Origin of the sequence: Acinetobacter sp. TYF_19 (genome assembly GCF_043105125.1) — a bacterium.
Lineage (GTDB): Bacteria > Pseudomonadota > Gammaproteobacteria > Pseudomonadales > Moraxellaceae > Acinetobacter > Acinetobacter johnsonii.
The window spans coordinates 1-56811 of sequence record NZ_JBICLH010000044.1 but is presented as its reverse complement, the minus strand read 5'-3'; the positions used below and the strand labels follow the sequence as shown (position 1 = coordinate 56811).

The following is a 56811-nucleotide window of genomic DNA, read 5'->3' as shown; positions in this document are numbered from 1 at the left end:
TATAAATATCTTGTAAAAACTTATAGGTTCCCGCTATCTCAGAGTGTGCACGCAACTGTCCCACAGACGTTTGTAGGTCTCGCGGTAGATAACACAGTGCGACTTGATCATTTTGTTTTTTCAAACCCAATAAACCACTCAAATGCGTCAAACTTTGATAGCGAATACCCTGTTCTAACGCGGTATGTGTCGTTGGACTGGTCATCAATAACATCAGTAAAGGGCCATATCCCGCCAAGACATAATGCTGACCAATGAACAAGCCTTGCTCAGGCTCAATATCCTCTGCAATGATTTTCAAAATATCCCACTCTAGAGCAGGATGGATGATCGCATTCGGATCAAGCGACTCCACACGTAAGCCAATGCTTTGTAACTTTTGATCGACTGCGACTCCTGCTTTACACATTCCTTGAATCAAATACATCAAGCCAAGTACAGAACGTTTCATAATCAATTAAAAGCAAAATATTGACCTATGTTTTACTACAGCCACCTAGCGTACAACAATTGCCGAATCTATCAATTTTCTTGTCAGGGCTATCATAGACCTTCTGGATAGTTGCTCTACAATAAAGTAAAACAAAAAGGAAAAACAAATGCAGGCAGCAAATTCAACAATCCCTCAGGTAAAAATCGCCATTATTGGTGCAGGCTTTGGTGGTTTAGCGATGGCTATTCGCCTTTTGCAAAATAATATTCGTGATTTTGTCATTTTGGAAAAGGCCAGTGAGATAGGTGGTACATGGCGTGAAAACCAATATCCGGGCGCTGCTTGTGATGTACAGTCACATCTCTATTCTTTGTCTTTTGTACCCAAGACTGACTGGTCTAAACGTTATGCTGAAGCACCTGAAATTTATCAATACATCCAAACACTCACTACTGAACATCAATTGCAGTCTTATATCCGCTTTCACACCGAAGTCAGTGCTGCACATTACTTAGAAAATCAATGTTTATGGCAACTCACCCTTAATCAAAATGAAACTCTGACCGCCCAATTTGTCATTTTTGCATCTGGTCCACTGCATGTACCGCAAATTCCGCATATTGCGGGTATCGAGAAGTTTAAAGGCAAAGTTTTCCATTCATCACAGTGGGATCATAACTATGACCTCAGCAATAAAAATGTTGCCTCTATTGGCACTGGGGGTAGCGCGATTCAATATATTCCTGAAATTGCAGAAAAAGTGAAGCAACTCTACGTACTACAAAGGACAGCTGCATGGGTTATTCCTCGGGATGAACGTCGTTATTTACCCATTGAAAAAGCACTGTTTAATCGATTTGATTGGTTTCGAAAACTTCATCGAGCTCGTCTGTATTGGACGAATGAATCTCGTGTAGTTCCCATTATGAAACCACAGGTCATGAAATATGCACAAAAACTAGCAGAAGCCTATATTCGCCATCAAGTCAAAGACCCTGCAACTGCAAATAAGTTGATTCCCAACTATATTATGGGTTGTAAACGTATATTGGTCTCCAACAAATATTATCCAAGCTTTAACCGTAAAAATGTTGAGTTGGTTACCAATGATATTTTGGAATTAACTGAGGACAGTATCATCACCCAAGATGGAAAAAAACGTGCAATTGACTGCCTCATCTATGGCACAGGCTTTGTGACTGACCCACGTATTTATCTTAAACCCTTTAGCTGTACAGGGCTGAATCATGTAGAGCTTACAGACACGTGGCAAGATGGGGCCGAAAGTTACTATGGAATTAGCACCAAAGACTTTCCAAACTTATTCCAGCTTTTAGGACCCAATACAGTCTTAGGTCATAACTCAGTTATTTTTATGATTGAGTCACAAGTCAATTACATTCTACAGCTCATCGAAATGGCAGAAAAAGCCCAATCCCAAGCAATCGTTGTGAAAGCAGATACACAAGATCAATTTAATCAGCATTTACAAAGTCAATTTACAGATACCATTTGGCAATCTGGCTGCGTCAGCTGGTATCAACAAGCGGATGGGAAAAATTTCTCTTTATGGCCCAGCTATACATGGAAGTATTGGCTAAAAACACGAAAAGCCAATCCAGCAGACTATCGTTTTTTAAATTCTAAGCAAGATAGTCAAGCAATAAATTAAGATCGCGGTCATAATAAGTTAGTATTTTTTCACACTTTATTTGACATGCAATCGTTTTGGTTGATTTTTCAGCTTCTTATTTGTTTAGCACTTGGATTTGTTTTGGCGCGTCGTTTACCCAAATGGCTTGAACGACTTGCCTTTCAAATCCTGCCCTATTTTACGTATATTCTCTTAATCGCAATTGCGATTGAGTTTTCAACGACTTTGCATAGCATTGCCGAACCTTGGCAGATACTCAATCATGCAGCGCTTTTAGCAGTTATGACCAGTATCGGTGCTTTCGTCTGTTGTTACATATTATTTAAACTTTTGGGCTACCAACCGAGTCATGGCAAAGTATCCATGAGCCTTGTGAGCAAGTCATTAATCAATATCAGTTATGCATTTATCGCACTGGCCTTGGGTTATGGCTTGGCAGAGCTATCTTCAGGTTTCGGCTATACACTTCATATCAGTACATGGAACTTGTTACTGGTTTTCATGTTCCTGATCGGGCTTGATTTGGCCTATTCACCACTTGATCGCTCATGGTTGAACTGGAAAATACTGCTCGTTCCACTTGGTTGTATTCTGGGTTCAATTATCGGGGCGTTTGTAACGGCCTATTTTGTGCCGAGCATTCAACTAAAAGACTTGATTATGTTATCTCAAGGTTATGGTTTCTACTCCATGACTGGCATTGTGGTCACAGAGTTAAAGAATGCACATTTAGGCAGTATTGCACTGATGAATGATTTGTTCAGAGAAATCTTTGCGATTGTGTTTATGTATATCATTGGCTGGCGTTACCCCCGCTCTGCGATTTCATCTGCAGGTGCTACAGCAATGGATGTTACACTACCGATGGTCAAACAAGCCTGTGGGAATGACTTTATTCCACATGCCATGGTGAGCGGTTTCATCCTGTCAGTTTTGGCACCAATTGTCGTCAGCGTATTGGCTGCACTATAAAGCGTAGCGCTCTATTCAATGCTGTCTTTTTATTTTGCTATTGCCACTTCGCTCACCAACAATTCTTTTTAAAATTTAATCCATAAAAAAGCCTTTCGAATGAAAGGCTTTTTAGATTTCTAGTCGCTTAAAGCGTCGCTAAAATATCTTTGAGCATCTGACACGGGTTTGCAGACTGTGTAATTGGTCGACCAATCACTAGGTGTGTTGCACCGTCTAACATTGCTTGTTTTGGCGTTACAATACGCTTTTGGTCATCCGCACTTGAACCCTCAGGGCGAATGCCCGGCGTCACCAAGGCAAACTCTGAACCCAAAGCCTCACGCAGCATTTTTGCTTCTTGCGCTGAACATACCACACCATCTAAACCACTATCTTTAGTCAGTTTTGCTAAACGCTTGACTTGTTCAAATGGTTCAATATCCAGACCAATATCAGCTAAGTCTTCACGGCCCATTGAGGTTAACACCGTTACTGCAATTAGTTGAGTATTATAATTGCCAGCCTTTAAGCGCTCAACACAGGTTTCCATCATTTTACGGCCACCTGAAGCATGGACGTTTACCATCCAAACACCCATATCTGCAGCAGCACATACCGCTTGCGCAGTCGTATTTGGAATATCGTGAAATTTTAGATCTAGAAAGACTTCAAAGCCTTCACCATGTAAAGCTTTAACAATAGATGAGCCTTCATGGGTAAATAATTCTTTACCGACTTTTACACGGCATAATTGAGGGTCTAATTGCCCAGCAATCGTCATTGCGTCATAATGACTTTTTGCATCCAAGGCAACAATAATACTCATGGGGAGACCCTTCAAACTCACAAAATTATGGCATTATACGGACTAAGCCTAAAACGACCAAGACTATTTTTCTAAAAACTATTTAAAATTCAAACTAAGTTATTTATTCATATACTTTTTATATGGTTATCAATATTTTAAATCACAATAAAAAACGCCTTTGGCTATATAACCAAAGGCGTTTAAATCAAACTTGCTTCAATACTTCTAAGATAGAAATCTTACTTCATATTGTGGCTTAAAGCGGTGTAGATGGACGATCATTAGGATTGATATCTAACACCGTTTTTTCATGTCTTGTATGTGCTGCAGCTTCAGCAGCAGCCAGCTGAGCGGATTGAATCTGCTCTTTACGAAGGTGATCAATGTCTTTACGTAGTCGCTTAATTTCCCAACCTTTCTGGAATACACGAAATACCTGAACACCAATTAACAAACCCAACACAATCCCTAAAGCCATTGTCAATAATAACAATAGACCTAAACGCATTGCTGGAACCTGTATAAACAACAGATCAACGGTTAGCTCAGTTCCGTTTTGTAGTACCAAAGCTAGGCAGTAGCCAAACAGTACAATTAATAATGCGAATAATACGTAACGCATAAGCACCCCAATAAATTTTATTCGCCTGCAGTCTCGTTTACTGCATCACGTAATGCTTTACCTGGTTTGAAGTGTGGAACAGCTTTAGCAGCCACTTCTACTGACTTACCCGTTTTAGGATTACGCCCAACACGAGGTTCACGGTGATGGAGTGCAAAACTACCAAAACCACGAATTTCAATACGATTATCTGAAGACAAAGATTCAATCATTTGATCAATCATAATCTTAACAGCTTCTTCCACTAATGGCTCTGCTAAGTGCGGGTTTTTAAGAGAAATACGCTCTATTAAGTCAGACTTATTAAGTGCTTCAGTAGTCATCTGCGACCTCTTTAATTATCAAGCTACCTTGTAGATAGATTGATAATAACCTGTTTAAATACAAAACGGTAGCGTAATAAGTGAATACTACGCTACCGTTTATTGTATTTGTGTAAAAAGTATTAGTTAACTTACATTAACAATACAATTCAAACATCTACTTAGTTGCCCATTTGAGCTTTGATCAAATCACCAATAGTCTTAGGACCATTGTCTTGACCAGTAGTTGCTGTCTTCAAGTTAGCAACTGCTTCTTTCTCTTCAGCTTCGTCTTTCGCTTTGATAGACAAGTTGATAGAGCGAGATTTACGATCTACGTTGATGATTTTCGCTTCAACTTCTTGACCAACTTCAAGGAACTTAGTTGCATCTTCAACGCGGTCGCGGTTGATTTCAGATGCTTTAAGAGTCGCTTCAACTTCGTCAGCTAACTTAAGTGTTGCGCCACGAGCGTCAACAGCAGTTACAGTACCTTTTACAAGCGCACCGCGTTCGTTAGCAGCTAAGAAATCGTTGAACGGATCGCTGTTCATTTGCTTGATACCAAGGCTGATACGGTTGCCTTCAGCGTCTACAGACAAGATAACCGCTTCAACTGTGTCACCTTTCTTGTAACGACGGATAGCTTCTTCGCCTTGTTCGTTCCAAGAAATATCAGACAAGTGAACTAGACCATCGATACCGCCTGGTAAACCGATGAAGATACCGAAGTCAGTGATTGACTTGATAGTACCTGAAACTTTTTCACCTTTGTCGTGGTTCTTAGCAAACTCTTCCCATGGGTTAGCACGAGTTTGTTTGATACCAAGAGAGATACGACGACGCTCTTCGTCAACTTCAAGAACCATAACATCAACTTCATCACCAATCTGAACAACTTTAGATGGGTGGATGTTTTTGTTAGTGTGATCCATTTCAGAAACGTGTACTAAACCTTCAACGCCTTCAGCGATTTCTGCGAAACAGCCGTAGTCAGTTAAGTTAGTTACGCGAGCTTTAACGATTGAACCTTTAGGGTAACGGTTCATGATCGCTAACCATGGATCTTCGCCTAATTGCTTAAGACCTAAAGATACGCGGTTACGTTCTTTGTCAAACTTAAGTACTTTAACAGTAACTTCTTGACCAACTTCAACAACTTCTGATGGGTGCTTGATACGCTTCCAAGCCATGTCAGTGATGTGAAGAAGACCATCAATACCGCCAAGGTCAACGAATGCTCCGTAGTCAGTAAGATTTTTGATAGTACCAGTAACTGTTTGACCTTCTTCAAGCTGAGCAAGAAGAGCTTCACGGTCAGCTGAAGATTCAGCTTCCATAACAGCACGACGAGATACAACAACGTTGTTACGTTTAGCATCAAGTTTGATTACTTTAAATTCTAACTCTTTACCTTCTAAGTGAGTAGTATCACGAATAGGACGAGTATCAACTAAAGAACCTGGAAGGAACGCACGAACTGGACCGATGTCAACAGTGAAACCGCCTTTAACTTTACCAGAGATAACACCAGTAACGATTTCGCCGTCTTCAAAGATTTTTTCAAGTTTAGTCCAAGTTTCAGCACGTTTCGCTTTTTCACGTGATAAAACTGTTTGACCCATGCCGTTGTCAAGCGCTTCAACAACAACATCAACAGTGTCGCCAACTTGAACTTCAAGTTCGCGTTGTTCATTTAAGAATTCAGCGCGGTCAACAATACCTTCTGATTTAAGGCCAGTGTCAACTGTTACCCAATCAGAATCGATGTTTACTACAACGCCTTGGATGACAGCACCCTTTTCAACGTTGAGGTTTAATTCGCTTTCTTCAAAGAGGGCTGCAAAAGATTCGGTCATGATATACCTGATAAAGTCAGCGGTCTTGGATCAGACAAGGCCGGTTTAGTTAAGCGTCTACATAGTCCATTTTGAACTGATCAAGCTATGCTTCTGCTGAATATAAAAATTCGTTAGTTTGCTAATTGCTTATCGATATAAGCCGTCATAAGCTGAAACACCTCATCAATGTTCAATTCAGAACTATCAATGATGTAGGCATCAGCTGCTGGTCTGAGTGGAGCAACTTCGCGCTCCATGTCACGTTTATCACGCGCCTCAATATTAGCTAAAATATCGTTTATTTTAGCATCCAGCCCCATACCCTGCAACTGCTTTACTCTGCGTTCAGCACGAGATTGGGCTGAAGCGGTTAAATAAATCTTGGCTTGAGCCTCTGGAAAGATGGATGTGGCCATGTCTCGACCATCTGCAACCAAACCTGGTGCTTGTGCAAAAGCATGCTGACGATCGACTAGCGCAGCTCTAAGCTCTGGAATTGTTGCAACTTTTGATGCAAACTCACCAACTCGCTCAGTTCGAATGGTTTGACTAACATCCTCACCATTGAGCAAGACTTGTGTGCCTTGTGCAGAACTTAAAAATTGTATGTCTAAATGTTTAGCAATTTCGACACACTGACTCAGTTCGCTTGACAAAGCATCCAACAAATCTTGTTGATGCAATGACAGGCCCAACAAGCGATATAACGCTCCCGAATCAAGTAAATGAAATTGATAATGGGCTGCTATTTTTGCAGCCAGTGTGCCCTTACCCGAACCACTTGGACCATCAATTGTGATTATTTGAACTGTCATTGCTTACCCAAAGTTTGTTATACAGATTTAGCGAGTTTTGAAAAACCTAGTTTAATCGCAGATTTAAGCTGTGCAAGGATTAATTTACTTACAAAAGGTGCACGTGCCTGTAATTCAATCGTATAGGTCACTAACGTTTTATTCGAGTCAATCGGCTCAAACTCAATAATACCCAAATGATGTTTGATGAGTGGATTTTTAATAATCTTGTATTCAATACGCTCATTCACATTCATTAATGTAATTTGCTCTTGCAGCGGTTTAATTGGACCAAAACCCATACGACGTACAGAACCAAGTCCATCCGGACGTTCTGGATCTGCTGAATCTTTCACTCGCACCACTTGAACTGGTGCAAAAGCGACGTTATAGGTTGAGTGTTTAGAAAGTAAATCAAATACCTGCTCTACGGGTGCATTAAATTCTTTTTTAATCTGAATATTATTCATGGTGGTTCCAACGCCTTATTTGACAATAATTATTGTCATTTCATTTTACATGAAATTATTATTTTACGAATTCATTCATCCCTTTTCTTGTAGACGGGATAGTCGCTTTTGTTCGCGGCGCATTTTAAAAAAGTGACTGAGCTGCTGTGAGCATTGCTCATGTAAACAACCTGACTCAACCAAGAACTGATGATTATAATAACCCGTTTCAAATAATTTACGTGCACTTATAAGAGAGCCCGCTTTCGGCTCTGTCGCACCAAATACTACTTTTGAAACGCGTGCATGCACCAAAGCACCTACACACATGGTACAAGGCTCAAGCGTCACATACATGACCGCATCATCAGGTAAACGATAATTTTGTGTATTTTGGCAAGCATCGCGAAGTGCTTGAACCTCAGCATGCGCGGTAGGGTCATTTAGCGTAATAGGCGCATTAAAGCCCGAACCAATAATTTTATTTTGACTCACAATGACTGCCCCGACCGGGACTTCACCTTTTGACGCTGCAATAGCAGCCTGCTCTAAAGCAAGCTGCATCCATTCACTATCTATTTTTAAAACATCAGTCATAAAGATTAGATTACATCGTAATGTTTAAGGAGTTCATTCCAGCTTTCAATGCTCGTTGTTGGTGGATTACCAGCGAAAATACCCTTTAAGCTATTACTAGCCCCTTGTTTCCATGCTGGTGACAAGTCTTTATCCACTAAACGCGCACGCACACCCTCAACAAAGTCTGCATGACGAATTTTCCAGTCCGAAATTTGGGTTTCAAGCTCGAACACTTCATTCCAAGAATGAACCTGCTTGCCCCACTGCCATAGCAACCATGTTAATGCAGCAGTTGTTGGTGAGCCTTTTTGTAAGTTCTCACTGGCTTGACGAAGCCAATCGCTACGCGCATCACTTAAACCAACAATAGCATCATAATCATGCTCGAAGTTCACACCACGACATACACTATGAATGACATCCAAAGAGTTCTGTAATGGACCTGGGCCTACCGGACGATGTATACTGTTTAATGTGTCATCAATGGCTCTAAAATCACCTGCTGGATAATGACTCCAGTCTATATTGATAACTTTCTCAAGCACCGTATTACGCTGCGCATCACAGATATGTGTTGCCCAACCAATACCATATGCGCCCGCAGCCGTCATGATTGAACCCGTTAAGCCCGTGAACAAACCAATTGCCCCACGGTCCGCCAAGAAACGCGTTGCACCCACATCTGGGTACAAACCAATATTAATTTCAGGCATCGCTAAACGTGAATGCGGCGTCACTAAACGGAATGGTGCTGCCATAAACAGACCTAAACCACCGCCCATGACATAACCTTCACCCCAGACCAAGACAGGCTTAGCATAGTTGTGTAGTAATAAATCTAAAGCATATTCTTGCTCAAAGAACTGATTGGCTGTCTCAACTTCATCATTAATAACCAGTTGACGAAGTTTACGTACATCACCACCCGCACAGAACGCTTTTGGTGTGGTTGAATCCAACCAAATGGCTTTCACTGCGTCATCGCAATGAAAATCTTGAAACACTTCAAATAAAGCTGAAACAATCGTTTCATCTAAAGCGTGAAGTGATTTTGGTCTATTCAGACGAACAATGCGCCAACCATTTTTTGCTTCTTCTACAATCAAATCTGGATGGTAGTTTTTAGAAACGGGAGAATATGTCATGCGTCCAGCTGCCAATCTATAGGCTCAATGCCATGTTGTTTAAGATAATTATTGGATTTTGAAAAAACTTTACAACCGAAGAATCCACCACGGTTTGCTGCCAAAGGTGACGGATGTGCCGCCTTTAACACCAAATGCTTTTCTTGATCAATCCGTTGTCCTTTCCGCTGCGCATATGCTCCCCAAAGAATAAAAACAATATGCTCGCGCTGTTCATTTAAAACATCAATCACATGATCGGTAAAGTCTTCCCAACCTTGTTTTTGATGAGATGTTGGTTGACCAGCTTCAACGGTTAATACACTGTTTAACAGCAAAACTCCTTGCTGCGCCCACCGAGTTAAATCCCCTTGTTTAGGAATATCAATTCCTAAATCTTTATTTAACTCATGGAAAATATTACGTAAAGATGGTGGTAAAGCAAGCCCCTTTTGCACAGAGAAACTGAGCCCATGTGCTTGATTCGGTCCATGATATGGGTCTTGTCCGAGTATTACCACTTTTACATTCGCCAAAGGCGTCGTATTAAATGCATTAAAAATCAGCGCATTTGGCGGATAAATCACTTTATTCGCTTTTATTTCTGTAACAAGAAACTGCTTTAGCGCATCCATCTTTGTACTAAGCAAAAAGTCACTTAATCCATGTTTCCAACTGGCATCCAGCTGAATTTTATCAAGCTTGGTTTGCTGTTGTTCTGTTAAAGACATACTTGCGCCTTATTCCCTTAGTGTATATTCCGTGACAAATTTCACAGTTTGACTTGCAATTCTACATTCGGATTGTGAAATTGGATACCTTCTTTTAATTTAGTATACATTTCAGTATCCGCCCATTCCGCTTGGATTTGTTCTGAAAACTCAATCTGACTTAAATCTAACAGCCCCATCTGTGTATTTTCAATATCTTCAATAAAACTCTGCGCATAGCCCGTATCAGTCTCATGCACAATCACCGAGTACACTTCCACATCGCCTTCACCATTTTGAGTCACGGTCGACGCGAGTACTTGCTGTGCAAGATAAAAGAAAATACGTGAAAATTGTTCAGCGGATGGCGAAACAGGCAGCGACACCCAACGTGCACTAAATGTTTTACATGCTTGGATATATTCTGGATCATCGTTTTGCCAAAAACAAATCGCATGATCAAAAGAGTCATAAAGGTCTTTAATCACCCCTTTCAGCAAGCCAAAGTCATAAACCATTTGACCATGATCTAATTTCGATGCTTTGAGGAGTAATTCAACTTTATAGCTGTGACCATGAATGGAGCGTTTACAACGATCCGATGTACAGTTACGTACAATATGGGCATTTTCAAACTTAAATAACTTACGAATTAACATATGCCGTAATGCAATCAAACTTTCTGAGAATTGACTTTAATTATAAAGCAAAAGTAAACCTATGCTCATTTATTTTATTGTTCAATCCAATTGGTAAATCATATCAGCCTTACATTTAGCCTTTAAAAAGGTGACATACTCCGATATGCCACATAAACTGTTTGTTCTTTTCGCACCAAATCACTACTGAATTGACGTTTACGCTCATTGAGCATCACCTCTATTCTTACTTTAAAATAATTGGATTGAACACCTAGAAAATCATTAACAGCAGCCCGTTGCTCTTCTTCAATCTGATTAAACGGATCAATTTCCCACAACTCGCTGACATTAGAAAAATGTTTAAGGCTGGCCTGTTGTTGTTTTTGCATGTTTTGAATGGCAGATATATCCAGTTTCGGGTCAATACTGGCCAATACCAATGCAGGTGCAGTATTTACATTCACCTTTAATTCATTATTCGGCAAAGCACTCACATAAGGTGCAATCAGTTGATAGTTACGCCCCTCAAACCCACGCACCAACTTCAACTGTTCAACATTATAAAAAGCACGATTTGGCGCCAAGTAACCCTGAGCTAAACTTTGATAATAAGCAGATTCATCACCCATCGGGCCACTGACTTCATCATCTTCATCTTGCCAATCAATCACTGCTTCTGAAAGTTGCGCAGGCAACCCCACACGTACCAACAGTTTTTCAAACCAAAGTTTTGCAGCCTCATTCGGCTTTTTATCCGACTTAACTAAAGCATTTAAATTAAATTTTCCTGACTCATCTTCTAAACGCCCAGAAACAAAACCATCTTCCACTGGAAAAGCAGGCATGGGCTTCGCCCACGTTTCTTGTAGATGATCGACCTCTGCTGCATTTTGAGCATCATCCACCAACAGCTCAGAAAAAAAAGCTTCAGCACTTTTTGCGTATAACAGAGCTTGGTTTTGTCGCATTAAATAACCCGTACTCTCTGCGGTATTGCGCTGATGTTGCGCAATCGTAGCCGCAAGGATGGTTGCTAAAGCCACCATCACCAAAATGGTGATCAATGCAATGCCATGCTGAGAGCGCTTCAAAACATCCACCTATTTACAACGAAGACATTTAAGGAAAAATGGTTTTGCATAGAGTCCGTGAGTTTCATATCCTGCAACTTAATTTTTTTGTTTTAAAAAGTCTGTATTTAATAAACTAAACACCCATTCATAACTCACTTCATTGACAGTGAGGTTTATTTTTAAACCGCGCGGTAGTATTTTTGCCTGAGTTACATCATTTTCACTCAATGCCACCTCAGGCCATTGTGCCATTTCATTGGGATTGAGTAACATAATTTGAAATTGATCAACTGAATCAAGTAAAACACTGGTTTCTGGTTGATCATTACCGGTTTGATTTAAATTTTTATATTTATAACGGTACAGTTTTTTTTCATCTGCTTTGTAAATATATTCAACTCGCTCTTCAGGCGGTATGCCTTGCATTAAAGGATCAGTCACGCCAGTTTTACTAAAGGTCAACTGACCATTTTGCAACATGACTGCGGGTTGAACCTGCCCCGCAACATTGGCAGTAACTGGTACAATTTGCACAGTGTCACGTAACACTTGTTGATATGCTTCTTGTAGCTGACCTAAGCGCTGTTCATGTTGGGTATTACGCACTTTAATCTTGATCAGATAATCAAAAACCTTCCAACCCAAAGCTGAAAGCACAGCAAAAATCGCGATTGCCACCAATAACTCAACCAAAGTAAAGCCTGAGCGTTTTTTCATGGTTGGCTTCCATCACGATGGTTAAAAAAAACTAAACTCGTAACACCCGAATCTACTTTTCCAGTTTCAGTATTCACCAAGCTCACTTGTACATTGACGCGTTGCACATTAGTACTGATCGTTGCTTGCGCTGATTTATCAATTTGCCAAGTTTCACCTTGTTGGGTGATTTGTTTAGAGGCCGTGCCTTGTAGCCAATCACGATTGATTTCCATCATCGAAATTTCATTCAAGGCAACAAATTGTGACTTAGTACGTAAAATCGCATGTCCAGTAGACTGAGTATATTGCATACCCACTTTGGTTAAAGCGACCGCTGCTGTAGCAAAAATAGCCAGCGCCACCATCACTTCTAGCAATGTAAATCCTGAGCGAGGATTAATGAAATAATATTTCATCCGAGCGCAAGCCGGCAGACTATTCTTTAAATCTTTAGCTCGCATTTATTTTACCCAAATGATCAATTTCAATTTCTGCACCCACGGGCTCATTGGCATAATAAAATTGAATACGAACAGGTTTTGCTTCGCCATTCCCCAACCAAATCAGTTTAGGTGCACTCTCTTGGGTTAAATCATCGTTTCGGGCTTGGGAAACATCATAGTCTAAGGATTGCACAGCAAAAGAAACATTTTTGGCTAACACTTGCTGCGGGAACCCATTATATTTTTGCCATTTTTGTTGATTCAGCATTGCATTATTTTGTTGTTCTGTGGGTATGGTAAATTGAGGATTTTTATATTCAACAACAGAATAAGAAAAATCAGCCACATCGGTCGCAGGATAGATTTCTAATGCCAAAACACGTGCTTGATCATTTGCCTCACGTGCAATTTTCTGTACATCCATGATAAAAAAATCACGGGCTTGCGCAGCTTTACGTTGGTCAACTCCATTGATATTTAACATCACCAATGATGCCAGAATGGCCATAATAACAATAACCACCATCAATTCAACCAGTGTAAATCCTTGAATCCTTGAAGGTGGTTTCTGTTTCATACATCCTATCCGCTAAGCAAGATATCCCGCTGCGCCCGTTTGTTTAGGCATCGCCAGAGCTTGGTCGATGTAGGCCACGCGCAAAGTATCGCGCGACCCCAAATATCGTTGATAAAAACTAGAGTTCAAAATCGCAGCTGCACCATGCGTTAAAGACCAAATCGATGCCAAATAATCACGAACTGTCATTTGACTCTCTATCGACTCCAAATACCGCTCAGTCATACGAATAATTAAACGTAGACGTTGCTTTCGAATTTGATAAAGCTCAGTAAATAAATGATAGATCCCAACACCCGTGGTGGATAGTCTCTCTTCTATTTGATGAAACAACACCGTGCGTTCAGGATGATGCAAATGATGTAACATAAAAAAAGCTAGATGTTCAGGGAACTGCTTATCCGTATCTTTAATCATTTCAAGCAACATTTGCTCATTACGAATAATGAGCAACATATAGAGTTCATCTTTACTTTGAAAATGTTTATAAAGCGTACCTTTTGCTAGATCTAATTCTGCCGCCAATGCATCAAGGGTCATCCCTGCTTCGCCATTTTCTAAAAGCAACTGTTCAGCCACTTGGAAAATTAACGCTTCTCTTGCTCGAAACTGAGCCTGACGATCCATTTTCACCCTAGTACTCTCTTATACGCTTTTATCGTTTCAATTTATTTACTTCATGTTGAGAAGGTTTTCAAAGTTCTGTGTTGTGATGAAAGCCATCTCTTCCAAGGACTTATCATATACATCTGCCAAGGCTTTGGCTACATAAGGAACGTACTTTGGCTCATTAGACTTTCCTCTATATGGCATCGGTGCCAAATAAGGACTATCTGTCTCAATTAATAAGCGATCTAACGGAACTTGCTTCGCCACATCACGCAGGTCTTGCGCATTTTTAAAAGAGACAATCCCTGAAAATGAAACATAATAACCGCAGTCTAAGACAGCTTTGGCAGTTTCCCAGTCTTCTGTAAAGCAATGCAAAATTCCATGGGTCGATTTTTCAGCACGAATAATATCGACAGTATCGTGCTTGGCAGAACGGGTATGCACAACAACTGGTTTTTTTACGGCTTGTGAAGCATGAATATGTCGTGCAAAACAGTCTTTTTGCTCAGCGATGAAATCTGTACTATGAAAATAATCGAGCCCAGTCTCACCAATTGCCCAAACTTTTTCAGACTGCGCCAACTCAATTAAATAGTCTGTAGTTGCGCGAGCCATGGTTTCAGGATCTTCACAAGGATGCACCCCGACGCTATAACCCACATCGTCATGCCTTGCCGCAATTTTTGCCAGCTCAATATGATCATCAAGATCAACAGAGATACTCATAAAGCGGTGAACGCCCACTGCACGTGCTTGCTGTAATGCTAAATCCAAATCCCCATCATAAGGGGTTAAATCCAGCATGGTTAAATGGCAATGCGTATCTACAAACACAGGCGTTTCCTACTTCATGTACTTAATTACATAGTGTAACTAGTTCGCCCTTCAGACTTAAGACCTGCAAGCAACTTTTCCGCTTCTGATTTGTAATAAACCCCTTTCTCCCCAGAAAGTTGAATACCAAATCCTTGGAGTTTGATTCCATTTTGCTTTTGTGAAATCCAAATTACTTTACCTGTGAGAGGAATTTTCTGTGCTTGTTCTGGCAATGTTGCCAAAACAAAGACCTCCTCTCCCATCTTTACAGGTTGTTTGGATGGAATAAATAAACCACCCCCAACCACAAAAGGCATATAGCTTGCATATAATGTTGCTTTATCTGGAATATTGGCTTGAATGATTCCGCCCATACGTGGTTGCATAAAATTCCCCTGTTTTAAACATCCATCAACCGAATACACAATTGGTCGAGCACTAAATTAGTTTGTACGTTTTGTTCAATATATTGTTTTGACTGTTGCAACTCAGCATAAATTGAAAACAAAGTTTCAAGTGAATACCGTTCTGCCAACACACTAAAATCCAAATCAGTGTTTTTTAATTGCTGATTTAGCTTGACACAAATCAAATCAGACAACAAGTACTCAAACATTTGACTAAAATCACTAAATGCCAGCGCTTTATTCCACTTGGTCGCAATTGCCATCGGCATATTTTTATCTATCACCAACTTTTGCCAATCTTTTAAAAATTCAGCACGTTGAGGAATCCATTCACTCTCGGACAATGTAATTGCCTGCAACGGCATATGATTGGACAAATTCATCAACAAATGTTGTTGTGCCAAATCCGTATGGGGCAAATGCTGATTTAAAAATTGCTCTGCTTGCTGTTCATTTATGCGATCCAAAGCAAAATGTTGCAAACGACTGCGAATGGTTGCAGGCAGTTTTAAATAATGATCTGCCAATAAAATGATAACAACACGATCACCTGGTTCTTCAAGCGTTTTCAATAAAGCATTGGCTGAAGCTGTATTTAAAGCTTCGGCTGGTTCAATAATGATGACGCGCCAACCGTCTACCGTTTGCTGCACAAAAGGCAGCAGATCACGAATTTTCTCAATTTTGATCTTAGCATTTTGTTTCTTATTGTCTTCATCGGTAGTGATGTGCACATAATTGGGGTGCGTATCCGCCTTTAACCACTGACAACTCCCACACTCCCCACAGGCCAAATGCTTTGGCTGCCGCTTAGCACATAAGACCCAAGCAAGAAACTGCTCAGCTAAAGTCTCTTTACCACAACCTTTTTTGCCATAAAACAATAAGCCATGACCAATATTGGGAAAACGTGTGGTTAAAGTTTCCCAAATATTTTGATGCCACGGATAAATCTGCTCAGGCAGCGTTTGTTTCATGTATACGACCTAAGTTATATTATGCAAAATGAGCCACATCCATGGCATTTAAACGATCTAAATCCTCTTGTGTATCCACACCCGGTGGTAAGTTCGCTTCTGCGATATCAATTGCAATACGATGTCCATTTTCCAAAACACGCAGTTGCTCTAAGCTTTCGAGCGTTTCAAGTGTACCCATATCCCATGTCACATACTCTTGGAGCAATTTCACGCGGTAAGCATACAAGCCCAAATGACGGAAGGCTTGTTTATGCAACGTTTGTTGCACTTGCTTTGCAGCATCTCGGTCATATGGAATAGTGGCACGACTAAAATAAAGTGCTTGTTTGTACTTCGACATCACCACTTTAACAATGCTATCACGTTTAAATTCATCTAAATGCTGAATTGGTTCACACAAGGTCGACATTGAACAATCTGCTTGTGACTCTAAAAGTTGCGCGACTTGCTTGACCAAAGCCGCTGGCAATAACGGCTCATCACCTTGAACATTAACAATGATATCTTCACTAACCCAGCCCTTAATTTTTGCCACTTCACTAAGGCGGTCTGTTCCCGAAGGATGATCCGCTGAGGTCAACACCACATCCACGCCTTCAGCCATGCAAAGATCATAAATTCGCTGATCATCCGTTGCGACGCAGAGATCATCAAAACCATCCACTTTCTTCGCCTGATCAACGACCCGTAAAATCATTTCACGACCATGAATTTTAAGAAGTGGTTTTCCAGATAAACGTGTGCTCGCAAAACGCGCAGGAATAACAATATGCTTCATAATAGACCTTAAGAAATTTCAATACCTACAGCGGCGAGCTGTTGATGTAAGGTGTCATAACACGCCGTCGATAACACTGCATCGACAGGAACAACCCAAATATCACGGGCAAAACTAGGATTTTGTTTGAGCAACGCTAAAATTTTCACTGCATCTTTTTCAGTGGTAATAATGGGATTGGCATCGTCAAAAACCAAATCCTCTAACTCATATTCATAATGATCGGCAAACTCATGACACTGGAATTGCTGTACTCCCATACGCTCTAAAGTACGATAAAAACGCTGCGGAAACCCGATCCCCACGACCGCATAAAAATCATCTTGCGGATTGAAAGCTTTTGCCTCAGTACTATTCAACAGGTAAGGCTCTGCAACTTCTAAGTGCATGTGCATAGCACGACTAGGATGATCTGCATGTTCGATCACTATGCCTTGATCTAGTCTAGACTTTGGCTCTCGTAAATAACCTTCGGGCAATAACTTTTCATTGCCTAGTCCACGATTATTATCTAGGACAATCCATTCAATTTGGCGATTCAATGCCCAATGTTGCAGTCCATCATCACTAATGATCAGATCAATGGGATAGTGAGATAAAAGCAGTTCAATGCTTTCTTGGCGATTTGGACCCACTGCCATCGGTACATCAGTAGATTGCACGATGAGAGTTGGCTCATCACCTACCGTTTCAGGCAATGAGTTGAGATCCACCATAGTCGGAAATGGACCTTTGGCGCCATAACCACGACTGATTACACCCACTCGAATATTTTTACTTTGTAAATAACTCACTAAGTGAATGAGCAAAGGGGTTTTGCCACTTCCACCCACGGTAATATTACCAATCACCATAACAGGTACAGGAGCCGTATACGCTTTTTTAATATTGCACCGATACAACTTGCGGTTTAAAAGAAAACCGCCTCGATATAACCAAGACAGTGGACGAAGCACAATTAACCACTTTGCCTGTGAGTTCCAAGCATCCTGAATAAACTGTGCACCTGACATGACTTAGTTTTCCTCAAAATTACGCTGATGTAGCTGATAGTAAGCACCCTGCTTTGCAATAAGTTCAGCGTGTGTACCTTGCTCTACTATACGCCCTTTATCCATCACCACAATACGGTCCGCATTCTCAATGGTGGATAATCGATGTGCAATCACAATCGTGGTACGATCTCGCATTGCAGCATCGAAAGCACGCTGGATAAAGTACTCTGATTCATTATCAAGCGCGCTGGTAGCTTCATCTAAGATCAGCACAGGCGCATTTTTCAAAATCGCACGAGCAATGGCTATACGTTGACGTTGACCGCCCGATAAATTAAGGCCTTGTGCACCTAACTTGGTGTTGTAGCCTTGTGGTAAAGCCATAATGAAGTCATGCGCATAGGCCGCTTTTGCCGCCGCAATCACCTCTTCATCCGAGGCATTTTCAAGCTGACCATAGGCAATATTGTCACGCACAGTGCGGTTAAATAAAACCACTTGTTGATTGACCATTGCCACTTGGGTACGCAGACTATTGATTTCAATATCGTGAATATCGATACCATCAAAGAGGATTTGGCCCGAGGTCGTATCTTGAAAACGCACCAGTAAATTTACTAGAGACGTTTTACCAGCACCAGAACGCCCCACTAAAGCAATCGTCTCACCTTCTTTGACACTCAGATTAAAATCATGCAGCGCTTGATAACCATCCACATAAACTAAGTTCACATCTTTAAAGTCGATATTACCTTTCAGTACTGGAGTTAAAGTCCCAGTATTTTTTTCTTCAGGCAAATCTAAAATTTCAAAGACGGAATGTGCTGCCGCCATACCCCGTTGAATTTTTTCATTCACATCAGTCAATGCTTTAATTGGCCGACTCAACATACCTGCTGCAGTAATATACGCCACAAATTGACCCGCGCTGGTATCTTGCAAAATTTCTGGGCGTAGTGCGATCCACATCACAATACTCAGAGCAACGGACATAATCAACTGTACAATTGGACTATTGAGCTGTTGCACAACCACCATTTTCAAACCGCGTCGTAAATTCTCCAATGAGGTATCTTTAAAACGTTGTTGCTCATACCCTTGACCACCAAAGCCTTTTACCACCAAGTGACCATTGACTGTCTCTTGTACCACGTGATTGACATCCCCCATGGTGTCTTGGACTTGAATGGAAAGCTTACGCATACGCTTAGCTGCTTTACGAATAAGCAAACCAATCAGCGGAGTAAAAATCAGAATACACAAGGTCAAACGCCAGTTGCTATATATGAGGTAACCGAGCAACGCAAGAGTGATTAGGCCTTGTTGAACAATAGTTTTTAATGATTCTGAAGATGCAGCTGTAAGCTGCTCCACATTAAACATAATCTTCGCAGTGATATGACCACTGTTATTATCAAGATAATACTGCGAAGGAAGACGTAATAATTTTGCAAAGACTTCTTGGCGAATATTAAAGACCAAGTTTCTGGAAATGACCGCTGTAAAGTAGCCTCCCATGAACAAACCCAGCCCACGAAAGAACATTACCACAACAACCAAAATTGGGAACAATGTCGTAAAACCTTGATCACGGTGTTGAATCGCTTCAATAATTTTTTCAAGTAATTTAGCGACAGAGACTTCTGTCGCCGCATTTATAGCAAAACCAATCACCACAAGAATCGCTACGCCCCAATACGGTTTTAAATAGCTCAGTAGACGTAGATAAACTTTTAAATCGTGTTTCACTAATAACCTCGAGAAGGCACTTTGGTACTAATATTAATATTTACAAATCCCAACTGACCAGCCACATCCATCACACGGATCACATCCTGATGGGTTGCTTTTGCATCTGCTGCAATCACGAACATTAGATCACGACGGTCATTGGAAATCTGTTTAATTGCGGTATTTAATTCTGAAACATCTTTCGATGCAATAGACTGGCCATTAATTGAATAATGCCCTGTGGAATCTACCACCACTTCGATTTTATGATCAAATGTTTTCGGTGGAACCCCTTGCGCATCAGGCAAGGTTAAATTCATACGACTAAATTGATTGAATGTGGTGGTCAGCAATAAAAACACCAAAATAAATAATAAGCAATCAATCATTGGTGTAAGGTTAATATGAACATCTTCAACTTGTGAACGTTTGAATTTCATACTTCACCTTAGCTCGCTTGCTTCACAACAACATCATCATGGTTTTCAAGCACAGTTTCTGTTTGCTTATAAAATAAAGCCGCATGAAATAAAGTCGATTGCTGTTCTAATTCAGCAACATACTCTTGAACTAACCGCTGAAAATAACGATAAGCAAATAATGCGGGAATCGCAATGAACATTCCTGCCGCAGTTGTAATCAGTGCTTTAGAAATCCCCGGAATCATCAGTGTTGGATTACTACTATTCCCAATATCAATCATTAAAAATGACTCGATAATCCCAAGTACCGTTCCCAATAATCCTAAAAGAGGCGCGACAGCACTCAATGTTCCCAAAAAATTGATGTTTTTTTCAAGATAACCAATTTCCTGAGAGGCTGTTGCTTCCATCTGTGCACGTGCAAACTGTTCACCTTGTGCCTTACTTTGGTAACCAGCTTCCAAAATACGACCCAATGTCGTTGCCTGTAAATCCTGATTTTGTTTAAGTTTAGGCAAAACCATTTGTACGCTTTGCGCTGGGTTTAATAGCAAATCTTTCGGTAAAATAGTAGTTTTCTTCAAGCGAATAAAACGCTCTAAGCTAATCGCAACAGTAAAGATCGAACAGAGCACAAGGGGCAGCATAAGCCACCCACCTGCTTTTACCAATTCCCACATAACACTTCCCCAAGTATTTAAAATAGAAAATAAAATTATTCAGCTAAGCAAATATTCAAAATACCATCCAACTCATCTAGTGAATGATAATGAATCGTGAGCTTGCCTTTCCCTTGTTTATTATGATCAATTTTGACATTTGCACTAAAACGATCTGTTAAGCGCTGTGTCAATTGTTGAAGATCTGGTGCAATTTCCGTTTTCGATTTTTCTTGTTTCGGCGCATTGAGATCACGAACATATTGTTCAGTTTGGCGAACGGATAAACTTTTCTCTATCACCAATTCTGCGACTTTCAGTTGATCTTTCCCTTTCAAAGTCAAAATGGCACGAGCATGTCCCATATCCAATAACCCCTGCTGCATAAAGTCTTTAACTTGCTCAGCTAGACTTAATAAACGCAGCAAATTACTGACTGTGGTACGCGCTTTACCTACCGTATCTGCAATTTCTTGATGACTTAAACCAAACTCTTCATGAAAACGTTGTAATGCCATCGCTTGATCAATCGGATTAAGGTCTTGACGTTGGATGTTCTCAATCAACGCCAGTGCAATTGCAACTTGGTCTGTTAAATCACGAACAATGGCTGGGACTTGCGTTAAGCCAGCAAGTTGAGCCGCACGCCAGCGACGCTCACCCGCAATAATTTCATAGGGATGCTTTTCATTATCAATTGGACGAATCACAATCGGCTGCATCACACCATGTTTTTCAATCGATGCTGCTAACTCTTGTAAGTCTTGCTCATTAATAAAACGACGTGGCTGATATTCACCACGCTGCAATAAATGCACATCAATTTGTTTTAGCTGACCGTGATCAAGAGCTTGTGCTTCAAGTTGTAATTTCTCTTTTTGAATGGAACCGAGTAAGGCATCTAAACCACGACCTTTTGCCAGTCCACGTTTTTTAACGGTCATGCGTTACTTCCTTTTTTCACTTTGCTTTTCTTAATCATTTCAGCTGCTAAATGTAAATAAGCAACTGCGCCCTTCGAGCTTTTTTCAAAATAAATCACAGGCAAACCATGCGCAGGTGCTTCAGCTAGACGCACATTACGTGGAATGACCGTGTCATAGAGTTTTTTGCCAAAGTATTGTTCTAATTCTTCAGACACATCACGTGTCAGTGCATTACGTGCATCATACATGGTGCGTAGAACACCAATAATTTTTAACTCAGGATTCAATGCTTGTTGAATGCGATCAATGGTCTGTGTTAAATCTGCCAAGCCTTCCAAAGCATAGTATTCACACTGCATTGGAATCATCACACCATCCACCGCTGCTAGTGCATTAACTGTGATCAAGCTTAAGCTGGGCGCACAGTCCACAATGATGTAGTCATATGTTTGTTCAATTTCTTGCAATGCGTCACGCAGAATAAATTCACGCCCTTCTTGCTCAGCAATCGCAAGTTCAACTCCCGCCAAATCACGGTTTGCACCCAAGACCTTATAACCCACTTCCGCCTTGGTAATAGCAGTCTCTATAGGCACTTCACCCAGTAAAACATCGGTCACTGAATACAGTAGGTCATTTTTTTGAATGCCTGAACCCATGGTCGCATTGCCTTGCGAGTCCATATCGACCAATAAAACACGCTTTTTAAGTACTGCTAAAGATGCAGCCAAATTTACTGCGGTTGTGGTTTTACCTACACCACCTTTTTGGTTCGCAATCGCAATAATTTGTGCCATGACCCGCCCAATCCTTTGAATTTTTTTTAGATACGTTTTAATAAAAGTAAGTGTCGTTGTTCGTCCAAACGTGGAACTTTTAACGCAATAATGTCACAACTAAATTCGTTTTTGAATGCTTCAACTTCGTCATGCGGAACCAAGCCTTTCATCGACGCAATAATGCTGTCTTGGTGCATATAAGGCTTCGATGCATTGATAAAATCGGTTAAAGAAGCAAATGCACGACTGGTAATCACATCAAACTGACCCAAATCATGGATGCTATCTTCATTTTCAACACGCGTTTGAACTGCAATTACATTGGTTAATTTTAGATCTGCAATAAACTGCTTTAAAAAACGAATTTTTTTACCATTGGAATCGAGCAAAACACATTGGCGCTCAGGTTGGCATAGAGCAATAATCATGCCCGGCATACCACCGCCCGTACCAATATCCAGCAAACGACCTTTCGGCAAATCTTTTAAAATACTTAAACTATCTAATAAATGCTTCACCAGCATTTCTTTAGGATCGCGAATCGCTGTTAAATTGTAAGCTTTGTTCCACAGCACAAGTGCATCTTGATACTTCAGCAATAAATTTAATGCTTCTTCACTCAAATCTAAGCCAAGCTTTTGACTACCTTGCTTTAAGTCTTGAAAAAATGGATGCATAAAGAAGACATCTCAATAAAATTAAACTGAAGTATACCGATTTCTCAGCCGTGGAACAGTAGCTAACGCTTAGTGATTATGCACTTAAACGTACATACCTTGACGAATCTGTAGATCTAGATCACTTAATCGCTCAGGTGTGCCAACATCCACCCATGCGGCTTGCATTTTCTCGGCAGAAATTTTTCCAGCAGACATCGCTTCTTTTAGCAATGGAGCCAACGGACGCTTACCTGCTTCCAATCCCTTAAACATCTGTGGATGTATAACTGCAACACCACTATAAGTCAGTGCTTCGCCTGACTGCTCTTGTTCAAAGGTATAAGCACGCCCTTGATTTAAGATAAAGTCGCCTTTGGGATGTTGTGTCGGGTTGGGTACAAATACGAGATGCGCAAAATCGGCGTCCAATTGCACATCAAGTAAAGATGCAAAATCAAAAGTGGTCCAAACATCGCCATTCACTAAAATAAACGGTTCTGTCCCCAACAGTGGTAGAGCATTGATAATACCACCCGCTGTTTCAAGCCCCTCTTCTTCACGCGTCCAACGAATAGTCACTCCAAACTGCGAACCATCGCCAAGTGCACCAATCAAGACATCGGCCAACCATGCAGAATTGATCACAATTTCTGTGACCCCAATTTGCTTGAGTTTTTCAATATGCCAAACGATCAGTGGTTTGCCACCAACTTCAAGCAGAGGTTTCGGTTTATATAATGTTAAAGGACGCATACGGTTTCCAAGCCCCGCGGCCAAAATCATTGCTTTCATGCTGCAACAACCTCATATTTGCCATATTTTGCTTCAAATTTCGGCATCACTTTATCGCAAATAAATTGCATGAAAGGTTGTAATTCTGCATAAGGTTTGCTTTCTTCGAGTAAATACCACATCACACGTGGTAAATCTTTCAGATAACCTGATTTTCCATCACGTTCAAATAAACGCACAAAAATACCTAAAATCTTAATATGCCGTTGTATGGCCATCATGTCAGCATCTTGCTTAAACTGTTCAAAATCACGCCCTTCTTTGGCAGAAGCTGGCAATAGGTCATAAAACACTTTAAACCAATGATAAACGCGCTCAGGATTCCATTGCACATACGCATCACGTGTAATTGAGATCAGATCATAAGTATCGGCACCAATCACAGCATCCTGAAAGTCAATTACGCCTTGCTCTTGCTCATCTACCAAAAGCATGAGATTACGACTATGGAAATCACGATGTACAATCACTTGAGGCTGAGCCAAAGCAGCATTGGCTAAAATTGCAAATGTACGTTTAATCAGCGCAGACTCATCATCAGAAGGTTGAATCTGTAAACTTGGCAATAACCAATCTGTCAACAACGACATTTCGGTCATTAACTTCTCATAAGAATAAGCTGGGAAATGACCTTCACCATCAATAGATTGCAATTGAATCAACTGTTTAAAACTTTGCTCATAATGTGCATCGACAGTCTTGTCATCGAGCTGTGTAGACAGTAGCACATCACCAAAATCTTCAAGCAATAAGAAGCCTTGCTCCAAATCTTTCGCCACAATATGTGGTACACGAACACCGTTCGTATCAAAAAATTCATCAATCGTCACAAAAGGCACACAATCTTCTTTTTCTGGTGGTGCATCCATCAGCATAAATGTTTTATTATTCAACTTGATTCGTGCATAACGACGGAAACTTGCATCGCCTGCTAAAAAGTTAATTTCAAATTGATCTGAACCAAGTACAGATGAAATCCATGTTTGTATCAATTGTTCACGTTGTGTATTCATTTGCGATAAATTCTAATACAGGCTGAGTTTTTAAAGTGCTAAGTGTAGCTACTTATCAACTTTTTCTCTATGATGCGACAATAATTAATTGCGTTTTAAGCATACTTGGTAAATGAGACACATGAAGCATCAGTTTAAATTTAATCCTTTAGCGACTGCGATATTTACCCTTCTTTGTGGTAGCTCAATCACAAGCTATGCTGCAACACCAACCTCGTCTATTTCAGATGAACAACAATCGCTAAAACAAGCACTACAAGAAAGCTATCCTGGGCAAAAGTTTTTCGAACAATACTATGTCGATAAGTCATCTCCTGAAGCTCAACAGCGCCAAGGACGTTACTTAAGTTCCGCGTATTGCCAAGGCACATGGCTAACCCCTGTAAGCCCTGAAACCAAAGCCGCTGACGCAGCCAATGCGACATCCACCATTACAGCGGACTATGGTCACTACAACCCACAAGGTGACTCTGTTCTTGAAGGTAATGTCCTGATTGATCAAGAAGGCCGTCAAATCCGTGCCGATAAAATCACCATTGATCAAACCCAGACCTTTGCCAATGCTGAAGGACGCGTGCAAATGGCGCAAAGTGGTTTATTAGCGCAAAGTGACCAAATCAATTACAACCTAAAAACTCAACAAGGCGATCTGAAAAACAGTTTTTACATTTCAGAAGAACAACATGCACATGGGCGGGCCGACCAAATCTTACGTGAGTCACAAACGACCACCACGCTAAAAAATGCAACTTATAGCACCTGCCCACCAGAGCAATCGCCAACATGGAAAATCCAAGCAGATGAAATTAAGTTAAATCAAGAAACTGGACGTGGTGAAACACGTGGTACAAAACTTTATGTTAAAGATGTACCCGTTCTCGCTGTTCCTTATTTCAACTTCCCAATTGATGACCGTCGTACTACCGGTATTTTGACACCAAGTTTTGGCTTCACCAATGATGGTGGTGTCGAGCTTGCAGTACCTGTTTATCTCAACTTAGCACCTAACTACGACGCGACCGTTACGCCACGCTATATCAGCGACCGCGGCCCAATGTTTGAGGGTGAGTTTCGCTATTTGACTGAAAACTTTGGTTCAGGTCAAATTTGGGGGGGGTACTTAGCTGGTGACCGAAAATATGACGATGAAGACCGTAAAGATTTGCACTTTTTACATAACTGGCAAATCAATGAACAGTTCTCAACCAACCTTGAATATAACTATGCTTCAGACAAAGACTACTTTACTGACTTAAGCAATAACCCAAACACCAAGACAGACTTAAACCTGCGTCGTGCTTGGGAGTTAAACTATAAAAATGGAATTCCTGGTCTAAAGGCCCAACTGAAAGTTGAAGACTTCCAAACACTAGACGAAACTACACCCTACGTTGACCGTCCGTATGCACGTTTACCACAGTTCTTACTCAACTATAAAGCGGGTAATGCACTGGGCTTAGAATACGAGTTCAACAACGATACGGCTTACTTTAAAAAGGACTTTGGGACTATCGACGGCGATACCAACGATAGCTTTGAACCAAGCGGCACCCGTGTCTATAATGACTTTTCTGTACGCTATAACTACCGCACACCATGGGCTTTCGCCATTCCTGAAGTATCTATTCGTAATGTAAACACATTCTACGATCAAGACACTATCAATGAGTTTGACAACACCAACCGCTCATCGAACGACAAATCTTATGTCGTGCCACAGGTGACTTTTGATGCAGGTTTAACCTTTGAAAAAGAAGGCACTTTCTTACAGACCTTAAGTCCACGCATGTTCTATGCCTACGCACCCTATAAAAATCAAGATGGCGCACCAAACTTTGACTCTGCAACAGCATCGATCAACTATGATCAGTTATTTAGTGCAAATCGCTTCTATGGCCATGACCGTCTAGAAGACAATAACTTCTTGTCACTGGGCTTAAGTTATAGCTTATTTGATACTGTGGGTTTAGAACGCTTAAAAGCCAGTGTGGGCCAAAGCTATTATTTCGAAGACCGCCGCGTAACGCTTGACCAAACAGCAGATGTCTTTGATAGAGAAAATCACTCTGGTCCGATTGTCAGCGTATCTAGCCAGCTCTCACAAAACTTTACCCTCGGTGCAAACTCAGCATGGATGGCAAATGGCGATAATGCGCAACGCGACTTACAACTTTACTTTACGGGTGATAAAGGCAACCTCTATAACGTTGGCTATTTCTACCGTAAAGAAATTGCAGACCGTCAAGAACATTACGACCAAGTAGTTGCATCTTTTGTACAACCTATCCATAACAACTGGCGTATTATGGGCCACGCTCAATATGACTTAGACAACAATGTCGCTCGTGAATACCTCCTTGGTGTCAATTACGAGTCTTGCTGTTGGGGGATCTCCGTTTATGGTCGTGAGTACTATAACGACTTGGATGACGTCAATGCTGCAGGTATAGAACCTAAACGTGCAATTATGGCCGAAATTACACTTAAAGGCTTAGGCGGACTCAACAGTAAACTTTCATCATTACTAGAAAACCGTATTCTAGGCTTTAACAATATTAATCAGACTTGGACAGACCGTTAATGAAGACAAAACAGTTCAAACAATTTTTTAAAGCGAGTGCTTTGGCTTTAGCTCTCGCAACCGCTATTCCAACTTTTGTACATGCGTCGGATGAAGTTGTTGCTGTAGTCGATAACAGTGTCATTTTGAAGAGTGACTTAGAAGCAAGCATGGCTGAGCTCAAACATCAACTTGAGAGCCAAAAGAAACAAGTCCCACCAGAGCAATATTTGGCACAACAAGCATTAGAGCAACTGATTATTCGTCAGACTCAGCTTGAACAAGTGAAGCGTTACAACATTCAACCTGATGAAAAAAGCTTGAATGAAGCGGTTTTAAATGTTGCAAAACAATCTGGTAGCACTAGCCTAGAAGCATTCCAACAAAAGCTCGATAAAATGGCACCAGGAACCTATGCTTCTTTGCGTAGTCGCGTTGCTGAAGATTTAGCCATCAATCGTTTGCGTCAGCAAATCGTTACCTCTCGTATCCAGATTTCAGATCAAGACGTTAAAAACTTTTTAAATACCCCACAAGGTCAAGCAGCACTTGGAAACCAAGTGCATGTGCTACATGTGCGTGTTTCAGGTGACAATGCTGACGCTGTGGCGAAGCAAGTTAAAGCGGTACTAGCAAACGACAACGATGTCGCTGCAATTGCTAAAAAGTTCAGTACTGCTGGCACTAAAGTTGAAGGTGCAGATATGGGCTTTAGAGCACTTTCTGACATCCCTAGCGAGCTTGCAGCACGTGTGAGTCCACTCCAAGTGGGACAAATCACAGATTTAATTACAGTACGAGATGGTGTGCATCTTTTAAAGTTAGTTGAACGCAAAGGTGCTGAGCAAAAAGCGATTGTGCCCCAATACAAAGCACGCCATATTTTGATCCAACCGTCTGAAGTGGTTAGCCCTGAAAATGCTAAACAAATGATCGAAAGCCTGTATAACCGCGTTCAAAAAGGTGAAGACTTCGCAGTCTTAGCTTCCACCTACTCTAATGACACAGGTTCAGCACGTGATGGCGGAAGCTTGGGTTGGGTCAGCCCAGGTGTGATGGTTCCTCAGTTTGAAGAAACCATGAAAAATACACCGGTAGGTCAAACCAGTAAACCTTTCCAAACCCAATTTGGCTGGCATATTCTTCAAGTGACTGAAACACGTCAACAAGACATGACTGCTGAATACCAAGAGCGTATGGCACGTCAAATTTTAGGTGAGCGTCAATTTGATGCAGAACTTGATAGCTGGTTACGTGAAACCCGTAACAGAGCTTATGTTGAAATTAAAGATCCTAACTTAGACCGTAAGAACAACAAGTCATAAGTTTGGATAAATAAAAAGACCAGCATTTATGCTGGTCTTTTATTTTCCACTTGGATGAAAACTAAAAATTAGGTATAAAAAAAGCCTCTCATGTGAGAGGCTTTTTTAACAATCAATTAACGATTATTTTCGTCATCTTGAGTGTCTTCAAATTTTGATTCGCCATCAAAACCAGTCGATTGACCGCCGAAGCCACCTTGACCGCCGAAGCCACCTTGACTGCCAAAGCCACCTTGACCACCGAAACCACCTTGACCACCAAAGCCACCTTGACCACCAAAGCCACCTTGTTGACCACCAAAACCGCCTTGTTGACCACCAAAACCGCCTTGTTGACCGCCAAAGCCGCCTTGTTGACCGCCAAAGCCGCCTTGTTGACCAGCACCGGCAGGTGCACCAGCAGGACGTGGGTTACGTGCAGGAACAACTGTAGAAATTGCATGCTTGTAAACCATTTGGCTTACTGTATTTTTTAATAAAACAACATATTGGTCGAAAGATTCAATATGACCTTGTAACTTAATACCGTTTACAAGGAAGATAGAGACAGGAATACGTTCTTTACGGAGAGAATTTAAGAACGGATCTTGCAAAGTTTGACCTTTAGACATGTTATAACTCCAAAAAAATTTAAAAATCAGCGCAAAAAACTATCTTTATTTTTCAATTAAAAATTATAAAAAAGATAGTAGCTAAATTTTGCTTTATCCGTAGCAGTTTCGCAAGTCTTCTTGTGCCTGCGTGATAGTAGAATACGTTGTAAATTTATGTGCCTCTTGCAAAGATCTTAACCAAGTGTATTGACGTTTGGCAAGTTGTCGTGTCGAAAAAAGTGCTTTATCCTCCATTTCACGTTGTTTTTCGACAGTTTTATCTCCTTTTTGTAAAAATTCGAGTGCTTGTCGATACCCAACTGAGCGCATAGAGGGTAAATTTTCGTCTAAATCGTATTTTTTCATAAGTGCTTCCACTTCATTCAAAAATCCGATGTCCCACATAATTTTCAAGCGTTGTGCAATTCTTTGGTGCAATTCGGCACGGTCTGGCATCAAAGCATAATTATGAAAATTATAGCGATAAGGCACGTTTTTAGGTTGCTCAGCTTGAAGTTTAGTAATAGGCTGCCCTGTCAATTTGTAAACTTCTAAAGCGCGAATAATCCGTTGTTTATCACTCACTTTAAATTTTTCGCCCGCCAGTGGATCCACACTGCATAATTCCGCATAGACCGCAGACCAACCCTCACTTTCACCTTTGGCTTCTATTTCAGCACGAACAGCATAATCTGCACTCGGTAAATTGCTTGAAAGGCCTTCTAAAAGTGCCTTGAAATAGAGCATGGTTCCACCCACCAAAATCGGGGTTTTACCTCGTGCATGCATGTCATCAATTAAACCACATGCATCTTCAACAAAGTTTGCTGCCGAGTAGACTTCTAATGGGCTAATAATATCGATAAGGTGATGTGGATATTGCAGCAACTCTTCTTTGGTTGGTTTAGCTGTACCAATATCCATATCCTTAAAAACCAATGCTGAATCTACAGATATCAGTTCAAAATTCCCTTGCTCATAGAGCTGACATGCCAAAGCAGTTTTACCACTTGCAGTTGGCCCCATTAAATTGATGACCGGCAATTGAGTTGACATGTACAACTACTCTCCTCGAGCAAAAAGCTTATCTAGTTGAGCCAATGGAAACGCACGCCAAGTTGGGCGACCATGGTTACATTGGCTGGCAAATTCAGTTTGTTCCATTTGACGAAGCAAAGCATTCATTTCAGAAAGACCCAAAATGCGATGGGCGCGAACAGCACCATGACAGGCCATACCCGCTAGAATTTGATCACGCTTTTGCAGTAAGCCCTGCGCTTCATCATTTGGATCCAAATCGTTCAGTAATTCAGGTACCAGCGCCTCAAAATTGGCTTTATGTAAAATCGCAGGCACACCACGAACAATGACCTGCTCATCGCCATACTGATCAATTTCAAGACCTAAACGCGCCAATTGATCTTTGAGCTCTTCCACTCGCGTAGCTTGCATTCGCGTGATATTAATCACTTTGGGAATGAGTAACTGCTGAGAAGTCCAAAACTGTGGTTTATCCCACGCTGACTTCATTTGCTGTAGCAGAATACGCTCATGTGCTGCATGCATATCAACAATAATCAGCCCTTCTGTATTTTGAGCCAGCACATAAATACCATGCAATTGTGCAATTGCAATCCCCAACGGATGTTCATCGACTTTAGGGCTTTGCACTGTAAAATCAGCCAAAGGCTGAGCTTGATCAACAGCAGATGACGTATCACGCAGAGGTGCTAAATAACTTTGCAAGGCATTATTGAGCTGTTGTGAGCCCTGATAACGTGAAGGTTGCGCCGAATAATGGACGCCATGCGGTTGATTTGAACTAAAGTCAGTCAGCACATCTGATGGGGCTTTCTCGTCAGGTTGTTCAGGCTCAATACGACGATGCAACTGCAAAGACTCTTGATAGCGAGGCTGCACAGACATGAAAGCTTGATTCTCTGCAACCTTCATGGCATCAGATAAATCTGCGGTTGCCGTTTGAAACTGCGATAAAGTCTCTTTAGCATAGTGACGTACAAATTCATGTACTTCACGTTGATTCAGAAAGCGAATTTCATGTTTGGTCGGATGTACATTGACATCAATATTTTCGGGGTCGACTTCCAGAAAAAGTAAATAACCCGCATGCTGATGTCCATGCAAAATACCATCATAAGCCATACGCAGCGCATGAGAGATGGTTTTATCTTTAACAATTCGACCATTCACATAAACATACTGCAAGTCAGCCTGAGCCCGCGCATCGGAGGGATGTCCCAACCAACCTGTTAAACGCATGTTGATGCTATCTGCATCCATCCAATAAGCATTTTCAGTAAATGCGCGCCCTAGCAACTGCTGTACGCGCTGAAAACGTAGCTCACCACTATCTGCAATCGGCAAGTTCAGTTTGATGCTTTGATTATGTTCAAGCACAAAACGAATATCGAAATGCGTCAGCGCTAAACGTCGGACGATTTCCTCAATATGACCAAACTCTGTGCCAGGTTTTTTGAGGAATTTTCGACGTGCAGGCACATTAAAAAATAAATCTTGTACCCGAATATGCGTACCTTTCGGTGCAGCTATAGCCTGAATCTCTTGATGGTCAAATGCAGTTCCATTGACTTCAACTTGATAGCCAATTCCATCATCCGCTTGACTACTGGTCAAGGTTAAACGCGACACCGCTGCAATAGAAGCCAATGCCTCTCCGCGAAAGCCTAAACTGACAATTGCATGTAAATCTTCAGCGGTTTGGATTTTACTGGTCGCATGTCGCATCACCGCCAAAGGGAGATCTTCAGCGTGAATCCCTCGACCATTGTCCATGATTTCAATTAAAGTACTGCCGCCTTGCTCTACCCGAATAATCAGCTCTGTCGCACCTGCGTCAATCGAGTTTTCAAGTAACTCTTTGACCACAGACGCTGGACGCTCAATGACTTCACCTGCTGCAATTTGGTTGGCTAGAGCAGGATTCAAAGTATGAATACGACGTATCTTTAAATCATCACGCATTGTTTAATTGGCTCTCTAATGCTTGTAATAATGCTACTGAATGGAAACTTAAGGTAGCAGACCGCGTCAGTTCATCTTCCGATTTTTGAATATCAATAATTAAGTCTGCATGAGGGATTTCATCACCCCCTTTAGACGGCCATTCAAACAAAAACAGTGCATTGGGCGTTTCCAAATAGTCACGAATGCCCATTAGCTCCAGTTCATACGGATCGTTTAAACGATACAAGTCAAAATGAAAAATATCACGCCCTTGAACTTGGTAAGGTTCAACTAAGGTATAGGTTGGGCTTTTCACGGAACCTTGATGGCCTAAATGCTGTAAATAGTGGCGTGTTAGCGTGGTTTTACCCGCACCCAAATCCCCAATTAAATACACTACACCCGTCGTAAAATGCTGTGCCAAAATTTGCGCTAAATTTTGGGTATCTTGTTCATTATTGAGCGTTAAATTAAATGAATACTGCATAATACTCACGACAAGTGACAAAAGAACAATTATGATAGCACTGGACTCACAAAATGCCCAAGCCACAAGCTTGAAATCTTGTATTTAACTGCGCCAACCGATTAGATATTGCCTGTACATCATGCTCAACATAAAACCTGCTGAATTTTGTCCTCCTATGCTCAATGGCGTCAGTGCAAGTAAAGTTTTCCTGCCTAAAATGACGCCCGCACCACACACCGTATTGGCTTACTTATCTGACCAATTTCCGCATATTGAAGCAACTGAGTGGCAGCAACGCTTTCATGATGGCTTGGTCTATGACGCTGTAGGTAATGTACTCCATACAGATTCGGCATATCTTGAAAATCAGCATGTGTTTTATTACCGCTTTTTAGCGCACGAAATTGAAGTGCCATCTCAGCATGAGATTTTATTTGAAAATGATCATTTCTTAGTGGTGGATAAGCCGCACTTTTTGACCATCAGTCCAACGGGGCAATATGTTCAACAAACCCTATTGGTGCGCCTGAAAAAACAAACAGGTATTGAGCATTTAACGCCCATCCACCGCCTTGACCGTGAAACCGCTGGCTTAGTGATGTTTTCCAAATGTATTCACAGTCGAGGTCTGTATCAGCAAATGTTTGCAGAGCGACAGGTTCAAAAAACCTATCATGCCATTGCACCTTTTAACCGCGAACTCAAATTTCCACGCATAGTAAAACTACATATGCAAAAAGGTGAACCGTTCTACACCATGCAAGTCCTAGACGAAGCACCGAACAGTGAAACTGAGATCTTGCTTTTAGAACATGATGAAACATGGGCAAAATATGAGCTTAAACCCGAGACAGGGAAGCAACATCAACTCCGTGTACACCTCAACTTCTTAGGTCTTCCGATTAAAAATGATCCGTTCTATCCTAAAGTTGTACATAAAGCCGACGATGATTTTAGTCAGCCTTTACAGCTATTAGCTAAGCATCTTTCATTTAAAGATCCAGTAACTCAACAGCTTATGCAGTTTAGCTCCAATTCTGAATTGACATTGTAATCTGCTTGTCATTACAAAATAATTTAAAATTCCATTGTATGAATATTGAAATTACAATGGAATTTATTAAAATAACTTCTACCCTTAAGTCGTTCAAATTATTTAAAAAATCATGAGAAAAACAGAAGTCTATCAAATTCGACTCGATTCCCAAGAAAAGAAACAAGCTTTTGCGGTGTTTAAACAACTGGGAATTACGCCTGCGCAAGCCGTTCGTTTGTTCTTCAAACAAGTGGTTTTAACCAAATCCATCCCTTTTTCAATTGAAAACCAGAACATCAATCTTGAACAACTGATTAAACTACGTAAACTCAAGCAAGAACAAAAAGCGGTTGAACACATCACCAGTGCAGACTCAACTGCAACCAATGATTTATTTGCAGACGATGAACATATTGATCTTTTTGAGGAATTAGCGGCAATTTTGGGAGAAAGTGACAAAACTTAACAGTGTTGCATTTCTAAACAAATTTTAGAAATATCCTTTTCAAAACTTAGGTATGCTTCATGTAAACATTATAAATACAGCATGGAGTAATACATGATCGTTAGACGTGCCACTTTAGAAGACTTAGAAAAACTTGCTGTATTATTTGATGAATATCGCCAATTTTATGGTGCATCTTCCAACTTAGCACTTTCCCAAAAGTTCCTTAAACTTCGCCTTGAAAACGAACAAAGCGTCATCTTCATTCATGTCAAAGACGATGTGATTACAGGTTTTGTTCTGCTGTATTTAGGTTTTTCTTCTGTGGCCTGTGCAACTTATTATATTTTAGATGATGTTTATGTTTCTCCACCGCATCGTCGCCATGGCTCAGCAAAACAATTGATTGATACCGCGATTTTGTTTGCGCGACACGAAAAAGCCATTCGTATTACGCTTGAAACTCAAAAGAATAATTATCAATCCCACAGCTTATATGAAGCCATGGGATTTGTAGCGGATAATGAGTTTAAGACCTATCATTGCTTTCTATAGTATTCAGTGTCTAAAGAATACCTTTACTCTCAAGATCATTGTGTGTCTTGGCTAAAGCCACTTGTTCGGCATTTAAATAGATCCAACGCCCCTCGCCTAAATCTGGTATACCCGTTAAGTCGAGTGCCCCAATTTGCTGACGGTGCAAACTCTCAACTTTATTTCCCACTGCCGCAAGCATACGTTTCACTTGATGATATACCCCCTGATGCACAGTCATTTGCAATTTACATTCAGCTAAGCGTTTTACATCCGTTGCAGCAAAACTTCCTTTTTCATTTCGCAGCTCCACCCCTTGCTCCAACTGTTGAACTTGTCCATCTGTAACAGGGTCGGCCGTTTGCATGCGATACACCTTTGCCACATGTTTTTTAGGGTGTGTCAGCGCTTGTAAAAACTGACCATCATCGGTGAGTAACAATAAACCTGTGGTGTCTTGATCTAGACGACCTACACACTGAATACCACGATTCAAGAGCACATCGTCAAACAAATCAAAAACACTAAAATGATGTGTCGCCTGATGTGAACATTCATAGCCTTCAGGTTTGTTTAAGGCGATATAGACTTTTTTACGGTATTCAAAGCTCTCGCCATGTACCTTGTAGTGCAGAGCATCCAATTTGAGTTTATGTTTAGGGTCAGTAATGATTTGCCCATCAATTTCAATGACTGCATTTTTAATCAACTGTTGGCAATGCTTTCGCGAACCAAATCCTTGCGACTGCAACATTTTTTCCAACAGCATCAGCACACCACATTTTTAAATAAAGGCTCATTTTATACTTAAATACAGGAACATCAATCAAAGGACTCAGCTCATTCGGCAGAGTGGCTAAAAAAACGTTACAATGCACATGTTTTTTTGACCAGTCTCCCTCTATGCCGAACTTAGATTTGAACCTGATCGTCCTCCTGATCCTACTGGCTTGCGGTATTTTTAGTCACAATTCTGCAGTAACCATTGCTGCGGCAGTACTCATTATTTTGCGGATGACACCACTGAGTGAATACTTCCCACTCATCCAACAACATGGATTGAATATCGGGATCATCATTTTAACCATTGCAGTTTTAATGCCTATTGCAAGTGGTAGAATTAGCGGTGAAAGTATTTTTAAATCTTTTTTAAGTATCAAATCGTTACTTGCTATCGCTATTGGCGTTTTGGTAGCATGGCTAGGTGGGCGCGGCGTAAAACTGATGTCAAACCAACCCGATGTTGTTGCAGGCTTGCTGGTCGGAACCGTTGCAGGAGTGGCTTTACTACGTGGCGTTCCAGTCGGCCCACTCATTGCGGCTGGTTTACTTACCCTAATCATTGGTACAGGACAGCCCTAGCCTAGCGAATACAAAAACAAATCCAAATTCTCAAGCTAGGTTGGATTGATCTGTATTTGCTGCCTTTAAATTTGACTTCTTTTATAGAATGTCCACTCAATATAGCGCTATGAATAAATATTCATCGTGTAGAATCTTCAAGGTTCGTATGAATATTACGCTTGCTTAGTTCACTTATAACTTTTTTGAACAACCAAATTTTCATGTGATAAAGAACGTATAATACTTTTCATTTTCTCCTCTATTTATGTCCTCTCAAGAAAATAGCATCTCTCCAACAAGCCACTTATCTGTCATTATTTTAGCATTGGCACTCGGTGGTTTTTGTATTGGTACCACTGAATTCGTTGCGATGGGACTCATCCAAGAGATCTCACAAAGTTTCAATCTCAGTATTCCTGTCACAGGGCATTTTATTAGTGCTTACGCTTTAGGCGTGACTATTGGCGCACCTGTGATTGCCATTTTGGCCGCAAAGGTTCCGCGTAAAATGCTCTTAATTGGACTCATGCTATTTTATGGTATCGCCAATGCCAGTACAGCACTCGCAAACAGCTATGAGTCCATGTTGGTCTCACGTTTTATTGCAGGTTTCCCTCACGGCGCTTACTTTGGTATTGCCGCTTTGGTGGTTGCAGAGTTTGCAGGAAAGCAAAAGCGCGCTTCGGCTGTTGCAATGCTCATGATGGGGCTGAATGTCGCGACCGTGATTGGTGTGCCTTTTGCGACATGGCTGGGCCAGCTGTATGGTTGGCGTGCAGGTTTTGAATTTTCTGCATCTATCGCATTTTTGACCGTGGTCGCAATTTGTTTTGGCTTACCTAAAATGCAGCTGGATCACACAGCCAGCATTCAAAATGAACTACGTGGACTTAAAAATACACAAATGTGGATCACGCTTGCTGTCGGTGCAATTGGATTTGGTGGACTATTCTCTGTATATAGTTATGTATCGCCTATTTTGACTGAATACACGCATGCTAGCATTCAAGTCATTCCGTTTGCGCTGGCGTGTATTGGCCTCGGGTTGGTCATTGGTGGTGTTGTCGCAGGACACTTTGCCGATAAAAACTTAAACAAGGCGATTATTTGGGTCTTAGTTTCCAATGCCTGCTCTTATGTACTTTGTGCCCTGTCTATGGATCACCTTGCCACTGCTTTCATTGCACTCTTCTTGGTCAGCTTCAGTATTGCAGGCTTGGGGCCTTTACTACAAACCCGCTTAATGGATGTCGCTGGTAATGCACAAGGCTTAGCCGCTTCGCTGAATCATTCTGCATTTAATATTGCCAATGCTTTTGGTGCTTTTCTGGGCGGCTGGTTAATTAGCCAAGGTTTAGGTTGGCTAGCTCCAATCTGGGTCGGAGTTTTACTAAGTTTAGGTGGGCTGATTATTTTATTGTTGGCTTTTCAGCATGAGAAAAAGTCGATATCCGCATGTAAAAATGATGCAAATCAGACTTGTTAACCCCTTATAAATGACTTTTATCTAAAAACAATAAGCGTGCATAAAGATTCAATCGTATTGTTATGCACGCTTTTACAATCCATCATTCAGATTAATATCAGGCCGTTAAGAATCTTACTGGCATTTTTTTAAACTCTAGGTTTTATTCGATACGCGATAACGTCATCCGCATTCAGAAGTTAAATACGAAACACCTTAACTGACTGGCATAATCATTCAGGTAATTTTTTACCACAGTGTGGACAATAGGCATATTGCTCACGCTCTTGCCTTAAAGATTCTTCTTTTTGTTCACGAATGAGCTGTAAAATAATATCGTGTGTTTGCTCTTTGGTCAGCCCAACTTCTTTACGAACTTCTTCAATTTTTTCTGTTTCTAAAACAAAATCAATATCGCTATTTTGGATTAATTCTCGAAATCTAAGTTCAAGTTTTTCTTTACGCTGCTCAAGTTCATTGGCTAAACCATTCGCCAAAATACCCGCAGGCAATGCCGCTAAACCTACACCTAAGATGGTAATAATCGCACCAAGAAAGCGTCCTAGCGGCGTAATAGGTGTCACATCGCCATAACCCACGGTCGTCAGTGTAACCACGGCCCACCACATTGAAGCTGGAATAGAGCTGAAAACTTCAGGTTGTGCCTGACTTTCAATCAAATACACCCCTGCAGCCGCCATAATGATCAGAATCATTAAGATGAAAATAACTGCTTGAAATGAACCTTTTTCACGCTCAATGACACGTAATAAAATTTGTAGAGAGACAAAATAGCGGGTTAGCTTTAGAAGTCGGAGCAGACGAACAATTCTTAAGAATCGTAAGTCGAACTGAACAAAAAAGTTTAAATAGGCAGGTAGAATAGCCAAGAGGTCGATAATCGCCCCACCACTTTTGACCCAATTTAGACGGTTTTTCCAATCCGACTCAAAACTATTAGATTCAGCAATTGACCAAAAACGTAAGAGATATTCGACGCTAAAAACGATAATAGAAAAGATTTCAAAATAATAGAAAAAGTCTTGGTACGACACATAGTACTTTTGTACAGACTCCAGCAAAACCGCAGCTGCATTACTCATAATCAGTGCAATGAGAAAATAGTTCAACCCTCGACTTAAGGGCGTCTCATAATCTTCATTATGCAAATTGTTATAAACAAATTTGCGTAGCGTGTACCAAGCTGTCAATTTCATGACGATTCTAAGTTATTCTTATCCCTTAAAATTCAGTTTAACTGAAGTTCCAGGCAAAGTAAGTAAGAAATTTCTGCGTGAAATGCCCTAGTTTTAAGATGTTATTCAATATATAACAACGCCAGACGAACTTGGTCATAGCCCATACGTGGATTAGTCAGTTCCACAATAGGGCGAAGCTTGATCACACCATCTTCGCTAAAGTGTTCTGTTTGCTGACGCTTCATTAAGCGTTTATAAATTTTCCGCACTTGCTCAACTACTTCTTCTCCAGGATGTGCCACGGAAATATCTAAGCCCTGCTCTTTATGCAACTTTGCCAAATGGTTGATAATGGTTGCTGCCGTTAAACCGCGCTCTTGTGCGATATCTGCAATTTCATAACCACCTTCAAACAATTCACGTGTTTCATCGAGTGTTGCAGAAGCATAGTTGGCTTTACCTGCATTACGGGCAATTTTCTTTTCATTACGCTCAATCTCAATTTCATTGAGCGTTCCACCGCAGTGACGAATAAATGCCTTGTGTTGTGGCTCAAGATCAATGGCCTCAAAGTGAGTCTCGGCTTCATCGGACAGTTCTTGGAAGCGGCGGTCTGCTTTAATGGCAAGACTGTCTAACTCCAACGCTTGTTCATTAAAACCTAACAACCTTAAACCTTCCAAACTCTTTAAGCGCGACAAAGCCACATAGCCCTGTCCTTTTTCAAAAGTATGACTAAGATTAATTTCCGCTGCCGCTAAAGTCATCCCTTGTGACTTATGGATGGTGATGGCCCATGCCAAACGCAATGGAATTTGCTGAAAACTGGCAATGGTTTTGCCTGCATCATTGTCCACTGACCAGGTTTCAGGCTCAACCACCAATACCGTACCATCAGTCAATTTCACTTTCGGCAAGATTCCAAAGTCATCATCTTCTTCAAAGCCCACCACTTCGCCTAAGCTACCGTTGATATAGCCCACATCAAAGTTGTTCTTTACAAACATCACTTTGGCATTTTTCTTGAGGGTTAGGTTTTCAGGTGCGCGCACAGAAGACTTTAAGGTTTCAATAAGCTTGTCATTGCCATCACACACTGCCTCAAACTGTCGACCTTCATTTTCAATTTCATTCAGATGTTTGAAGTTGATAGTGTCCACGTCCATATTATGCGTATATAAACGTGTAAAGATTTCCCCAATATCTTGCTGACGTGTGGCTTGTAAAGCCTGTAAGTGCTCAGATTTAATACTCTGACTGCGAATAGCATTTAAAATATCATTGAGATAATCATTGCCCTGACGGTGCTGCTCGGTCAAATAGCACACACGAAACTTGGCTTCGACCCAAGCATCAGACATAAAACAGAATTTATCGCGGTTGCGCTCTTCATTTTTACCAACTGGCGGTAACTGGAAGAAGTCACCCGCAACAATCACTTGAATCCCGCCAAATGGCTCTTCACTTTCCTTAAAGAACTTAAGGACTTTATTGACCAAATTGAGTTGCTTGGCATGTAGCATCGAAATTTCATCAATGATTAAGACTTGGGCATTTTCTAAATGCTCTTTTAAGTATTTACGTTCTTTCATGCGTTTGAGTTCATCTTCCCCCAACGCATCTTTAATTCCAATGCCAGCCCAAGTATGAATGGTCATCCCATTCATATGCGTCGCGGCAATACCTGTGGAAGCAGTAATCGCCACAGGCACTTTACGGGCTTTTAAATAGTTAATGTATTGGTTCAGCGTATAGGTTTTTCCTGCACCAGCGGAACCGGTTAAAAAGACATTTTCGCCCGCTTTTAAGAGTTTGAGTGCAGTTTCTTGCTTCATAAGACCTATACCATTGATGAACGGCTATAGCCTACCGAGTTTTTGCTAAAAAGTTAAGCAGATCTCGTCATACAGTAAATGATGTGCGACAAATTAGGTCCATTGTTGTTTAATTTTTAAGAGCTTGGTTATTGGGTTTGATTCAGCATGGCAATAAATTGTTCAGCGACGACAACATCATCAGGTAGCGCTTTTTGGTTATTTGGATATTCAAGCTGATCAAATAACAGCTGCCCTGCAATATAATGACAACCGAGCGTCAAGTGCCGCTGTGCGTCGGTATGACTCATATGAAATGCAGCATATTCACGAACGATAATTCGCTCAGCAAAACTGGCTGCTAAACAATGTTGAAAGCGACGTGATTCAGCAATGATGCGATCAATATCTTTGAGCTCCTCAAGCACCCAACTCTCAATAAAATAATAAGCTTCATGACTAATTGGTTGCCATGAGACATAACCAAGCTTTCGTTTCAGTTCCGCAAGTAGCTCTTGGCTATGCAATTGATCATGCCACTGCACAGCCTGATAAAATAGGCTCTTCCATGTGACATTTTTTAAAACCTCCTTTTGCGTCTCAAAATGTTCAGGCAAATAATCGCGCACATAGGCATCAAACACCGAAACTCGTAAAGGAGGCCGATTTAAATAAAACAACTGTCGAAAGCTTTCAATATGCAATTTATGTTGCTTTAACTGAAGATAAAAATCACGGTGTTGTTGCTTATCTTCGCTAAAATAAGTCACTAAGTCTTCAGGAAGTTCCTGCGCAATTTTATCTAGATGCTGAATATAGGCCTGCATTACGCGACTCAATTTTGTGTAGACCCGTTTCCCCCATTCGGGCTGTTGTTCGACCACACGGCGCAGCAGTTCGAGCCATTCATCTAAATACAAAATAGACGGGCTGATCGCTATCCGCTGATCATCCATATCTTGGCGTCTATTTTTTAAGACCACATGCTTGTTGGCCTCCAGCTCAAACCAGTGCTGTTGTAAGGCATACTCATAGCAACTTTGTATAAATAAGCGAGCCGCAACATGTTGGAAGTACTTTAAAGTCGTGACAATAATTTCAGGATGATAAGACTGCGTATCGAGATAACTTAAAGCCGTTACGGCAACGCGTATACTACTGTGCTGAATATTTTGACTAACCCAGTCTGTCACCACAGCTCTTTGTTTGAATAACCAATTTACCGTACGGCTTTCATCAAAAATCGGGAGTTTGGCGACCTTTTTTTGCCATGTCTTAGTTTCAGCTTTTAAAAAATGGCGCTTTGCCAACAAATCACGCGATGTCCAAAGATCCCGATGCATAAGCCGCACAAAGCCGAGCATATGGGACTGCTCTTTAGCATGCGGATATAACAAGTGAATGTCGTGCGTATGATCCATCAACTCTTGTAAAGAAAACCGTTCAGGAAATGCCGTTTGTACAATGCGATAAACATGTGGTTCTAAGAATTGATTGGCACTGCAACACAGCTCATCATAACTATTCATCAAAGACTGTAAGGGTAAAATCTCTTCCGCCTGATCTGCATCTAAGTTGCATAAGCGCTGCAACTCGGCCAGCAAACTTCGCTCAGAGGTTGAATCATCTGTATTGAATTCAACTTGCTGGCACAGCTGTTGAAAGAGTTCTGATTGCGTTTGCTGTATTTCACTCAAAATCGTTTGCACACGACTCGGCCCATCGAACAAAACAAACACCTGTTGAAGAATCAGTTGACGCAACTGTTTAACTTTATTGCGCAAATATAAAGAATGTTGTGGAGATTGATCACCCACTAAAAATACAATGTCGTGTAAACAAAACTCTTCGAGTGCTTCTGCATAGTGCCCTTGATAGATAAACTGTGGAACACACAGCTCCGCCTGTTCGGCTGGTGCATAAAACTGAATATGAAAACAATGATTTAAAATTTGAATCTGTTGTTGTTTTACGTCGACACTTAAAACGTTTTGCACATTGAGTGTAGAGAGAAATGCTGACTGATCGTGATAAAGCTGCTGAATACTCGGAACAACTTGTCTTAACTGTATAGCAAGATTTTGATATTGCTTAAGCTTATCATTGTGCTCCACGACTTTTCCTCTTTGAATTTGGCTATTTTCACCACAACTTCAAAACCAATATAAACAAATCCCGAACCACAGGCTATGCCTTTTATCGATAGCCATTTTGTTCATTGAAGCCATTTTTCCTCATTCCCTTACTCATGGTAGGTATTTGGTAGGTACACAAGTTTTTGGAATCATTCAATACTCTAAAAACGGTAATGAGCACCGATAACAACATAAATAATGGTAGAAGGAATCGCACCATGGCTTTTAAAAATATTGCAGATCAAACGAACGGTTTTTATATCCCTTGTGTTTCACTTTTTGGTCCAGGCTGTGCCAAAGAAATTGGTGGCAAAGCACAAAATCTCGGCGCAAAGAAAGCACTAATTGTGACTGACGCAGGTTTATTTAAATTTGGCGTAGCCGACACCATTGCAGGATATCTCAAAGATGCAGGTGTTGATAGCCACATCTTCCCAGGTGCAGAACCGAACCCAACTGACATCAATGTCCACAACGGCGTGACTGCGTATAACGAACAAGGTTGTGACTTTATTGTGTCCTTAGGTGGTGGTTCTTCGCATGACTGCGCTAAAGGTATTGGACTCGTGACTGCGGGTGGTGGTCATATTCGTGACTACGAAGGGATCGATAAAAGTACCGTTCCAATGACTCCTCTTATTGCCATCAACACCACGGCAGGTACAGCGTCAGAAATGACACGCTTCTGTATTATTACCAATACAGATACGCACGTAAAAATGGCAATTGTAGACTGGCGCTGCACTCCACTGATTGCAATTGATGACCCTAAACTGATGATTGCAAAACCTGCAAGCTTAACAGCAGCAACAGGTATGGATGCTTTAACCCATGCAGTAGAAGCTTATGTTTCAACAGCCGCAAATCCAATCACTGATGCCTGTGCTGAAAAAGCCATTTCGATGATTAGCGAATGGTTAAGTCCAGCAGTTGCGAACGGCGAAAACTTAGAAGCACGTGATGCCATGAGTTACGCACAATATTTAGCAGGTATGGCATTTAATAATGCATCTCTAGGTTATGTCCATGCAATGGCACATCAACTCGGTGGCTTCTATAACCTACCTCACGGCGTATGTAATGCAGTCCTACTTCCACACGTCTGTGAGTTCAACTTAATTGCCTGCCCTGACCGTTATGCAAGAATTGCTGAACTGATGGGAGTTAACACCACAGGCTTAACTGTGACAGAAGCTGGATATGCTGCAATTGACGCAATTCGTGAACTATCTGCATCGATTGGTATTCCATCGAGCTTGTCTGAACTGGGTGTGAAAGAGCAAGATTTGGGTGTTATGTCTGAAAATGCGCAAAAAGATGCCTGCATGCTGACGAACCCACGTAAAGCGAACCATGCTCAAGTGGTCGACATCTTCAAAGCGGCACTCAAATCTAGTGCTTCAGTGGTCGATTTTAAAGCAGCGGTCTAAGTTCTCTCTTTAACTTTTTGTTTGCTTTGACAATTTAAGTGGAATGAAACAGACGTCCATGCTGTTTCATTCAGGTAAGCCTAATCCTTGCTTACCTGTGCACTTAAATTGTCTTTTTTTATTTGTGGTTGACAAAGTTTTGCACTTCATCAAGGATAAGAAAACTCATGACAATAACAACCAGAGCAAATTATGTCAGCAACTCAGACTCATCCTGCTTATCAACCTGATGTCCTCGGCGAAGGCTATGAACAATTAAAACTCAGTTTTCCAGACGATTATGAAGGTGCTGTATGTGCAACCGTCGTGCGCAAAAAAGCCTCGCAAAATACTCAAAAAGCGGTGTTGTATATCCACGGCTTTATTGACTACTTTTTCCAAACCGAAATGGCTGAACAATTTAATCAGCATGGTTATGATTTTTATGCGCTCGATTTGAGAAAATATGGTCGTTCTCACTTGAGCCATCAAAAATATTACAACGTCCGTGATCTCAACGAATATGATGCTGAGATTACCCAAGCGTTAGAGATCATTGGCAATGAAGGCCATACTGCGGTGCTACTTGCAGGACACTCTACGGGTGGCTTAATCACGACTTTATACGCTGCGCACAATCCTAAGCACCCACTGATCAAAGCACTTTGGGCCAATAGCCCTTTTTATGATTTTAATATGCATCCCATTAAGCGCAAACTTGGCGTGCCGCAGCTCAGTCGACTCGCAAAGCATTTTCCTGACCTCAAGTTTCCAAGTGAACTGAATAAATGGTATGTGCCGAGCCTACATCAAAACGAGTATGGAGAATGGAACTTTGATTTGGAGTGGAAACAACCAAGCTATTCTATGGTTCGGATCAGTTTTGTACGTGCAATCCATCAAGCACAGAAAGAAATTCATCGCGGTGGTTTAAAGCTCTCTGTTCCTGCACTCATTATGCATTCACATCAAACGCTCAACCCAAAGAAATGGGGCGCAGCCGCACAAACCAGTGATGTGATTTTAGATGTTAAAGACATTGAAAAGCAGGCCAAAAATTTACAAGGTGACGTCACTATCGTGACCATTCAAAATGGTTTACACGACTTAGTCCTCTCCGCACCTGAAGTTCGTGCCGAAGTCTATGCTGAGCTGTTCCAGTGGCTCGAGCAAAAAATAGTGTAACTACACCTTTCCAACACAATTCATAATCTTTAAATTTTATATTTCTCAAGCAGCTGATGCGCGGGGTGTCCATCCGGTGTCAGCTCAATGAGTCGCTCAACGGCATCAATCGCCTCTGGGTAACGTGCGACATGTTTAAACAGCATATCGGTTTCATTGGCTTTAAAAATCGCAGTGCTTAAACGTGACTCTAAGCAGTCACGCCATGCACATAGAAATGGACTTTCTGTTTTAGGCAGTAAAACCCCTGAACAAAGTTTTAATGCGGTCTCAATATAGGCCGCATCTAAGGCCTGCTCAGCTTGTAAAAAATCAGCTTCAATATGCGCCAAAATTCGATAGGGACGAGATCCCAACATTCCACCAAGCAAGTCACGCAGTTGTGACATTTCGGCCTTAAGTGTTCCCACACTCACCTTGCGCTCACCATATAAGGCCTGATGCAAAGTATCTAAAGTCATACCCTGTGGGCACAACGCCAAGATGGTCAAAATTTCAATTTGTCGCGGTGTGAGGACCATCACTTTGCCATTGAAATGTACTTGTGGAACACCAAAAGCACGGATATACAACTGTTGACGCTGGTATTCCAACAGTGCCGTTTGAATGATGGATGCACAGCGCTCTGCTGCGAGTAGACCAAGGCTATTATGATTTTTCCATGTGGTGGATAAATCAATTACCCCTAGGACGTGTTTTGAGCAAGGGTCGATGATTGGTGCAGCATAACAGACCCAATCATGGATGGAGCTCATGTAGTGCTCATTTGAAAAAACACAACTGGACTGTTGCGTTTTTAAGGACAAGGCTAATGCATTGGTCCCCACCAATTCCTCTCGCCATTGCCCGCCTTCAACAAAATGTACACTTTCTGCCGCATTACGCATTTGTCTACTGGACGCACTCCAAATAATGGTACTACCAATATCGCCTACAGCGACCACCATCGAAGACTGCTGTGCAATGTGTCTCAGTTCATCTGCGCAGTAACTCAAAGCATGTTGCAGCGCTGAACCTTGTGACATAGAACCTTCAGAAATGGGCGCAGCAAAGCGATCTTTTGGAATTTCTGCGGAGTTAGAGCGCTGCCATGAACTTGCAATACTTTTTCCCAATTGTTCAGCTTGTAACGTCGAAATGCTGCTGCTAGTCCTAAGCTTTTCTATTTCTTGTCTTTTCTGTATTAAATGTTGCATTGCCATCATTCCTTATTCTCAAAACAATTCCTGATATACATCCACTGTATTACTTGGTTGTAAATATTTGTCAAAGGCTTGTAAACCTCCTTCCTTCCAACCTTTTTCCAACCTTATATTAGTTATGCTACTTAAATATTGTACAGATGTACCTTATACCAAAGCTGTAGATGCTTTTAAAAAATCAATAAGCAAAGGAACTTCAATATGCGCTATGTAGACCCTAACCAATCTGGTTCTAAAGTAGAATTTAAAGCACAGTATGACAACTTTATTGGTGGCGAGTGGGTTGCTCCAGTAAAAGGTGAATACTTTGAAAATATCTCTCCTGTCGACGGTAAAGTTTTTACAAAAGTCCCTCGCTCATCTGTAGAAGACATCGAGCTTGCACTGGATGCTGCGCATAAAGCCAAAGAACAATGGAACAAATCTTCTCCTACTACACGTTCAAATTTACTCCTTAAAATTGCAGATCGTCTAGAACAAAATTTAGAAAAATTAGCTGTGGCTGAAACATGGGATAATGGCAAACCGATTCGTGAAACACTTGCAGCGGACATTCCTTTAGCCATTGACCATTTCCGCTATTTCGCAGGTTGTATCCGTGCGCAAGAAGGCGGCATTTCTGAAATTGATGAAGATACAATTGCCTATCACTTCCACGAACCATTAGGCGTGGTAGGACAAATCATTCCATGGAACTTCCCAATTTTGATGGCAACATGGAAAATTGCTCCTGCTTTGGCTGCGGGTAACTGTATTGTACTTAAACCTGCAGAACAAACCCCTGCGAGCATTTTGGTTTTAATTGAACTCATTCAAGATTTATTGCCTGCAGGCGTACTAAACGTAGTCAATGGTTACGGCGTAGAAGTTGGTCGCCCATTGGCAACCAATCCACGTATTGCCAAAATTGCATTCACAGGTTCGACTCAGGTCGGTCAATTGATCATGCAATACGCCACTGAAAACATCATTCCAGTGACTTTGGAGCTTGGTGGTAAATCTCCAAATATTTTCTTTGAAGATGTTATGGCGCAAGATGACGACTACCTAGACAAAGCACTCGAAGGCTTTGCTATGTTTGCGCTTAACCAAGGTGAAATCTGTACGTGCCCATCGCGCGCTTTAGTTCAAGAAAGCATTGCAGATAAATTCCTTGAAATGGCAGTTGAACGTGTAAAACGCATTAAAACGGGTCATCCGCTCGATACAGAAACGATGATTGGTGCGCAAGCTTCACTTGAACAACAAGAGAAAATCTTGGGTTGTATCGCAACAGGTCGCGGTGAAGGTGCACAAGTACTAACAGGTGGTAGTGAGCGTAATGAAGTGGGTTCTGGTTTCTATATTGAACCAACCATTTTCAAAGGCACCAATGACATGAAAATTTTCCAAGAAGAAATTTTTGGGCCTGTACTTTCAGTGGCAACATTCAAAGACTTTGACGATGCAATTAAAATTGCCAACGACACTATTTATGGTTTAGGCGCTGGTGTATGGTCACGTTCAGCACATACCTCTTACCGCGCAGGTCGTGCAATTCAATCGGGTCGCGTTTGGACCAACTGTTACCACATCTACCCTGCACATGCCGCTTTCGGTGGCTATAAAAAGTCAGGGATTGGTCGTGAAAACCACAAGATGATGTTAGAACATTATCAACAAACTAAAAACTTACTTGTGAGCTATGCAACCAAGCCTATGGGCTTCTTCTAAGCACTTAGCTTATTCGTATACAGTTCTCTATGTGTTTAGGGTGATTCGTTACCCTAAACATTTCTCCATCAAACATCAAACATCAAACATCAAACATCAAAACAATAATTCAAAACTGTGTCATATAAATATTAGACAGGACGTCTAGTCGCTTGGTACTGAAATTGCATAAATATTGCATCCATCAAGCCATCTATAAAACTCAAGATATGGAGCTTCACATGACAGATTCTCCCATTAACAGCTCAACGACTCCGCTCTCTACTTCAACAGTAAGTACATCTGACGACTATTTTGAAAAAAGGCAACTGAAACAAGGTGCTGTAGGCTGGCTATTATTAGTCGGTTTAGGCGTGGCTTATGTCATTTCAGGCGACTTTGCAGGCTGGAACTTCGGTCTTGCTCAAGGTGGCTGGGGTGGTATGTTTATCGCAACGGTTGTTGTAGCCATCATGTACTTATGCATGTGCCTGTCTATGTCTGAAATGGCCACCATGCTGCCCACTGCAGGAGGTGGCTATAGCTTTGCGCGTACCGCATTTGGTCCATTTGGCGGCTATCTCACTGGCACGGCGATTTTAATTGAATATGCCATCGCCCCTGCAGCCATCGCATGCTTTATTGGTGCCTACTGCGAGTCCTTATTTGGTGTCGGTGGATGGATCATTTATCTCATCTGCTATCTGGTTTTTATGGGTATTCATCTTAAAGGTGCAGGTGAAGCCCTCAAGATCATGTTTGTCATTACCGCCATTGCGGCCGTCGCTCTTTTTGTCTTTATCATCGCAATGGCACCACATTTTAACAGCGCCAACTTATTTAACATTGCACCGACTGAAAATATCGGTGCAAGTAGCTTCCTCCCGATGGGTTATATCGGCATTTGGGCGGCGGTGCCCTATGCCATTTGGTTCTTTTTAGCGGTAGAAGGTGTTCCACTGGCAGCAGAAGAAGCTAAAGATCCATCTAAATCATTACCACGTGGTTTGATCGGTTCGATGCTGATTTTGGCCGCTTTTGCTCTACTTATTCTGTTCTTAGGTGCTGGTGCTGCTGGCGCAGAACAACTTAAAGAGTCAGGCGCACCCTTAGTTGATGCACTAGTAGCCGTCTATGGTCAGAACAGCTGGTTAGGCAGTTTTGTTAACTTTGTCGGTCTGGCGGGTTTAATTGCGAGTTTCTTCTCCATCATCTATGCCTATTCACGTCAAATTTTCGCCTTATCCCGTGCGGGGTATTTACCGACCTCGTTATCACTTACCAATAAAAACAAAGCGCCTTATTTAGCGATTATTATTCCCGGCATCATTGGTTTTTTACTGTCCCTAACAGGTGAAGGTGATCTGCTCATCCTGATGGCGGTATTTGGTGCGACCATTTCTTATGTCTTGATGATGCTTTCTCACATTAAACTGCGCATCAGCCGTCCAGAATTACATCGTCCCTATAAAACTCCAGGTGGGATTCTCACCTCATCAATTGCGTTGGTTTTAGCCAGTATTGCGGTGATAGCTGGTTTTGTGGTGGATCCTAAAGTTTGGTTTATGGCTGCCGCTATTTATGCGGTCTTTATTGCCTACTTTATTTTCCATAGTCGCCATCGACTCGTTCAAGGTACACCTGAAGAAGAGTTTGAAAGTATTCGTAAGGCCGAACAAGACTTATAGAAGGACCTATGACATGGCTTATAAAACGTTGATTGGACATCAGCACTATGTGTTTAATGATTTAAAAACTTTAATGGCAAAAGCAACCCCGCTGCGCTCAGGTGATCAACTTGCAGGTGTTGCAGCGGAAAATGCCACTGAACGTGTTGCCGCACAAATGGCACTGGCTGATGTTTCATTGAAGCAGTTTTTAACTGAAGTGTTGATCGACTATGAACAGGATGAAATAACCCGCCTGATTATCGATGAGCACCGTAGTGATTTATTTGCACCAATTTCACATTTTACCGTAGGAGACTTTCGTAACTGGCTACTCAGTGAAGATGCGACTACGCAGAAATTACAACAACTTGCGCTCGGTTTAACCCCTGAAATGGTTGCTGCGGTGAGTAAGATTATGCGCAATCAAGACCTCATCTTGGTTGCGAGTAAATGTGAAGTCATCACCCAATTTCGCAACACCATTGGTTTAAAAGGTCATCTCTCGACCCGTTTACAACCCAATCATCCGACCGATGATCTCTTGGGTATATCGGCCAGTATTTTAGATGGCTTGATGTATGGCAATGGTGATGCCGTCATTGGGATTAATCCTGCAACCGATAACCTACAAAATTTATCGGAGCTGCTCAAACTACTCGATCATGTGATCCAAGAGCATCACATTCCAACCCAGTCTTGTGTACTGACGCATATCAGTTCGGGAATTCAACTAGCTGAGAAAAATGTGCCGATTGATTTAATGTTTCAATCGATTGCAGGCACACAGCGCGCCAATGAAGGTTTCGGCATTAACCTTGAATTATTACGTGAAGGCTATGAAGCGACACTGGCTCTCAAGCGTGGGACTGTGGGACAAAATGTGATGTATTTTGAAACAGGTCAAGGCAGTGCTTTATCTAGTAATGCGCATCACGGCGTAGATCAGCAAACCTTAGAAGTCCGTGCCTATGCAGTAGCTCGTAAATTTAACCCACTACTGGTAAATACTGTGGTTGGGTTTATTGGCCCAGAGTATTTATACAATGGCAAACAAATTATCCGTGCAGGCTTGGAAGACCACTTTTGTGGCAAGCTCCTAGGCTTACCTATGGGCTGCGACATTTGCTATACCAACCATGCCGATGCCGACCAAAATGACATGGATGTACTACTCACCCTTTTCGGTGCAGCAGGTTTGAACTTTATTATGGGCATTCCGGGTTCGGATGACGTCATGCTGAACTATCAAACCACGTCATTTCATGATGCGCTGTATTTAAGGCAACTTTTAGGCTTAAAAGCCGCACCTGAGTTTGATCTGTGGTTGGCGGAACAAGGCATCTTTAAACAACAGCAGCAGCACATTCTCTGGCCAGAACATATCCCGCCACAATTTGAAAAACTTTTACATATATAAGGAGCAACTTATGTCACTTGTTCCTCTAGAAAACTATCAATCTGAACAGCATCAGGATGTTTGGGAAAACTTAAAGCAATTTACCGATGCTCGTATCGCCATTGGTCGCGCTGGCTGTAGTATTCCGACCCATGAACTGCTGAAATTTCAACTGGCGCATGCGGAAGCGCAAGATGCGGTACATCAAGCTTTAGATGTCGAACACTTAGTTGCAAGTTTTAATACACTAGGTTTAGATAGTCTAACGGTACACAGTCAAGCTGAAAACAAACAAGAATACTTAAAACGTCCTGACTTAGGTCGCCTGTTAAGTCCAGCTTCACAACATGGCTTAGAGGTTTTTAAATCCAGTAACCCGCAAAACTATGATGTCTGTATTGTGATTGGTGATGGACTATCTGCACGGGCAATTGAAGAAAATGCAGTGCCTTTTATTCAGCATTTGATCTCACATCTGCAAGCGGAGCACTGGAGCATTGCACCGATGGTGATTGCTACTGGAAGCCGAGTCGCTTTGGGTGATCCAGTTGCAGAGTGCCTACAAGTCACTATGCTCGTGATGCTGATTGGCGAAAGGCCCGGTCTAAGCTCACCTGATAGTATGGGCATTTACTATACATGGAAAGCAGCCTCAGGCACTTTGGATGCTAAACGGAACTGTATTTCAAATGTTCGACCTGCAGGCCTAAGCATTCCTGTTGCAATACAACGACTAATGTCTCTCATGCGTAGCTCTAAGACGCTCGGCTACTCAGGTGTAGACTTAAAAGATGAACATGAAATGGTCAGTCTAGACACGGAACATACGCCTAAACGTTTATTTTAATTTGGAGCAGATCAGCCGTGATTTTACGGCTGATCTTAAATAGCGTGTTCTGTTAACTTGGTTTTTTAGCTCGCTTTGTTTAACGCTTGTTCTACAAAATGTAGGCGATCTTGGCCCCAATACATTTTATCACCCACAAAGAATGTCGGTGCGCCGAAAATGCCACGTTGAATGGCTTGTTCTGTTTCAGTGATCAGTTTTTGTTTCACAACATCCGCCTGAACCATACTCATAATATCTTCTACAGAAAAACCACTTGGTTTTAGCACTTCTGCCAAGACAGTAGGTTCATTCAGATTTTGCGGTGTACCAAACATCGCATCGAATAACAGTTTCAAAACTTGCTCAAACTTTTCTAGATGCAACAATTGAACGCCTGTCAAAATGCGCATTAGGGTTAAAGTGTTCATCGGGAAATGCGGATTCATTTGCATTGGGATATGGTAATACTCCGCCCAGCGTCGCATATCTAATATTGAATAAACCCCTTTGACAGGAATCTCTATCGGACTACGATTACCTGTTGCTTTAAACACCCCGCCCAATAAAATAGGCTTATACACAATCTGAATCTCTTGCTGCTCTGCCATTTGCAGTAAACGATAGTAGGCCAAATAACTATATGGGCTGCCTAAATCAAAATAAAATTCTACGCTTTTCATGCTTTATCCTTTTACCACGTTTCCATCCAAGGTCTTAAATCTAACTCATGCGTCCATGCATCGCGCGGTTGCTGCGACAAATGCCAATAATTTTCTGCAATATGCACGGGATTTAATATGCCATCCTGTTCTTTACGCGCGTACATGTCAGGAAAAGTGTCTTTAATAAAGTCGGTATCAATTGCCCCATCCACCACCACGTGTGCCACATGAATATTTTTCGGACCAAGCTCACGTGCCATACTTTGCGCTAAAGCACGCAGTGCATGTTTCGCCCCGGCAAAAGCGGCAAAGTTTGCTGCACCTCTTATGCCTGCGGTTGCACCCGTGAAAATAATGCTGCCGTGTTCACGCACGACCATACGCTTTGCCACTTCACGCCCTGTCAAAAATGCACCGAAGCAAGCCATTTCCCAAATTTTAAAATATTTGCGTGCAGTTTCTTCTAAAATACTACATGGCACATTCGCCCCAATGTTAAACACTAAAACATCGATTTCACCAATATTGGCTTCAATTTCCTCTACCAAAGTGATGACTTGCTCTTCTTTACGTGCATCAGACGCAAAGCCATATGCAAGGCCACCTTCAGCTTCTATCTCTGCAATTAAGGGCTGGAGTTTTTCGGCATTTCTTCGCGTCATACAGGCGATGTATCCACCACGTGCAAAACGTTTTGCGATTTCGCCCCCTGTGGCATCTCCTGCGCCAATCACTAACGCGACTTTCTTTTTAGAAGCAGTCTTTTGCAACTGCTGTTCTGGCTGTAATTCATCCATAAATACACTCCCTTCATAAAATAACGATCGTTATCATAACGATCACTATGTTATAGTTTTTAGCGTCAGTCAATTTTATTTTGATGAAACTCCTATGCGCTATAAAACAGGATATAAAGAAGAAAAACGTCAAGAGCTGCTTAAAATCAGTGCTCAACTGGCCAAGAAGCAAGGCTTTACCAATACAGGTGTCGACGGTTTTATGAAAGCGGCTCAAATGACCAGCGGTGCTTTTTATTCGCATTTTTCATCAAAACATGAATTGTTTGAAGCACTGATCGAGTCCGAGTTACAACACAGCTTTCAAGCATGGCAAGCCAATCCGCATGACAATATCGAAGAGTGGATTGACTTCGAAATTGAACGTTATTTAGCGCTGTCTCATGTGCAACGTCCAGATCAAGGCTGTGTTATTCCTTCTCTTGCAGCCGAGGTAGCACGTAGTAGTGAAACAACAAAACTGTGTTTTCAACAGGAAATGCTTCGTGGTCACGCACTCTTTACACAACATCTAGGCAGTGAAATACAAGCTTGGGCGGTTCTATCTCAACTGGTCGGCGCAATCGTCATGGCGCGGAGCATGGCTGATGAACATCTACAACGAGAAATTTTAAACTCAAGCAAATGGATGATTAAAAACATGCTACAGCTCAAGTAAAATCTTGGATTGGATTTATAGTTTTTTTCTACATATTTTCTGATTTTTTGCCTTCAACTTCTGCGCATTTCCCTGTACATTTTTACACTCCTTTACCCCCTGTGAACGAGCCTGCTATGACGACACTACCCGATACCATTTACGCGATTCAGCATCTTGCTTTTGAAGATTTAGGTGCATGGGAAGATGTGTTATATCAATTGGGTTATCGGGTACGCTATTTTGAAGCCGGCAAAGATGACTTAGCTAAAGCGTTGAACTATACAGGTCTAACCATCATTTTAGGTGGCCCGATTGGGGTATATGAAACTGATGATTACCCTTTCTTACAACAAGAAATAGACTTACTCAAAGTTCGCTTAGAAAAGAATTTACCCACTTTAGGCATTTGCTTAGGTGCACAGTTGATTGCACATGCACTCGGTGCAAAAGTATATGCAGGTCATAGCAAAGAAATTGGCTGGAGTCAGTTACAGCTCAATATCGTTGAACATAACCCATTACAAGCACTGGTAGGAACTGAAGTACTACATTGGCATGGAGACACCTTTGAACTCCCTGCTCAAGCTGAACCGTTGGCCAGCTCAGATGTTTATCCCAACCAAGCTTTTCGTGTAGGCAAAAATATTCTAGGCTTACAGTTCCATCCTGAAGTCGCAGCGGATGGTTTAGAAAAATGGCTAATTGGGCATACTGCTGAACTTCGTCAAGCGAACATCAACATTCCAGCATTACGTGCAGACAACCAACGCTGTGCAGCTCAACTAGAACATGTTTCTGGACAAGTTTTGACAGCATATTTAAAAGCCTTGGTTTAATAATTCAGCCATAATCCGCTCCATGCGCCTATTGCTCTAAATTTTAAGTTTACAGCAGACATAAAAAAGCACCTCTATGAGGTGCTTTTTTAGTGGATACCGCTTATTTCGCAGCAGCTTTAGGCTGTGGAACTGATGCTTCAGTGGTGATATTTACAGTGATTTTATCACCCACGTTTGGCACGTATGCGCCTACACCAAAAGCAGAACGGTCAAATGAAGTGGTTGCGTTGAAACCAATTGACTGTGCTTTGGTCATTGGGTGCTCACCTTGTTTATTCAACACTGCATCTAAAACGACAGGCTTTGTCACATTTTTAATGGTTAAATCACCTGTGATTTTGTACTTATTCGCGCCTACAGCTTGTACTTTTGTACTTTTAAATGTGATGGTTGGGTATTTTGCTGCATCAAAGAAATCAGCCGCTTGTAAGTGTTCATCTAAAGCTTTTACGTTGGTGTTTAAGCTAGATAAAGGAATCGTTACATTCACCGATGAGTTTGCAGGTTTTGCATTATCAACATTAATCACACCCTGAATGTCGCTGAAGTTTGCAGATGGCGTTGAAAAACCAAAATGGCTCCATGTGAAAACTGTTGCTGTATGTGTAGGGTCAATTTGATATGCCACAGGTTTTGCCATAGCAAATGTAGTCGCAGTTGCAACAGCCAAACCGATTGTTAAAGCTTTAAAGTTCATGTTTTTATCTCACATTAGAATACTGCTTAGTCTATAGAGTTCTACAACGAATACATCTATAAAGATAAAACGATATGTTGCAACTTTAGAACGATATAATTGTTTTTAAATGTAGCAACTTAGCTACGCCCGATATTGAATGAAACCAGTCTTCTTCACGACTTTATTATAGATTTGCTGTGAGACTAAATTATCCTGATGGGTGAGCCAATAGACCCGATCACATGCTCGCTTTTCGGTATACATTTTGACGTGTTCGATTAAAGCTGTTGCAACACCTAGCCCACGATAGTCCTCATGTGTAAATAGATCTTGTAAGTATACGTAAGGCTTTAACGTCCAACAGCTATCATGCTCTATCACATATACAATCCCTACAACCCGACCGGCCATAAGTGCGGCAAAACCATATATATGCTCACGCTTAGAATCAGTCAACTTATGCCACGTGTTTTTAGATATCTTCTGCAATAAATCAACCTGATAAAATGCCTGATAAGCTTGCCATAATGTAGTCCAGATCGACTGATCGATTTCTGTCAGTGGCACAATATGAATATTTAGTACTTCCATTTTGTTCCCAAAGTACTATTTATTTTTTAAGGCTTATATTTAAG

At 41.4% G+C, this 56811-nt stretch carries 59 protein-coding genes (1 of these 59 only partly in view); 17 read left to right on the top strand and 42 right to left on the bottom strand.

The annotated features are described in order from the left end of the window. Positions 1-451, bottom strand: partial view of an AraC family transcriptional regulator gene (locus ACF8FD_RS05310; RefSeq protein WP_205666733.1) — the 5' end (the start) only. The gene continues 557 nt to the left of window position 1, outside the view; 451 of the gene's 1008 nt are visible here — the first part of the coding sequence; the start codon lies at positions 449-451; the stop codon falls past the left edge of the window. 148 nt (positions 452-599) lie between these two features. Between ACF8FD_RS05310 and ACF8FD_RS05305 the strand changes: the two genes are divergently transcribed. After that, positions 600-2105 carry an NAD(P)/FAD-dependent oxidoreductase gene (locus ACF8FD_RS05305; protein WP_234305019.1) on the top strand — a complete coding sequence of 502 codons (1506 nt, stop codon included), beginning with the start codon at positions 600-602 and terminating at the stop codon, positions 2103-2105. A 45-nt stretch (positions 2106-2150) separates the two neighbouring features. Next, positions 2151-3059, top strand: a complete 909-nt coding sequence (locus tag ACF8FD_RS05300) for a lysine exporter LysO family protein (RefSeq protein WP_004984813.1) — start codon at positions 2151-2153, stop codon at positions 3057-3059. Between the two features lie 127 nt (positions 3060-3186). Here ACF8FD_RS05300 and pyrF read toward each other — a convergent pair whose 3' ends face one another. From pyrF to ACF8FD_RS05160, 28 genes are all read right to left on the bottom strand, one after another. Continuing rightward, complete coding sequence (pyrF, locus tag ACF8FD_RS05295; RefSeq protein ID WP_004984814.1) at positions 3187-3867, bottom strand: orotidine-5'-phosphate decarboxylase; 681 nt, start codon at positions 3865-3867, stop codon at positions 3187-3189. Positions 3868-4105: 238 nt separating this feature from the next. Then, a complete protein-coding gene (locus ACF8FD_RS05290; RefSeq protein ID WP_004696867.1) occupies positions 4106-4471 on the bottom strand; it encodes a lipopolysaccharide assembly protein LapA domain-containing protein in 366 nt (121 codons plus the stop codon). 17 nt (positions 4472-4488) lie between these two features. Continuing rightward, positions 4489-4794, bottom strand: coding sequence for an integration host factor subunit beta (locus tag ACF8FD_RS05285; RefSeq protein WP_114837717.1), 306 nt, complete (start codon positions 4792-4794; stop codon positions 4489-4491). Between the two features lie 161 nt (positions 4795-4955). Further along, positions 4956-6632, bottom strand: coding sequence for a 30S ribosomal protein S1 (gene rpsA / locus ACF8FD_RS05280; protein WP_004696863.1), 1677 nt, complete (start codon positions 6630-6632; stop codon positions 4956-4958). Positions 6633-6745: 113 nt separating this feature from the next. Next, positions 6746-7429 carry a (d)CMP kinase gene (cmk, locus tag ACF8FD_RS05275; protein WP_004984817.1) on the bottom strand — a complete coding sequence of 228 codons (684 nt, stop codon included), beginning with the start codon at positions 7427-7429 and terminating at the stop codon, positions 6746-6748. Between the two features lie 17 nt (positions 7430-7446). Then, positions 7447-7878, bottom strand: coding sequence for an SRPBCC family protein (locus ACF8FD_RS05270; RefSeq protein ID WP_004696860.1), 432 nt, complete (start codon positions 7876-7878; stop codon positions 7447-7449). Positions 7879-7953: 75 nt separating this feature from the next. Continuing rightward, a complete protein-coding gene (tadA, locus tag ACF8FD_RS05265; protein ID WP_005401161.1) occupies positions 7954-8454 on the bottom strand; it encodes a tRNA adenosine(34) deaminase TadA in 501 nt (166 codons plus the stop codon). A gap of 5 nt (positions 8455-8459) precedes the next feature. After that, the gene (locus ACF8FD_RS05260) at positions 8460-9581 is read right to left on the bottom strand and encodes an enoyl-CoA hydratase/isomerase family protein (protein ID WP_392453264.1); all 1122 of its coding nucleotides are present in this window, start codon (positions 9579-9581) and stop codon (positions 8460-8462) included. Then, a complete protein-coding gene (gene ung / locus ACF8FD_RS05255; protein ID WP_392453263.1) occupies positions 9578-10291 on the bottom strand; it encodes a uracil-DNA glycosylase in 714 nt (237 codons plus the stop codon). The genes ACF8FD_RS05260 and ung overlap by 4 nt, the downstream gene beginning before the upstream one ends. Positions 10292-10332: 41 nt before the next feature. After that, entirely contained in the window at positions 10333-10929 is a 597-nt protein-coding gene (locus ACF8FD_RS05250; RefSeq protein WP_004696854.1) for a 6-carboxytetrahydropterin synthase, read from the bottom strand. A 122-nt stretch (positions 10930-11051) separates the two neighbouring features. Further along, complete coding sequence (gene gspK, locus ACF8FD_RS05245) at positions 11052-12002, bottom strand: type II secretion system minor pseudopilin GspK (protein WP_392453262.1); 951 nt, start codon at positions 12000-12002, stop codon at positions 11052-11054. A gap of 78 nt (positions 12003-12080) precedes the next feature. Continuing rightward, the gene (gspJ, locus tag ACF8FD_RS05240; protein ID WP_279679081.1) at positions 12081-12701 is read right to left on the bottom strand and encodes a type II secretion system minor pseudopilin GspJ; all 621 of its coding nucleotides are present in this window, start codon (positions 12699-12701) and stop codon (positions 12081-12083) included. After that, positions 12698-13099, bottom strand: coding sequence for a type II secretion system minor pseudopilin GspI (gene gspI / locus ACF8FD_RS05235; RefSeq protein ID WP_234305022.1), 402 nt, complete (start codon positions 13097-13099; stop codon positions 12698-12700). The genes gspJ and gspI overlap by 4 nt, the downstream gene beginning before the upstream one ends. 34 nt (positions 13100-13133) lie before the next feature. Then, entirely contained in the window at positions 13134-13703 is a 570-nt protein-coding gene (locus ACF8FD_RS05230) for a type II secretion system protein (protein ID WP_234305023.1), read from the bottom strand. A 12-nt stretch (positions 13704-13715) separates the two neighbouring features. Continuing rightward, positions 13716-14330, bottom strand: coding sequence for a TetR/AcrR family transcriptional regulator (locus ACF8FD_RS05225; RefSeq protein WP_004696845.1), 615 nt, complete (start codon positions 14328-14330; stop codon positions 13716-13718). Between the two features lie 45 nt (positions 14331-14375). After that, positions 14376-15149 carry a TatD family hydrolase gene (locus tag ACF8FD_RS05220; RefSeq protein WP_234305024.1) on the bottom strand — a complete coding sequence of 258 codons (774 nt, stop codon included), beginning with the start codon at positions 15147-15149 and terminating at the stop codon, positions 14376-14378. A gap of 26 nt (positions 15150-15175) precedes the next feature. After that, on the bottom strand, positions 15176-15517 hold the full coding sequence (locus tag ACF8FD_RS05215) for a PilZ domain-containing protein (RefSeq protein WP_058869739.1): 342 nt from the start codon (positions 15515-15517) through the stop codon (positions 15176-15178). A gap of 14 nt (positions 15518-15531) precedes the next feature. After that, the gene (locus tag ACF8FD_RS05210) at positions 15532-16515 is read right to left on the bottom strand and encodes an AAA family ATPase (RefSeq protein ID WP_234305025.1); all 984 of its coding nucleotides are present in this window, start codon (positions 16513-16515) and stop codon (positions 15532-15534) included. Positions 16516-16534: 19 nt separating this feature from the next. Next, positions 16535-17296 (bottom strand): 3-deoxy-manno-octulosonate cytidylyltransferase, encoded by a 762-nt coding sequence (gene kdsB / locus ACF8FD_RS05205; RefSeq protein ID WP_234305026.1) that lies wholly within the window; start codon positions 17294-17296, stop codon positions 16535-16537. 8 nt (positions 17297-17304) lie between these two features. Next, positions 17305-18309, bottom strand: coding sequence for a tetraacyldisaccharide 4'-kinase (gene lpxK / locus ACF8FD_RS05200; protein ID WP_234305027.1), 1005 nt, complete (start codon positions 18307-18309; stop codon positions 17305-17307). Between the two features lie 3 nt (positions 18310-18312). Next, positions 18313-20040 (bottom strand): lipid A export permease/ATP-binding protein MsbA, encoded by a 1728-nt coding sequence (msbA, locus tag ACF8FD_RS05195; RefSeq protein ID WP_234305028.1) that lies wholly within the window; start codon positions 20038-20040, stop codon positions 18313-18315. Then, entirely contained in the window at positions 20040-20462 is a 423-nt protein-coding gene (locus tag ACF8FD_RS05190) for a biopolymer transporter ExbD (RefSeq protein ID WP_004696832.1), read from the bottom strand. The genes msbA and ACF8FD_RS05190 overlap by 1 nt, the downstream gene beginning before the upstream one ends. An 8-nt stretch (positions 20463-20470) precedes the next feature. Next, positions 20471-21124, bottom strand: coding sequence for a MotA/TolQ/ExbB proton channel family protein (locus tag ACF8FD_RS05185; protein ID WP_004696831.1), 654 nt, complete (start codon positions 21122-21124; stop codon positions 20471-20473). A 35-nt stretch (positions 21125-21159) separates the two neighbouring features. Next, a complete protein-coding gene (locus tag ACF8FD_RS05180) occupies positions 21160-22047 on the bottom strand; it encodes a ParB/RepB/Spo0J family partition protein (protein WP_004696828.1) in 888 nt (295 codons plus the stop codon). Beyond that, the gene (locus ACF8FD_RS05175; RefSeq protein WP_005401148.1) at positions 22044-22826 is read right to left on the bottom strand and encodes a ParA family protein; all 783 of its coding nucleotides are present in this window, start codon (positions 22824-22826) and stop codon (positions 22044-22046) included. The genes ACF8FD_RS05180 and ACF8FD_RS05175 overlap by 4 nt, the downstream gene beginning before the upstream one ends. A 26-nt stretch (positions 22827-22852) precedes the next feature. Then, positions 22853-23485, bottom strand: a complete 633-nt coding sequence (rsmG, locus tag ACF8FD_RS05170) for a 16S rRNA (guanine(527)-N(7))-methyltransferase RsmG (protein WP_004984861.1) — start codon at positions 23483-23485, stop codon at positions 22853-22855. 84 nt (positions 23486-23569) lie between these two features. Further along, a complete protein-coding gene (gene murU, locus ACF8FD_RS05165) occupies positions 23570-24259 on the bottom strand; it encodes an N-acetylmuramate alpha-1-phosphate uridylyltransferase MurU (protein WP_010326860.1) in 690 nt (229 codons plus the stop codon). Further along, positions 24256-25272 carry an aminoglycoside phosphotransferase family protein gene (locus ACF8FD_RS05160; RefSeq protein ID WP_010326861.1) on the bottom strand — a complete coding sequence of 339 codons (1017 nt, stop codon included), beginning with the start codon at positions 25270-25272 and terminating at the stop codon, positions 24256-24258. Before ACF8FD_RS05160 ends, murU begins: the two co-directional genes overlap by 4 nt. 121 nt (positions 25273-25393) lie before the next feature. Here ACF8FD_RS05160 and ACF8FD_RS05155 point away from each other — a divergent pair, with 121 nt between their 5' ends. Continuing rightward, positions 25394-27853, top strand: coding sequence for an LPS-assembly protein LptD (locus ACF8FD_RS05155; protein WP_234305030.1), 2460 nt, complete (start codon positions 25394-25396; stop codon positions 27851-27853). After that, a complete protein-coding gene (locus ACF8FD_RS05150; RefSeq protein ID WP_168159260.1) occupies positions 27853-29157 on the top strand; it encodes a peptidylprolyl isomerase in 1305 nt (434 codons plus the stop codon). Before ACF8FD_RS05155 ends, ACF8FD_RS05150 begins: the two co-directional genes overlap by 1 nt. 116 nt (positions 29158-29273) lie before the next feature. Here the strand turns inward: ACF8FD_RS05150 and hfq are convergent, their stop codons facing one another. The 4 genes from hfq to tsaE form a co-directional block, all read right to left on the bottom strand. Next, on the bottom strand, positions 29274-29768 hold the full coding sequence (hfq, locus tag ACF8FD_RS05145; RefSeq protein ID WP_279679082.1) for an RNA chaperone Hfq: 495 nt from the start codon (positions 29766-29768) through the stop codon (positions 29274-29276). Positions 29769-29861: 93 nt separating this feature from the next. Beyond that, positions 29862-30806 (bottom strand): tRNA (adenosine(37)-N6)-dimethylallyltransferase MiaA, encoded by a 945-nt coding sequence (gene miaA / locus ACF8FD_RS05140; protein ID WP_234305031.1) that lies wholly within the window; start codon positions 30804-30806, stop codon positions 29862-29864. A gap of 6 nt (positions 30807-30812) precedes the next feature. Beyond that, positions 30813-32753, bottom strand: a complete 1941-nt coding sequence (mutL, locus tag ACF8FD_RS05135) for a DNA mismatch repair endonuclease MutL (RefSeq protein ID WP_234305032.1) — start codon at positions 32751-32753, stop codon at positions 30813-30815. Continuing rightward, complete coding sequence (gene tsaE / locus ACF8FD_RS05130; RefSeq protein ID WP_234305033.1) at positions 32746-33222, bottom strand: tRNA (adenosine(37)-N6)-threonylcarbamoyltransferase complex ATPase subunit type 1 TsaE; 477 nt, start codon at positions 33220-33222, stop codon at positions 32746-32748. The genes mutL and tsaE overlap by 8 nt, the downstream gene beginning before the upstream one ends. Before the next feature lie 121 nt (positions 33223-33343). Between tsaE and ACF8FD_RS05125 the strand changes: the two genes are divergently transcribed. The 3 genes from ACF8FD_RS05125 (at position 33344) to ACF8FD_RS05115 (ending at position 35240) form a co-directional block, all read left to right on the top strand. Beyond that, positions 33344-34258: a pseudouridine synthase gene (locus ACF8FD_RS05125; protein WP_234305034.1), complete on the top strand. Its 915-nt coding sequence runs from the start codon at positions 33344-33346 to the stop codon at positions 34256-34258. Between the two features lie 112 nt (positions 34259-34370). Next, positions 34371-34706: a type II toxin-antitoxin system RelB/DinJ family antitoxin gene (locus ACF8FD_RS05120; RefSeq protein ID WP_004696803.1), complete on the top strand. Its 336-nt coding sequence runs from the start codon at positions 34371-34373 to the stop codon at positions 34704-34706. 93 nt (positions 34707-34799) lie between these two features. Next, on the top strand, positions 34800-35240 hold the full coding sequence (locus ACF8FD_RS05115; protein WP_004696801.1) for a GNAT family N-acetyltransferase: 441 nt from the start codon (positions 34800-34802) through the stop codon (positions 35238-35240). Between the two features lie 10 nt (positions 35241-35250). On the opposite strand, the gene ACF8FD_RS05110 is transcribed toward ACF8FD_RS05115, so the two are convergent. Continuing rightward, positions 35251-35988, bottom strand: a complete 738-nt coding sequence (locus ACF8FD_RS05110; RefSeq protein ID WP_392453261.1) for a pseudouridine synthase — start codon at positions 35986-35988, stop codon at positions 35251-35253. Between the two features lie 134 nt (positions 35989-36122). Here ACF8FD_RS05110 and ACF8FD_RS05105 point away from each other — a divergent pair, with 134 nt between their 5' ends. Together ACF8FD_RS05105 and ACF8FD_RS05100 are read left to right on the top strand one after the other, a co-directional pair. Next, complete coding sequence (locus ACF8FD_RS05105) at positions 36123-36581, top strand: DUF441 domain-containing protein (protein ID WP_279679084.1); 459 nt, start codon at positions 36123-36125, stop codon at positions 36579-36581. 247 nt (positions 36582-36828) lie between these two features. Further along, positions 36829-38049, top strand: coding sequence for an MFS transporter (locus tag ACF8FD_RS05100; RefSeq protein WP_078388666.1), 1221 nt, complete (start codon positions 36829-36831; stop codon positions 38047-38049). Positions 38050-38261: 212 nt separating this feature from the next. Here the strand turns inward: ACF8FD_RS05100 and ACF8FD_RS05095 are convergent, their stop codons facing one another. The 3 genes from ACF8FD_RS05095 to ACF8FD_RS05085 form a co-directional block, all read right to left on the bottom strand. Next, positions 38262-39245, bottom strand: coding sequence for an ion transporter (locus ACF8FD_RS05095; protein WP_242760454.1), 984 nt, complete (start codon positions 39243-39245; stop codon positions 38262-38264). A gap of 101 nt (positions 39246-39346) precedes the next feature. Beyond that, positions 39347-41062 (bottom strand): AAA family ATPase, encoded by a 1716-nt coding sequence (locus ACF8FD_RS05090; protein WP_234305038.1) that lies wholly within the window; start codon positions 41060-41062, stop codon positions 39347-39349. 128 nt (positions 41063-41190) lie between these two features. Further along, positions 41191-43155, bottom strand: coding sequence for a hypothetical protein (locus ACF8FD_RS05085; RefSeq protein ID WP_279679085.1), 1965 nt, complete (start codon positions 43153-43155; stop codon positions 41191-41193). 239 nt (positions 43156-43394) lie between these two features. Between ACF8FD_RS05085 and ACF8FD_RS05080 the strand changes: the two genes are divergently transcribed. Together ACF8FD_RS05080 and ACF8FD_RS05075 are read left to right on the top strand one after the other, a co-directional pair. Then, positions 43395-44606 carry an iron-containing alcohol dehydrogenase gene (locus tag ACF8FD_RS05080; RefSeq protein WP_062032875.1) on the top strand — a complete coding sequence of 404 codons (1212 nt, stop codon included), beginning with the start codon at positions 43395-43397 and terminating at the stop codon, positions 44604-44606. A gap of 192 nt (positions 44607-44798) precedes the next feature. Next, entirely contained in the window at positions 44799-45770 is a 972-nt protein-coding gene (locus ACF8FD_RS05075) for an alpha/beta hydrolase (protein ID WP_279679086.1), read from the top strand. Positions 45771-45799: 29 nt separating this feature from the next. On the opposite strand, the gene ACF8FD_RS05070 is transcribed toward ACF8FD_RS05075, so the two are convergent. Next, the gene (locus ACF8FD_RS05070; RefSeq protein ID WP_279679087.1) at positions 45800-46975 is read right to left on the bottom strand and encodes a transcriptional regulator; all 1176 of its coding nucleotides are present in this window, start codon (positions 46973-46975) and stop codon (positions 45800-45802) included. A 198-nt stretch (positions 46976-47173) separates the two neighbouring features. Here ACF8FD_RS05070 and ACF8FD_RS05065 point away from each other — a divergent pair, with 198 nt between their 5' ends. The 4 genes from ACF8FD_RS05065 (at position 47174) to eutC (ending at position 52577) form a co-directional block, all read left to right on the top strand. After that, complete coding sequence (locus tag ACF8FD_RS05065) at positions 47174-48685, top strand: aldehyde dehydrogenase family protein (RefSeq protein WP_078388662.1); 1512 nt, start codon at positions 47174-47176, stop codon at positions 48683-48685. 221 nt (positions 48686-48906) lie between these two features. Next, on the top strand, positions 48907-50352 hold the full coding sequence (gene eat, locus ACF8FD_RS05060; protein WP_205666763.1) for an ethanolamine permease: 1446 nt from the start codon (positions 48907-48909) through the stop codon (positions 50350-50352). A gap of 13 nt (positions 50353-50365) precedes the next feature. Next, on the top strand, positions 50366-51751 hold the full coding sequence (locus ACF8FD_RS05055; RefSeq protein ID WP_234305041.1) for an ethanolamine ammonia-lyase subunit EutB: 1386 nt from the start codon (positions 50366-50368) through the stop codon (positions 51749-51751). 10 nt (positions 51752-51761) lie between these two features. Continuing rightward, positions 51762-52577, top strand: a complete 816-nt coding sequence (eutC, locus tag ACF8FD_RS05050) for an ethanolamine ammonia-lyase subunit EutC (RefSeq protein ID WP_234305042.1) — start codon at positions 51762-51764, stop codon at positions 52575-52577. Between the two features lie 65 nt (positions 52578-52642). On the opposite strand, the gene ACF8FD_RS05045 is transcribed toward eutC, so the two are convergent. Together ACF8FD_RS05045 and ACF8FD_RS05040 are read right to left on the bottom strand one after the other, a co-directional pair. After that, entirely contained in the window at positions 52643-53239 is a 597-nt protein-coding gene (locus ACF8FD_RS05045) for a 2-hydroxychromene-2-carboxylate isomerase (RefSeq protein WP_234305043.1), read from the bottom strand. Positions 53240-53250: 11 nt separating this feature from the next. Beyond that, positions 53251-54018: an SDR family oxidoreductase gene (locus tag ACF8FD_RS05040; protein ID WP_125281357.1), complete on the bottom strand. Its 768-nt coding sequence runs from the start codon at positions 54016-54018 to the stop codon at positions 53251-53253. A gap of 94 nt (positions 54019-54112) precedes the next feature. Between ACF8FD_RS05040 and ACF8FD_RS05035 the strand changes: the two genes are divergently transcribed. Together ACF8FD_RS05035 and ACF8FD_RS05030 are read left to right on the top strand one after the other, a co-directional pair. After that, positions 54113-54676 carry a TetR/AcrR family transcriptional regulator gene (locus ACF8FD_RS05035; protein WP_087013419.1) on the top strand — a complete coding sequence of 188 codons (564 nt, stop codon included), beginning with the start codon at positions 54113-54115 and terminating at the stop codon, positions 54674-54676. 116 nt (positions 54677-54792) lie between these two features. After that, positions 54793-55494, top strand: coding sequence for a glutamine amidotransferase (locus ACF8FD_RS05030; protein WP_205666767.1), 702 nt, complete (start codon positions 54793-54795; stop codon positions 55492-55494). A gap of 103 nt (positions 55495-55597) precedes the next feature. Here ACF8FD_RS05030 and ACF8FD_RS05025 read toward each other — a convergent pair whose 3' ends face one another. Both ACF8FD_RS05025 and ACF8FD_RS05020 read right to left on the bottom strand, forming a co-directional pair. After that, complete coding sequence (locus tag ACF8FD_RS05025) at positions 55598-56194, bottom strand: YceI family protein (RefSeq protein ID WP_004696771.1); 597 nt, start codon at positions 56192-56194, stop codon at positions 55598-55600. 123 nt (positions 56195-56317) lie between these two features. Beyond that, a complete protein-coding gene (locus ACF8FD_RS05020; RefSeq protein ID WP_205666768.1) occupies positions 56318-56767 on the bottom strand; it encodes a GNAT family N-acetyltransferase in 450 nt (149 codons plus the stop codon). Between the last annotated feature and the right edge of the window lie 44 nt (positions 56768-56811).

Excerpts from the sequence above, each read along its gene's own strand:
- ACF8FD_RS05305 (WP_234305019.1), top strand. The coding sequence starts at position 600 with ATGCAGGCAGCAAATTCAACAATCCCTCAGGTAAAAATCGCCATTATT.
- ACF8FD_RS05300 (WP_004984813.1), top strand. The coding sequence starts at position 2,151 with ATGCAATCGTTTTGGTTGATTTTTCAGCTTCTTATTTGTTTAGCACTT.
- pyrF (WP_004984814.1), bottom strand. The coding sequence starts at position 3,867 with ATGAGTATTATTGTTGCCTTGGATGCAAAAAGTCATTATGACGCAATG.
- ACF8FD_RS05290 (WP_004696867.1), bottom strand. The coding sequence starts at position 4,471 with ATGCGTTACGTATTATTCGCATTATTAATTGTACTGTTTGGCTACTGC.
- ACF8FD_RS05285 (WP_114837717.1), bottom strand. The coding sequence starts at position 4,794 with ATGACTACTGAAGCACTTAATAAGTCTGACTTAATAGAGCGTATTTCT.
- rpsA (WP_004696863.1), bottom strand. The coding sequence starts at position 6,632 with ATGACCGAATCTTTTGCAGCCCTCTTTGAAGAAAGCGAATTAAACCTC.
- cmk (WP_004984817.1), bottom strand. The coding sequence starts at position 7,429 with ATGACAGTTCAAATAATCACAATTGATGGTCCAAGTGGTTCGGGTAAG.
- ACF8FD_RS05270 (WP_004696860.1), bottom strand. The coding sequence starts at position 7,878 with ATGAATAATATTCAGATTAAAAAAGAATTTAATGCACCCGTAGAGCAG.
- tadA (WP_005401161.1), bottom strand. The coding sequence starts at position 8,454 with ATGACTGATGTTTTAAAAATAGATAGTGAATGGATGCAGCTTGCTTTA.
- ACF8FD_RS05260 (WP_392453264.1), bottom strand. The coding sequence starts at position 9,581 with ATGACATATTCTCCCGTTTCTAAAAACTACCATCCAGATTTGATTGTA.
- ung (WP_392453263.1), bottom strand. The coding sequence starts at position 10,291 with ATGTCTTTAACAGAACAACAGCAAACCAAGCTTGATAAAATTCAGCTG.
- ACF8FD_RS05250 (WP_004696854.1), bottom strand. The coding sequence starts at position 10,929 with ATGTTAATTCGTAAGTTATTTAAGTTTGAAAATGCCCATATTGTACGT.
- gspJ (WP_279679081.1), bottom strand. The coding sequence starts at position 12,701 with ATGAAAAAACGCTCAGGCTTTACTTTGGTTGAGTTATTGGTGGCAATC.
- gspI (WP_234305022.1), bottom strand. The coding sequence starts at position 13,099 with ATGAAATATTATTTCATTAATCCTCGCTCAGGATTTACATTGCTAGAA.
- ACF8FD_RS05230 (WP_234305023.1), bottom strand. The coding sequence starts at position 13,703 with ATGAAACAGAAACCACCTTCAAGGATTCAAGGATTTACACTGGTTGAA.
- ACF8FD_RS05225 (WP_004696845.1), bottom strand. The coding sequence starts at position 14,330 with ATGGATCGTCAGGCTCAGTTTCGAGCAAGAGAAGCGTTAATTTTCCAA.
- ACF8FD_RS05215 (WP_058869739.1), bottom strand. The coding sequence starts at position 15,517 with ATGCAACCACGTATGGGCGGAATCATTCAAGCCAATATTCCAGATAAA.
- ACF8FD_RS05210 (WP_234305025.1), bottom strand. The coding sequence starts at position 16,515 with ATGAAACAAACGCTGCCTGAGCAGATTTATCCGTGGCATCAAAATATT.
- kdsB (WP_234305026.1), bottom strand. The coding sequence starts at position 17,296 with ATGAAGCATATTGTTATTCCTGCGCGTTTTGCGAGCACACGTTTATCT.
- lpxK (WP_234305027.1), bottom strand. The coding sequence starts at position 18,309 with ATGTCAGGTGCACAGTTTATTCAGGATGCTTGGAACTCACAGGCAAAG.
- ACF8FD_RS05190 (WP_004696832.1), bottom strand. The coding sequence starts at position 20,462 with ATGAAATTCAAACGTTCACAAGTTGAAGATGTTCATATTAACCTTACA.
- ACF8FD_RS05185 (WP_004696831.1), bottom strand. The coding sequence starts at position 21,124 with ATGTGGGAATTGGTAAAAGCAGGTGGGTGGCTTATGCTGCCCCTTGTG.
- ACF8FD_RS05180 (WP_004696828.1), bottom strand. The coding sequence starts at position 22,047 with ATGACCGTTAAAAAACGTGGACTGGCAAAAGGTCGTGGTTTAGATGCC.
- ACF8FD_RS05175 (WP_005401148.1), bottom strand. The coding sequence starts at position 22,826 with ATGGCACAAATTATTGCGATTGCGAACCAAAAAGGTGGTGTAGGTAAA.
- rsmG (WP_004984861.1), bottom strand. The coding sequence starts at position 23,485 with ATGCATCCATTTTTTCAAGACTTAAAGCAAGGTAGTCAAAAGCTTGGC.
- murU (WP_010326860.1), bottom strand. The coding sequence starts at position 24,259 with ATGAAAGCAATGATTTTGGCCGCGGGGCTTGGAAACCGTATGCGTCCT.
- ACF8FD_RS05160 (WP_010326861.1), bottom strand. The coding sequence starts at position 25,272 with ATGAATACACAACGTGAACAATTGATACAAACATGGATTTCATCTGTA.
- ACF8FD_RS05155 (WP_234305030.1), top strand. The coding sequence starts at position 25,394 with ATGAAGCATCAGTTTAAATTTAATCCTTTAGCGACTGCGATATTTACC.
- ACF8FD_RS05150 (WP_168159260.1), top strand. The coding sequence starts at position 27,853 with ATGAAGACAAAACAGTTCAAACAATTTTTTAAAGCGAGTGCTTTGGCT.
- hfq (WP_279679082.1), bottom strand. The coding sequence starts at position 29,768 with ATGTCTAAAGGTCAAACTTTGCAAGATCCGTTCTTAAATTCTCTCCGT.
- miaA (WP_234305031.1), bottom strand. The coding sequence starts at position 30,806 with ATGTCAACTCAATTGCCGGTCATCAATTTAATGGGGCCAACTGCAAGT.
- mutL (WP_234305032.1), bottom strand. The coding sequence starts at position 32,753 with ATGCGTGATGATTTAAAGATACGTCGTATTCATACTTTGAATCCTGCT.
- tsaE (WP_234305033.1), bottom strand. The coding sequence starts at position 33,222 with ATGCAGTATTCATTTAATTTAACGCTCAATAATGAACAAGATACCCAA.
- ACF8FD_RS05125 (WP_234305034.1), top strand. The coding sequence starts at position 33,344 with ATGCTCAACATAAAACCTGCTGAATTTTGTCCTCCTATGCTCAATGGC.
- ACF8FD_RS05120 (WP_004696803.1), top strand. The coding sequence starts at position 34,371 with ATGAGAAAAACAGAAGTCTATCAAATTCGACTCGATTCCCAAGAAAAG.
- ACF8FD_RS05115 (WP_004696801.1), top strand. The coding sequence starts at position 34,800 with ATGATCGTTAGACGTGCCACTTTAGAAGACTTAGAAAAACTTGCTGTA.
- ACF8FD_RS05110 (WP_392453261.1), bottom strand. The coding sequence starts at position 35,988 with ATGCTGTTGGAAAAAATGTTGCAGTCGCAAGGATTTGGTTCGCGAAAG.
- ACF8FD_RS05105 (WP_279679084.1), top strand. The coding sequence starts at position 36,123 with ATGCCGAACTTAGATTTGAACCTGATCGTCCTCCTGATCCTACTGGCT.
- ACF8FD_RS05100 (WP_078388666.1), top strand. The coding sequence starts at position 36,829 with ATGTCCTCTCAAGAAAATAGCATCTCTCCAACAAGCCACTTATCTGTC.
- ACF8FD_RS05095 (WP_242760454.1), bottom strand. The coding sequence starts at position 39,245 with ATGAAATTGACAGCTTGGTACACGCTACGCAAATTTGTTTATAACAAT.
- ACF8FD_RS05090 (WP_234305038.1), bottom strand. The coding sequence starts at position 41,062 with ATGAAGCAAGAAACTGCACTCAAACTCTTAAAAGCGGGCGAAAATGTC.
- ACF8FD_RS05080 (WP_062032875.1), top strand. The coding sequence starts at position 43,395 with ATGGCTTTTAAAAATATTGCAGATCAAACGAACGGTTTTTATATCCCT.
- ACF8FD_RS05075 (WP_279679086.1), top strand. The coding sequence starts at position 44,799 with ATGTCAGCAACTCAGACTCATCCTGCTTATCAACCTGATGTCCTCGGC.
- ACF8FD_RS05070 (WP_279679087.1), bottom strand. The coding sequence starts at position 46,975 with ATGATGGCAATGCAACATTTAATACAGAAAAGACAAGAAATAGAAAAG.
- ACF8FD_RS05065 (WP_078388662.1), top strand. The coding sequence starts at position 47,174 with ATGCGCTATGTAGACCCTAACCAATCTGGTTCTAAAGTAGAATTTAAA.
- eat (WP_205666763.1), top strand. The coding sequence starts at position 48,907 with ATGACAGATTCTCCCATTAACAGCTCAACGACTCCGCTCTCTACTTCA.
- ACF8FD_RS05055 (WP_234305041.1), top strand. The coding sequence starts at position 50,366 with ATGGCTTATAAAACGTTGATTGGACATCAGCACTATGTGTTTAATGAT.
- eutC (WP_234305042.1), top strand. The coding sequence starts at position 51,762 with ATGTCACTTGTTCCTCTAGAAAACTATCAATCTGAACAGCATCAGGAT.
- ACF8FD_RS05045 (WP_234305043.1), bottom strand. The coding sequence starts at position 53,239 with ATGAAAAGCGTAGAATTTTATTTTGATTTAGGCAGCCCATATAGTTAT.
- ACF8FD_RS05040 (WP_125281357.1), bottom strand. The coding sequence starts at position 54,018 with ATGGATGAATTACAGCCAGAACAGCAGTTGCAAAAGACTGCTTCTAAA.
- ACF8FD_RS05035 (WP_087013419.1), top strand. The coding sequence starts at position 54,113 with ATGCGCTATAAAACAGGATATAAAGAAGAAAAACGTCAAGAGCTGCTT.
- ACF8FD_RS05030 (WP_205666767.1), top strand. The coding sequence starts at position 54,793 with ATGACGACACTACCCGATACCATTTACGCGATTCAGCATCTTGCTTTT.
- ACF8FD_RS05025 (WP_004696771.1), bottom strand. The coding sequence starts at position 56,194 with ATGAACTTTAAAGCTTTAACAATCGGTTTGGCTGTTGCAACTGCGACT.
- ACF8FD_RS05020 (WP_205666768.1), bottom strand. The coding sequence starts at position 56,767 with ATGGAAGTACTAAATATTCATATTGTGCCACTGACAGAAATCGATCAG.